Consider the following 57,671-nt stretch of genomic DNA (forward strand, 5'->3'; position numbering starts at 1 on the left):
GGTAATGTTGTCGCTATTACTAGCACCGGAATCTGTGAAGTTGTCGAGGGATAATGTTCCCGCAGTTGGGGCAGTATTATCAACAGTGACGCTGATAACATTCGAGTTGCTGGTATTGCCTGCGGTATCAGTGACTACGGCGCGGAATTGATAGTCACCATCAGCTAAATCAGTTTGGGAAGCTGTGGTTTCTGTCCATTCAGTACCACCATCGGTTGAGACTTCATAGCTAATGGTTGAACTAGCTTCATTTCCAGCCAGACTCAAGTCAAAGGTCTGGTCGGTGGTAATGTTGTCGCTATTACTAGCACCGGAATCTGTGAAGTTGTCGAGGGATAATGTTCCCGCAGTTGGGGCAGTATTATCAACAGTGATGGCAGTGGCATTTTGACTGGGTGTGGTGGTATTTCCAGCTAGGTCGGTTTGTCTGACTCGCACAGCGCCAGCTGCATAGGTTCCTGGGGCGAGGGTAAAGCTTGTACCACTGCCTGCTATCCAAGTTGAACCACTATTAGTGCTATATTGCCAAGTGGCATTGGTTTCCAATCCTGCGACATTCACAGTCCCAACATTAGTAATTCCATCACTGCTAGATGAACCTGAATCTGTGGCTAGCGCAAAGCTAGGTGCTGCAGGGGCAATCGTATCCAGAGTTGCTGTAGTAGATCGAGAGCCTAGTGGTTGAGAACTCAAGAAGAAGTTGTTTACTAAATAGTTGTCGTTATTAACATCAAATCTAATTGTGCTAGGTGAAGTGCCACTGATAGGAGAACCAGATTGTCGAGTTCCTTGGTATACCCGGAAGGTGAGGGAACCCTGGTTGTTGTTTACGAATGTGGAGCCAAGTAAAGGATTATCGTAAAAGTCTAGCGAGAAGCTGTAATTTCGAGTTCCACCTGAACCTGTTCCAGAGACAATCTGCCAATAGATGAGTGTAGTACCGTTATAAGCAGCTAGAAGGAATTGGGTTCCATCATTACCAGAATTATTACCACTTCCCGTTACCGTGAAGCCAGAGGAACCAGAGCCTGCTTCTGTCTGGTTGATAATACTATCGCCGCCAATACTATTTAGGTTGATGCTAGTAGTAGCAAGCACCCCTACATACTTTGCTAAGTGTGATTGGTCAAAGCATTTAAAATCATCAATGGAGTTTAGTTCCCAACTGCCACCCTGTTCCGCAGCACCAATCTTCTCTGTGGCGGCTGCCACATTAGCCCCCGTCAGCCGCTCCAGTTCTGTGACAAACTGAGCATCTGCCCCAACTTCACAGCTATACAGGGCAATCTCTTCCACACCCCACTCTTGCAAGAGGTGAGCTTTTGCCTGTAATTGCTCCAGATTTAACGGATTTGCGCCGATGTGAATTACACCTGGTTCCCCATGCGCTACGATAGCCAGTCGCTTTGCCCCTGTCTGGCTTAACATCTGGGTAATTCTTGGCAAGGCATCTTCATCTTCTGCCAAGATGTAGCAAATAGCTTCTTCAACTACCGCATTTAACAAAGTAGGCAGATCTGTAACACGAGTGTCTAAAATTACCAAGACAGCATTCTCAGCAGTACAGATATTACTTGTGCCAGCATAAGTAATATCTTCAAATAATTCAGTATTAAATCTTGGCGCAGGATAAGTATTATTACGGCTGAAGTCATGTTTATTGATTACAGAAATAGGATTCTGCAATTTTTGAGAATTAGATGGCATATTCTTGCAATTTCCCACGAAAGTTTGTAATAACACCACTTCTTTGAATCAGTGATATCACTAGAGTATGAATTAAAAAAACAAAAAAGAAACTTGTTCATCAAATCTTTAATGTTAGAACTTACACAAGCTATGACTGAAACCCTGATTCTTACGTAGCGGTAATTTATGAATAACTGCTACTTTCGTGATGTGTTGCGTAAGTCCTGAATGTGTCTGTATCTAAATTTATCTTTCATAAGATGGATGCGCTTTTACCATGCGATCGCAATTGGCAAGTAGATTCTCACTTAAAAGTTAAAAATATGACAAAGATTCCAAAATTTTCCGGATAAGCGAATAGAGAAGAATGCAGATTAGGTACTCTAGTAGAGTCAGAGCAGTATTACGTACTTAAACACAATTCATTAGCGAATGCTGCGAAGCGGAATGTAGATGTGTTTAGGGAATATCTTGTTCACTCAAAGAGGCTTTCCGAAGGCTGTTCGTTTGACGAAGTCGTTCTTGTAGAGTCGCGATCGCAATACCTGAGATTGTTACTATTTTTCTCTAACTATACATTAATAGGGGCACAAAACTATAGTTGTGCCCCGCAGAAGAATTTATGTTTGCAAATATTGTGGTGATTCCTAGTTAGGTGAGCTACAGAAGTATTGTTTTTACAACGCACTGAAACGCAGAGGTTTGCTCAATTTTATTTGTGATGTGGTTATTACTTCAGTAGACTAGGAGAATTTATGGTAAAAATTGCTCACAAGAGGGGTTTTTTGAGAATGCGATCGCCAAAAGCTAAAACCTAGATAAAAATTTATACCAGAGAACGCTTGAGTGAACCGTCTGCATATAGTTCTAGTGGAATTAGCTGAAGTTTGCCATTAACTTTAACTTGAGAGTAAACAACTTTGACTAGGGGTGCATTATTTTGGTTATAACGTACAGACATAATTACCTATCCTATTTATTAATTTTTTATCTTCAAAAGTTTCCTTACCCATAATTTACTGAATTTATCTTTGGGTAGGATTGCATCTCTTGTATGATTATTTATCCTACTTTAGAACTATTAAAAATGTCTTAAATTTAGATGTATCTATCCCTTGATAAAGATGAAGATTTGAAGAAATTTCTCTTTAAGTGAATCAGTAGAAAAACGCAAATAAATCTCACAGGTTAAAAATAGATAAATTAGCATAAAATCTCGGTTTGTATCATATTTTCCTGCGATATTCTCCCGCATCAGGATAAATATTGAGGTTAGCCTATTTAATCACTGCAAGATTACCCAACTATTCAGACCGAGAACAGGAGATAATAATAAACTTATACCATCCTCAGCTGTAATAGCACCGCCTTTGGCTAGGCTGCTTGACTTCACAGTTATGGGGTAGATTGGCGCTAGTTGTAGCAAATAAGATCATGGACACTACCAAGTTGTATGCTCGCTTAGAAAATTATTACCAGCAAATCAAGACAATTATTCTCAGCCGTCAAAATCCTATCACTGGTTTACTACCTGCAAGTACGGCTATAACCGCTCACGGAGATTATACAGATGCTTGGGTGAGAGATAATGTTTATAGTATTTTGGCAGTTTGGGGTTTAGCACTTGCATACCGCAAGGTTGATGAAACTAAAGGATACACTTACGAACTAGAACATAGCGCAATTAAGCTGATGCGTGGGTTGCTGTTTGCAATGATGCGACAAGCTTATAAGGTGGAAAGATTTAAACATACGCAATCACCCTTAGATGGATTACATGCTAAATACAACACTGCTACTGGTGATATTGTGGTGGGTGATGATGAATGGGGACATTTACAATTAGACGCTACATCAATATTTTTGCTGATGTTAGCGCAAATGACTGCTTCTGGTTTGCAAATAATTTATACCGTTGATGAAGTTAATTTTGTCCAAAATTTGGTTTACTATATTGGACGCGCTTATCGCACACCCGATTATGGAATTTGGGAACGGGGTAACAAAATTAATCGCGGAAATGCAGAGTTAAACGCTAGTTCTGTGGGTATGGCGAAGGCTGCGTTAGAAGCCATCAATGGCTTAGATTTATTTGGGGTTCGGGGAAGCCAAGCTTCGGTAATTCATGTATTACCAGATGAAATTGCGCGTGCCAGAATTACTTTAGAATCGCTATTACCGAGAGAATCTGGTTCTAAGGAAATTGATGCAGCGTTATTGAGTATTATTAGTTTTCCCGCTTTTGCAGTGGAAGATGAACAACTACGCGATCGCACTTTTAACGATATTATTAACAAACTTCAAGGTAAATACGGCTGCAAACGCTTTCTGCGAGATGGACATCAAACTGTTATCGAAGATACCCAACGCTTACATTACGAACCTTGGGAACTGAAACAATTTGAGCATATAGAATGTGAATGGCCGTTATTTTTCACTTATTTATTTCTTGATGGTTTATTTCGTAACGATAAAGTACAAACTCAATATTACCAAGAACGTTTAGAATCTCTTCTCGTAGAACGGGATGGTTTACAGTTATTACCAGAATTATATTATGTTCCAGAAGCTAACATTGAAGCGGAAAAGTCTTCGCCCCAAAGTCAACCCCGCTTACCTAATGAAAACGTTCCCCTAGTATGGGCGCAAAGTTTATACTTTCTCGCCCAAATGTTAAATGAAGGCTTAATTGCGATTGGCGATATTGACCCCTTGGGCAGACATTTATGTGTTGGGAAAAATCGCGAATCTATCGTTCAAATTGCTTTATTAGCAGAAGATGAAGACTTACAAGAAAAATTAGCAGTTCACGGCATTGAAACCCAAACACCTCAGCAATTAGAACCAATTCAAGTCAGAAACGCTGGGGATTTATCGGCTATTTATACCCAAATTGGACGTAACTCTAAATTAGGTTTAACTGGGCGTCCGGTAAGGCGTTTGCGTAGTTTGACAACTTCGCGAATCTTCCGCATTCAAGACCAAACTGTCGTCTTTTTACCATCTTTCTTAGATGCGCAACAATTTTACTTAACCCTTGATTATCATTTCTTGCTCGATCAAATTAGAAGCGAACTCGCTTACATTCAAAAATATTGGAGCTATTTAGGTCGTCCAACCTTAACTTTAATGTTAACCCACACCATGTTAGAAATTGGTGCGGAAGCATTATTAGAATTAATGCAGGAATTTAAAGCAGGGGTTTGTCAGGGTGTAAGAGTAAAATTAGGTAGACTAAATCAACTGATGCTAACAGCAGGAATTCAAAGAATTGACTTTCTGCAAGATGACGATTTTACCTTACCATCTGTCAAAGATGCGGGGTTACATTGCTATTATTTGGCATTTCATCCAGGAAAAAATTGGCAATTAGGACATACCCAAGAATTCCAGATGGAATGTGAAACTAACTTGAGTTCCTTACTATCTACTTTACGGGCTTCGGAAAATATCTATGAGCAAATTGAGTTATTGCAGACTTTAAAACGGTTGCAGGGATTAGATTTTGATACTGGATTTGGCGGCCCTAACTCTGTGGTAACAGTAGATAATTTACTTGATGAAATCTATACCAAAGCAGGAGATTTAGGACTTTGGGCGATAGTACGCCGGGTTGCGGGTTTGCGCCAAATGGTAGATATTGGTTTGTCGGATGCTGTCACCAGTATTTTGGTAAGAGGTAAGCAAATTTCTGTGGGTAAAGCTTACAGCGAAGATTCCTTAATCGCTGTACCGATGTCTCACAATGAAATAGCCGAGAAAATTAATCATTTTTGTCGAGAAGATATTCGCGATCGCGTCCTCACTCAAGAGATTATCATATATTTAAGCGTACTCATGAGAGCCGAACCCGAACTATTTCGCGGATTGTTGACAATAAAAGTCGGGTATCTCATCTTGTTAATCACCAGCAAACTCGCCAGAGAATTAAAAGTTACCCAAGATGAAGCCTACGAACATTTAATGCAACTATCACCCTTTGAAGTCAAAACTAGGTTGCAAAATGTCTTAACTGAATATGCGGGGATGAGTAAACTGTTACGTCAGCAGGAATCACTCCACGTTAAACAAAAAGAAAGTGATATAGATTGGGTATTAGCATTCACCAATGATGCAGAAATCGAAGTTCCCCCTGGTGGATGGCGAAGATTTCGCCAAGCTGAAGGCGCAACTGGAAGAATACCCAAAGACTTTTTCCAGCAAGTGTGGCTATTGATGAAACATTGCAAAGGTATAGTCATAGGCGACAAATTAGAACGGCGCAATCGCTTAGATAGCGAGTTAATGTTGTCGGAAATGACACCAGGAGAAAGAAATTTTGCTCTACTAGTCGAGCATCTGCTCAATAAAATTGAGGCTCCCGAATATCGCCAAGTGAATATAGAAGCCTTAGTAGAATTATCCGCGATCGCAGCCAATAACCCCAATCTGCAAGTTGAAGAATATATCGTCTTAGATGTATTAATTGGTCATGCCGTCAGATTAGCATGGTTAGACGCCCATCCCCAACGAGGCGATCGCTATGATGAAGATAAAGCAAGTGCATGGCGATCGTTTTATAATACTTCTCCTAGAGATTGCGCCAGTTATATTCTCAAAGCCTTCAGATTCTTAACCGAGTTTGTCAAAGAGTTAGAAACATAAATAAAAAACCACTGACAACTGACAACTGACAACTGACAACTGACAACTGACAATAGAAGCGCAATAAAAAATATCCCCCTACCTTAGTCAAAGTTAGGGGGTTTTTAAATGTTATTTTTTTTAAAAAACTACTTGACAGGTGTAGCATCAACATCGACAGTATTTGCGGTGGTCGTATTATCCTCAGATGTATAAGTAGTGCTAGTTTCTACATTACCTTTACGTGCTTTCCAGCCTTCAATTACTAGTCCAGATACCTCAGTAACCAGCAAAGTCAGCAGCAATACATCATCAATTTCACCCACAATCGGGATAAAGTCAGGGGCTATATCAATAGGACTAAGAATATAAACAAGAGTTCCTAAAATTACCCACCAACGATATTTGGGATTTTGTAGCAAATTGCGATACCAGGTGTAAACTGATTGAATTGAAAATTTCATGTTTTGAACCTCCAGTTACCTTTAATTTTGACAAATTATGCTAAAAACTCCCGGTGGGAATAACCGCCCAACAATGTCTGGAAGATGCTACAAAAGTATTTAAATTTGCAATTTATTATTTCCAAATAGCCAAACCTAGCTGTGATAACCATCCTGGTTGATGAGCTTATGTAAATCGAATTTGTCAGCAAATTAATGGGAAATTCGCCATGAGACTATGGTAATTGTGCATTAATCTTTAGAATTAAAGTGCTTTGCAATATTTATTTTGGTAGTGGAGGGAGGAGATTTAAACAGTGGATATTTTAGATTTGTTTTACAAAGGCGGCCCGGCTATGTGGCCTTTGCTGGCGCTGTCTATTTTAGCTTTGAGCGTAATTTTTGAGCGCCTGTGGTTCTGGCTGCGTATCTTAACTCAAGAACAAGAAATTGTCAATCGCGTTTTAGATGCAGCTGGTGAGAATTGGGAAGTTGCAGCAGATATTGCTAGACAAGCAACAAATCAACCTATCGGTAGATTTCTGTATGCTCCCTTAAAACTCGTCAAAAGCGATGCAGAAACCTTTCGCTTGGCTTTAGAAGCCACAGCCGAAGATGAGTTAGCAGGAATGCGGCGAGGGGAAAAACTTTTAGAAGCGGTAATTGCCCTAGCGCCGATGCTGGGATTGTTGGGTACTGTGTTAGGTTTACAACAATCTGTAGGTAATCTCAAGCTGGGAGAATTTGGTACTAACGCTGTAGCTGATGTTCCCGCAGGTATTGGTACAGCATTAATTACTACAGCCGCAGGTTTAATTATTGCAATTGTGGGTTTGGTATTTTACCGCCTGTTTCAAAGTTTTGTGGTTAACCAGGTAAAAGTTTTTCGGAAAGCGGGGAATGAATTAGAGTTGCTTTATCGTCAATCACCGCCAGACTTTAGCAATAGTACATCGATAATTTTGCGGGAACCTCCCAAGGAAAATTTTAATCCGCCCCGGAAACGCGGTAGAAACAAATTTTCTAGTTCTCCCGAAGTATCAGAGGGGAATGATTCTATAGACCCTGAGCAATAATTAAGACTTCTATCCTTGAAGCAGGCAGAGTGTAATATCATGAAAGTTCATTTGCATACTCCGGTTGAAGAAGTCCAAATTCAACTCATTCCCTTAATTGATGTCATTTTTTGCATTTTGACGTTTTTTTTGCTAGCAGCTTTGCAATTTACTCGTCAACAAGCAATTAATATTGATTTGCCCAAAGCTAACAGTGGCACATCACCTACAGGCGCGCTCCAGGCTGATAGTAATATCTTACCAGTAACCATTGATGCTGTCGGTCAGACCTATGTAGAAAAAAACATGGTCACCAGAGAACAATTAGCAGAGGTATTAAAGCGTTACGTCCAAGCAAATCCCAACGGCGTTTTAGTACTGAATGCATCGCGGACAGCAACATACAACGATGTCATCGAAACTTTGGATTTACTGCGTCAGGTAGGAGGCGATCGCGTATCTTTGGGAATTATACCAGGCCCGTCTCCAACATCTACAAATCCCAACGCGCCTGTAATTCCATCTTTCCCCATCAATCCTGGTACGACAGAACCTAATAGCGCACCATTACCCGGTGTCACACCCCAAGGTGGTAATCCTAATTTTCCCCTAACCCCAACTCAACCCCAACCAGGAACAAATATTAATCCCGTAAATCCGCAAATTGCGCCTGTCGTTCCTAATTCCACACAACCTAACCAAAATGTAGCCCCTGGAACAACAAACTCATCTCCACAAAGGAGATAAAGGAGATAACAGAATAGGGAACTCCAAAAAATAAATTATTCCGCTTTATTTTGTTGACTGTTGACTGTTGACGGTTCACAGTCCACAGTAAAAAATTTCAATGGAATATTTTTTTACTTGGAAGTCCTATAAACAAAGATGAGGGATAAATTCTCCCTCATCTTCTTTGTCTCGCTCAAACATCTAATTTCCTATTAGCCATTCACGCCAGATTTTGGCAAAACCCAGGATGAAAAAGAAAATCCCACAAACCTTTCCATGAAAATTTCACCCCTAGCCTAAGCGCTCCTATTTTCCAGCTAGAAGATCATGTGATAAATCACACAACAAGCGCATGAACATCTCTCTGAACAGTCAACAGTCAACAATCAACAGTCAACAGTCAACAATCAACAGTCAACAATCAACAGTCAACAGTCAACAGTCAACAGTCAACGCTATTTTCCAGCTAGGTAATCCTGCTCTAATTGCCCTAATCATAAAGATATCTAAAATATTTTTTGTAAAGAGAAAATAAATCTGCTAATTTACAAATAATTGGTGGGGTTCCAAAACTTTTTCTCTTAATAGACTGAGTAATTTATCGCCAATCACCATTTACGTTTCAGGGGTTGTGGCAATGAATGAAGTTGGGATACTTTTGATAGTGTGGTTAGTGACATTTATTAGCTTGTTAATTATTTGCAAATTACCCTTAGGACTAGAGATTGATACTCTGGGTAAAGCCTTATTATTAGCAATAATCATAAGTATCTTCACCACAATAGTTAGGCCAATTCTACACTTTGTATTTACAGTTACAAGTTTACTCACACTCAATTGGTTAGCTGACTTATTTACCTTTATGATGGCTGTTGTTTGTTTCAGTGTTGCTGGTTGGTCAGTAGATGGTTTTCGCTTGCGCTATAACATTTGGAGTGCTGTTTTTGCAGCGCTAGCACTCACTATCATTCAAAGTATAGCTTACCAAATATTGGGTGTATAAGTGAATTTTTAAATAAAAAAACACTACTGAGACTACTTAAACAAAAATCTTGAGTCCACAGTCGATAGTCAAGGCGCTTTGACTATTGACTATTGACTATTGACTATGGACTATTCATTTGCACTAGGAGGAGCAGCCGAAGTAGTAGATTGTTGTTTGCGCTGTTCGCGTTTTTTGCGATCGGCGGAGAGGATATCAGCCATGACTACTAGAGCTTGAGTGATTTTATCGAGATTAGAACGATACAAATCCAAATCTTTACTTAGTTTTTCATCAGACAGATGCAAGCCGCTAGCAATTTTTTTGAGTGCTTCGGTGCGTTGCTTTTCGTCTTTTACTAAGTCTGGATCTGACGATTCTAATAAGGTAAATAAACCAATAGCAAACAAGCGATTATATTTAAAGTTAGAATTATTGGCGATCGCTTGGAGTTGAGATTGCAAATTAGCATCTCTATCTAAGGGAGTATTTTGACTTAACCAGCCAATTAAATCATTGGCGGATAAACTTTTAGCTAACTCGCGTAATTGTTCCGCATCTTGCTTGTAGCGTTGCTCTTCCTGCTCTACAGCCTGACATAAGGCGCTAAATATAGATTCCTTATCTCGTTCTGGCTGGTAGCCTTGCATAAAGCGCTCAAAAGCAGTGACGACGCCCAAGCCATAAAGCGGATTGTAGCTAAAATCGACATTTACTGACAGCAGATGCATTTCCACCATCAACTCTTCCACTACCCGACGGTAAATCGTATTGATTGGACGGGTGTGCAGAGTGTAGAAAGTTCGCTTTGTATCAGAAACAGTACGGACGTTATTCACAAAGAAAATGTTAAGGGCGACGTATGTTTATTGTCTCGCTTAAAGGTTAGTTTGCCAAGTTCGGGTTTCAACTTGCGAGTGGGCGGTTTACAATATTTTGCAGCTATGTATCATGGATTTCTAGTTGAGGTTGTCAATAGTCAATAGTCAATGGTCAATGGTCATTGGTCATTGGTCAATAAATTTTGCACTGTGGACTCTGGACTTTTGACTGTGGACTTTTGACTGTGGACTTTTGACTTTTGACTCTGGACTCTTGACTGTAGACTCTTGACTGTGGACTTTTAACAAAACCTAAATTTATGAGCCTATCTTCACAGTTAACAGTTCTTGGTCAGTACTTGGCTGGTGAATTTGACAACCAAGAACAAGCTTTAAACGATCCTGTTTGGTACGTTCACCTCCGCTTGTGGCAAAGGCCTGTTAACCTGTTTGCTGAAGACAGTATTACATTGTTTGCGGAACAAGCCAATATTATTAGCCTAGATAATCCTTACCGTCAACGAATCTTACGCTTACAGCTAGGGCGTGAAGTTGATGCACCCCTGCAAGTGCAATTTTATATGCCCAAAGATCCGAATAGTTTAAAAGGTGCAGGACGCAATCCTGATTTACTCGATTCATTAACACCCGATCGCATAGATTTATTACCAGGTTGCGTCCTCACCGTGACAACAGAAACAATAGCGCCTAACTCCTATAAATTTGTCGCGACTCCACCACCAAATACTAGCTGTCGCTTTACTTATCTAGACAACACCATCCAAGTTGCTTTAGGTTTTGCCGCCTCAGCAACAGAATTTCTCAGTTACGATAAAGGAATTGACACTACAACTGGAAAAGCTACTTGGGGCGCAATTTTTGGCCCTTACCGCTACAATAAACGACAGCAATACTGAGAATTGAGTAGTAACTACGAAGTAGCAGACAAAAATTTTGTCTTGACTCTACTTCGTCTGCTGTACTTTTCCTCAATTCTTCAACTCGATAACATCAGTTGTGACAATTTTGCCAACAAAAGCAAGATATCTCAGCATAGCTTTAACTAGCTATGCTTCGGGGTACACCTTCTAAAGCTTCTTCTTCTGTTTCAAAAATTTCAAACACTGTATCCATCATTGTCACTTCAAACACAAGTTTTGCTTCTGTATGGACATTACAAATCCGGAAGCTACCTTTGAGTTTATCCGCATCACGCATCCCGGCTACTAATGAAGTTAGACCGGAACTATCAATAAAGTTTACCTGACTCAGATTCACAACTACATGGCGGCTGAGTTTGGAAATACATTCCTGTAACTTTAGGCGAAATTGCCAAGCAGTGGTGATGTCTAAGCGTCCAGTCGGTGTCAAGACGATAACGGTATTACCATCTTGGGTAAGGTAGCTTTTTTGATCTATCTGAATCACTGAGCCTCCCTATGGCAGTTCTGTGAAAATTAACTACTGTATTTAAAGCTGTTACTGGTGAGCCAAAAAACTTGCATTTCTGGAAATTTTCCGGCTGTGGTAGCGAGGATGAGATCCAGTGAGTTAGTAAATTAATTGACTCACCACTAACAGAAGAATTTTATGCCGATACTTGAGATTAACAAGTTCCAGCTAAAAATGTCACCTTTTTTTACTCGGTGCTTATCTTTAGTAGTTTAACTCACTAAAACAGGAGACAGGTAGAGGCAATTGCTGAGGTCAGCAATAGATAAAACAGAGATAAAGGCTAGATTTAGCAAGCACTGAAACCAAATTCACCACCTGTAGTTTTTACAGTAGAGCTTGTAAGGTTTTATTCAAAGCTTGCGTCTCTACTTACTAGATTCAGCACTACTTGTAGGTGTCCAATTTATCCAATCTTGGGGCTTTAAGAAAGTTTCGTATAACTCGGCTTCTGGGGTGTTAGCTTCTGGTTGATACCCGTATTCCCAACGTACCAAGGGCGGTAGGGACATAAGAATTGATTCGGTACGTCCGTTGGTTTGCAAACCAAAAATTGTGCCTCGGTCATAAACCAAGTTAAATTCTACGTACCTACCCCGACGATAAAGTTGGAAATTCCGTTCGCGATCGCCATATTCAGTTTGATGACGGCGTTCGACAATGGGTAAATAAGCGGGTAAAAAGGCTCTACCACAGTCTTGGACTAAAGCAAAGATTTCTTCCCAAGTTCTTTGTGGTAATGCGCCTACTTGGTTGCTATATTTAGCAGCTTCGCCATTGGGATCGGGGCCGTGATAGATAGTACCTTGACCATCTTGGTAATCTAAGAATAAACCGCCAATACCTCTAGTTTCACCGCGATGCTTGAGGTAGAAATATTCATCACACCAGCGCTTGAACACTTGGTAATATTCTGAGTGATGGCGATCGCAAGCCTGCTTCAATGTTTGATGGAAATGTTGAGCATCTTCGGCAAAGGGGTAGTAAGGTGTTAAATCAGCACCACCGCCAAACCACCATACCGGGCCGGCTTCAAAATAGCGATAATTTAAATGCACAGTGGGGACATAGGGGTTACGTGGGTGTAACACCAAAGATGTTCCCGTAGCATAAAAACCATGTCCGGCTGCTTCTGGGCGTTGAGTTAAAATTGACGGCGGTAAATGGGAACCCCAAACTTCAGAAAAATTTACACCAGCTTGTTCAAAAATAGCCCCATCACGCAAAACACGCGATCGCCCGCCACCACCTTCAGGACGTTGCCAACTATCTTCATGAAAACTAGCAACGCCATCCAGCTTTGTCAAAGCTTGAGTAATTTCATCCTGTAACTGTTGCATAAACCGACTTACTCGCTGTTTTGCATCAGTCGGTGGTAAGAACTTTGATGAATCTACAGACAGAGTAGGGGCTTGAGAGTCGATCAACATAGCAGAGATTCCCGTACCTAAATTACATTTCCCAAAACCAGAAATTCTTTAATTAAAATTTTTTAACTAAAACAATCTCTGAACCAAACATGAAGTAAAATTTGCTTTTTTCTTACTGGTCAAGCATTTATACGATTGATTAGCAAGACTAGAGTTATTTTCCCTCAAATGCGTATAGGCTTGTATATTGGACGAAGTTTTTTTTTATTTCTTGATAAATAGGTTCTGGTATTTACACCAGACTCTGGCGAATTAGTTACCAGCACTCACAACCTTGATAATTCAAGGTCTGAGACTGAACTGCTCAAGAATTGGACACCAAAATTAAAAATGGTGTTTTACACATGGGGGTTGCTAACTCCCAATGATTGTACTAGTGTTTGCACCCACAGGGGCTTGCTATAGTTAGGGCAATTTTGAGAAAGTTTGATGCGAGGGCTGAGTAAAATTGCCCACCATGCCAGAGTTCCCAGAAAGTGTTGAGCTAGGAGGTTTAGGCAAATGCGGGGTTGTTTATCCAAATTCATTCAACGTCAACGTCGGCGATTTTGCGCTTCTCTAGTGCGGACATATCGAGAAATTAGTTCGGCTTCTGTAGATGAACTTTGGCAACAAGTCGTCAACTTCACTGATGTTTCTTGGCATCCGCTACTCAAAAGCACTAATGTACCCTATGGATTAGTACCCAAACCCGGATTAATTTTCCAAGCTGTCACTCGCTTTTCACCAATTCCCATTCGGATTTTTGTTGAGCTTGTCAATCCCCAAGAAATGTTGAGTATTCGAGTGCTAGCGATTCCGGGAATTGAAGAACGGATCACTTATCGAGTGGAGTCCACTGTTTGCGGCACTTGTTTATCTTATTCTGTAACACTACGCGGTTGGTTGTCACCCCTGATTTGGTCTTTCTCCCGTCCTTACGTCGATCGCGTGGCGCGTAGCTTAGTTGAAGCCGTAGAAAAAGCCGCATTACAAGCAGTCTCAAGTCAGAAAAAAAGCCTCAATGACAGTTGTTTTGATTTCTAAAATTCACAGACTGTTGACTGTTGTTGACTGTTGACTGTCAGTACCTTTTAACAACCAAACCAATGACCATTGACCAATGACTAATAAAAATTGTACAGACGCGATTAATCGCGTCTCTTACAACTGACCAATGACAATTGACTATTGACCATTGACAAATCTATTAGTAAATCAAATATTTACCATCAATTTATTATGTACTTTTTTTAAGTTTTGTTACAGCGATCGCGGCACAATAGGATATCCAGATTAGTAGTTAAGTTACTTGCCACAAAAGCATTCTTCTTTTTGAAATTTGAAATTTGAATTTTTATGTACGATGTCCTTGATTCCCGCTCGGTTCTAGAAGTGTTGCGACCAGTACAAGATCCAGAACTGCAAAAAAGTCTGGTAGAACTGAATATGATTCGCAATGTCAAAATTGATGCTGGCAAGGTTAGTTTCACATTAGTGTTAACCACACCCGCCTGTCCTTTGAGAGAGTTTATCGTTGAAGACTGTAAAAAAGCGGTGAACAAGCTCCCAGGCGTTACAGATGTCAGCATTGAAGTGACAGCCGAAACACCACAGCAAAAAAGTTTACCCGATCGCACTGGCATTGCTGGCGTAAAAAATATTATTGCCGTTTCCAGTGGTAAAGGCGGTGTGGGTAAGAGTACCGTAGCCGTAAACGTCGCCGTAGCTTTAGCACAGACAGGCGCTAAAGTAGGTTTACTGGATGCGGATATCTATGGCCCCAACGATCCCACCATGCTGGGACTCAGCGATGCCCAAATTACAGTTCGCCCTGGGGAAAAAGGGGAAATTCTCGAACCTGCATTTAATCACGGCGTGAAATTGGTTTCAATGGGCTTTTTAATTGACCGAGATCAGCCTGTGATTTGGCGGGGGCCAATGTTAAATGGTGTGATTCGCCAATTTCTTTATCAAGTTGAGTGGGGAGAATTAGACTACTTAATTGTCGATATGCCTCCCGGAACCGGCGATGCCCAGTTAACTTTAGCACAAGCCGTACCGATGGCTGGAGCAGTAATAGTCACTACACCGCAAACCGTATCTCTGCTAGATTCCCGCAAGGGCTTGCGGATGTTCCAACAAATGAACGTGCCTGTATTGGGAATAGTGGAAAATATGAGCTATTTTATCCCACCAGATATGCCAGATAAACAATATGACATCTTTGGTTCTGGTGGCGGTGAAAAGACAGCATCAGAACTAGGAGTGCCGTTGTTAGGACGCATCCCCCTAGAGATTTCCACTAGAGTCGGCGGTGATAACGGTGTACCGGTAGTTGTGGCGGAACCAGATTCTGCTTCCGCCAAAGCCCTAAGTGCGATCGCATTGTCTATTGCTGGTAAAGTATCAGTTGCCGCTTTGACATAAGAAAGTTCAATTCTATCTGGTTCCTGGGCAATAGCCTGGGAATACAGATTTTAGATAGATAGTAAATTTAAAATTTACCAATTAAAGTCTCAACTCACACAATGTTATTAAAAAGTGCGCTCCCCAAAATTCGCTGGAAATATTGGGTTAAACCTTGGCAGCAGGTAGATTGGTTATTATTTTGTTTGCCGATAGCTGTCAGTATTTTTGGCGGCGTGATGATTCTCAGTACGGAATTAAAACAGCCTGTCACTGACTGGTGGTGGCACTGGCTGGTAGCTGGTATTGGTACAGCGATCGCCTTATTGCTCGCTCGTCTACGTTATGAAAATTTGCTACAGTGGCATTGGGTAACTTACGGATTAACTAACTTCAGCCTCATTGCCGTGATGGTTGCCGGTACTGCTGCTAAAGGGGCACAGAGGTGGATTAGTATTGCAGGTTTTAACGTCCAACCCTCGGAGTTTGCCAAGGTAGGTATAATTATTACCCTTGCAGCGCTACTACATAAACGCACGGCTTCCAGCATCGAGAGCGTATTTCGCGCCTTAGCAATTACTGCTGTACCTTGGGGATTAGTATTTTTACAACCAGACTTGGCAACATCATTAGTATTTGGAGCGATCGTCATCGGTATGCTGTACTGGGCTAATGCCAACCCAGGCTGGATAATACTACTAATTTCTCCCATAGTTGCCGCTATTTTATTTGGTATATCTTGGCCATTACCAGAACCGATAACCTTTAAAGAAATATCCTTTTTGAAAGAAATATCCTTAAGCCCATTAGGATTATTTTGGGCAGGCGCAATGGGTATTGTCGGTTGGCAAACTCTTCCTTGGCGAAAATTTGGCTTAGGAGCCATAGGTGCATGGATTCTGAATATGCTGGGCGGTGAATTAGGCGTATTTGCCTGGAACCATGTCTTACACGACTATCAAAAAAATAGACTCAGCGTCTTTATGAACCCAGAACACGATCCTTTGGGTGCAGGCTACCACCTAATTCAATCTCGGATTGCCATCGGTGCTGGTGAAATTTGGGGTTGGGGTTTATTTAAAGGGCCGATGACTCAACTTAACTTTGTCCCCGAACAGCATACAGACTTTATTTTCTCCGCAGTTGGTGAAGAATTTGGTTTTATCGGCTGTTTGGTAGTACTGTTTGTATTTTGTTTAATTTGCTTCCGCCTACTCCATGTAGCTCAAACTGCCAAAGATAATTTTGGCTCTTTATTAGCTATGGGCGTTTTATCGATGATTGTATTTCAGCTCATCGTCAATATCGGCATGACAGTAGGTTTAGCACCTGTAGCCGGTATTCCCTTACCTTGGATGAGTTACGGGCGTTCTGCTATGCTGACTAACTTCATTGCTTTAGGAATAGTAGAATCTGTAGCTAACTTTCGCCAACGGCAGAAATATTATTAGTCAGAGACGCGATGAACCCTTGTCTGTACAATTGTGATTTCCCTGACAATGCCCAATGCCCACTCGCCCTGAGCGAAGTCGAAGGGATGCCCAATGCCCAATGCCCACCGACAAGTATTAAGCTATATAACAGGAAATTAAGCGAGGATAAAAATCATGATCCTGCCTGGAGCAACTGTTCGCATCAAAAATCCCGCAGATACTTACTATCGCTATGAAGGACTCGTACAACGGGTAAGCGATGGCAAGGTAGCCGTATTGTTTGAGGGGGGAAACTGGGATAAATTAGTTACCTTTCGCTTGAGTGAATTGGAAACTGTAGAAACCACAGCCAAGAAGAAAGGTAAATAATTAGTAGTTATTAGTCATTAGTCATTTGTCATTGGGCAAAGACTTATGACTAATGACTGATTGACATTGATAAAACACTACTATGCGCCTTCCTTTACCACAGTTTGCTACAGGCGATCGCCATCCTCATCATATTGCTGAGGTGATCGAAACTAATACTACAGAGTTTCTGGCTCAGTGTTTGGAACCGGAAGACTTAAGTTTTCCGCCGATGCCCCCCTTTGGTAGTTGGGTTTGTTCAAAGGATGAAGAATCGGGTAATCAAATTTATGCGGTGGTATATTATGCCACAACTATGCCCATAGATTCTGTACACCGGGCAGTAGCTTTGGGTTTATCTTTGCAAGACTTGCGGGAAGAACAACCCCAAATATTTGCCATGTTGAAAACTGAATTTCGCGCCGCGATCGTTGGCTTTGCACCACCATCTGCTACCCCAGGTTTTAGTAAAGCGTATCAATATTTACCTCCTCGCCCGCCACAAATTCATCAAGCAGTGTATCGCTGTGAAGCAGAAACAATCGTTAAATTTACGGAAGAACTGGATTTTTTGCAGACACTCTTGACTGTGCAAGGCGCACCCGTAGAATCATTAACTGCGGCGGCGATGCGGGCAGTTTATCAGTTACGCAAAGCCGATCGCCAATGGTTAATCAAAGCTGGACGTACCTTAAGCTTGTTGTTAAAAGATGACTACGATCGCTTACGGTTCATTTTGCGTCAGGTTCACCCATAAGTAGTATTTAGACCATTATCTAATCTGGCGATTGTCAGTAAATTAAATTTTTTTTAAGTTTTACTCTAGGTGGTGTTTACAGTTATATTGATCGGGCGATTGCCTTTAAGGCGATCGCAGCTTCACTATCGCCCTTTCAAGTTCTACCTATGGAACTCATTTCCCAAGTTCTGACAATAGAACCAACCTCTCAATTACTGGGTCAGGAACCCATTGTTCCCTTCGCTATTTTGCTGGTAGTTATCTTAGTCGTGCCCATTCTATTTGAGCGCCTCAGACTACCAGGATTAGTAGGTTTGGTTTTTTCTGGGGTAGTACTCGGGCCTGCTGGTTGGAATTTATTCCAGACAGAATCAGAAATTATGAAGCTGCTAGCAGATATTGGGTTAGTTTACCTGATATTCGTCGCTGGGCTAGAAGTTGACTTAGAACAATTCCAACGCCAAAAAAATCGTTCGTTAGGGTTTAGCTGCTTCACCTTTATTTTGCCCTTAGCCATCCTCAGTCTGTTAGGGCATCTTTTTGGCTTGAATTGGATCGCATCCATCTTAATTGGCTCTTTGTTCGCTTCTCATACCTTATTGGCATATCCTGTTCTCGATCGCTTGGGAGTGGTAAACAATCAGCCTGTCAGTATCAGCATTGGAGCCAAGGTTTTTACCGATATTGGTGCGCTGTTAATCTTAACTGTATGTGTAGCTGTCAATAATGTAGGCGGATTTAGCTTCCCCAAACTGCTGACTTTGATTGGTTGGTTAACCATTTACGCAGTCGTGGTTTTAGCTGGCTTTGACTGGATAGGAAAAGAATTTTTCCGGCGTTCTGGCGGCGAAGAAGGTAACCAATTTTTATTTGTGCTACTGACAATTTTTCTTGCAGCTGTGGGCGCTCAATTGATTGGGGTCGAAAAAATTATTGGGGCTTTTTTAGCGGGTTTAGCAGTAAATGAAGTTGTCGGTGAAGGGCCAGTCAAAGAAAAAGTACTGTTTGTGGGTAGCGTCCTCTTCATTCCCATTTTCTTTGTACATCTGGGTTCATTGATGGATTTCACCACCTTGACGAGCAAAAGTATCAATCTGCTATTGATGCTGCTGTTGGTGTTGGGTGTAATTGCCAGCAAATTCATCGCCGCCTTGTTAACAAAACTTTTATACAACTATTCTTGGCAGGAAATGTTAACAATGTGGTCGCTCACAGTGCCGCAAGTGGGTACAACATTAGCAGCAACGTTAGTGGGATACGAAATTGGGTTATTCCAGCCTGTAGTATTCAATAGCGTTGTGGTTGTTATGCTTGTGACATCAACACTTGGCCCGTTAGTTACCAGTCGGGTAGCTGGAGGGTTGGCTTTATCTCCACCTCCAGAACCAGCACCAACAAATCAGCCTGAGCCAAAAATTCCAGACAATAAAAATGCTTTCACTATCGTAGTACCGATTTATAATCCGCAAACTCAGCAATATTTAATTGAACTAGCGACATTACTTGCACGCCAAACCAATGGCAGAGTAGTACCTTTAGCGATCGCAACTGCGGCCGCTAACATGGATGCACCACAGTTAGAAGCCTCGTTACAGCGCAGCGAGCGGTTACTAGCAAAAGCTACAGCCCAAAGCCGCGTCTTAGGTGTAAATGCAGAACCCTTGCTACGCATCGATGATGCCTTTGCTCAAGGAATCAGCAGAGCATCTCGGGAACAAAAAGCTAGTTTGATTGTCATGGGTTGGGGTAAACGTACTGGTTTCCGGGCGCGTTTATTTGGTAACGTAATTGATAACGTTCTTTGGGCCTCCCACTGTCCCGTAGCGGTGACTCGTTTAGTAGACTCTCCCAGGAAAATTCAACGGATATTAGTGCCGATTGAAAATTTAATGGCACCAACATTACAGCCCGTGCATTTTGCCCAAATGTTAGCAGACTGCAATCAAGCCCAAGTAACTGTATTAAATGTATGCGAACGTCGCACCAGTTCGAGCAAAATTGCGGACAAGCGATCGCATCTTTCACTATTAGTATCTAAATTAGCTTTTGCCAATCCGCCAGAAATTCAAATTATTGCCCACGAAAATGTCGCTCAAGCTATTTTACAAGCAGCAAGATTATATGATTTAGTTGTGTTGCCTTTTATACGCAATCATACTAGTCCTGGTGGTTTAGCTATTAGTGATGTTACCACTCAATTAGCCAGACAATTAACTTGTTCTATTGTGATGTTGGGAGAGCCGCAACGTCAGCCAACAGTAACATTAGCAACAGGAGTTCCCAGTACAACGTCTACAATGTAAAATATTTGACTTTAAAGATATCTAGGCTATTTCCCACTCTGAGATTGTTATGTATATTGCTAAACAGATTTTTTTATGTCTATATACGAATTTAGCTATTTCATTCTAAATATACTTAATATAGGTGAAGATTTGATGAATTCTAGGATCTTCAGCTACAAAGTTCAACGGATATTTGTTATTTTGCTAATAGATAAAAGTAAGACGTGGTTGAAAAATATACCCACAGGAAATTTGGTAAATTTAACAACATATGTTTAAATAACCGTATTCTTTGGGAGTATTTTGTACCTAAATTAGGTAATCAAAAAAATACGCACAAGAGCAACTGACAATATATGTAATTAACTGGGGAATTATGAGAATTCTAGTGACGGGCGGTGCCGGGTTTATTGGTTCTCATCTCATTGACAAACTAATAAGCGATGGGCATGAAATCATTTGCTTGGATAACTTCTATACAGGCAACAAGCAAAACATACTTAAATGGTTGGATCATCCGTATTTTGAACTCATCCGCCACGATATCACCGAACCCATTAGGTTAGAAGTCGATCAAATTTATCATTTGGCTTGTCCGGCTTCTCCAGTACATTATCAGTACAATCCCGTAAAAACAGTCAAAACTAATGTAATGGGTACGCTCAATATGTTAGGTTTAGCAAAGCGTGTGAAGGCAAGATTTTTCTTGGCTTCAACGAGTGAAGTTTACGGCGATCCAGAAGTTCATCCCCAAACCGAAGAGTATAGAGGTAATGTCAATCCCATTGGGTTGCGTTCCTGCTACGACGAAGGTAAACGTATTGCAGAGACTTTAGCTTTTGACTATTACAGGCAAAATAAAGTTGATATTCGCGTTGTGCGTATTTTCAATACCTACGGCCCCCGGATGTTAGAAAACGATGGTCGGGTAGTAAGTAACTTTATTGTTCAAGCCCTACGGGGTAAGCCATTAACAGTCTATGGTGATGGTTCCCAAACTCGTAGTTTCTGCTACGTCTCTGACTTAGTAGAAGGCTTTATCCGGCTGATGAATAGCGACTATGTGGGGCCGGTAAATCTGGGAAATCCTGATGAATACACCATTTTAGAATTGGCACAGGCTGTACAAAACCAGATTAATCCAGATGCGGAAATTCAGTTTGAACCATTACCTTCTGACGATCCGCGTCGCCGTCGTCCAGATATCACCAAGGCTAAAACGTTGTTAAATTGGGAACCTACCGTTCCCCTACAACAAGGGTTAAAACTCACAATCGAAGATTTCCGCAATCGGATTAAAACAGATAACAAGCAGTTAGTCCACTGATTTGTTTGAGGTATTACTCGCTTGCTTACGTAGGCTATAAGTGAAATTCTTACCTTCTAATATGAGATTTCTGCCAGATACGTAAGCAAAGTGTTAAAAGTTTTCCATTTACAGAATAAATAGAACAAACAAGGAGTTAAAGAGAATGCGTGTTTGCGTCATTGGTACTGGTTACGTTGGTTTAGTAACAGGCGCTTGTTTAGCTCATATCGGTCATGATGTGATTTGTGTCGATAATAACGAAGAGAAAGTTAAGTTGATGAAGTCCGGACAGTCACCGATTTTTGAACCGGGACTTTCGGAAATTATGCAAGGTGCTATTCAAACAGGTAAAATTGAATTCAGCACAGATTTGGCGGCTGGCGTGGCTCACGGCGAAATTCTCTTCATTGCTGTAGGCACACCACCATTACCAACAGGTGAAAGCGATACCCGTTATGTAGAAGCTGTAGCACGCGGTATTGGTAACAATCTCAACGGCGGCTATAAGGTAATTGTTAACAAATCCACAGTACCCATCGGTTCTGGTGACTGGGTCAGAATGATTGTGTTAGATGGTATTGCTGAACGCCAAAAAACCCTAGTTCCCGCAGGTGGGGTTGCAGAAGAAGAAAGACTACCTGAAATTGCATATCAATTTGATGTTGTTAGCAATCCAGAGTTTTTACGGGAAGGTTCCGCAGTTTACGATACCTTTAACCCCGATCGCATTGTTCTCGGTGGTAACAGCCAAAAAGCGATCGCTTTAATGAAAGAACTGTATACTCCGATTGTGGAACGTCAGTATGCTGAAGATAAGTCTTTACCACCTGTACCAGTATTGGCAACAGACCTCAGCTCTGCAGAAATGATTAAATATGCTGCTAATGCTTTCTTAGCAACCAAAATTAGCTTTATTAACGAAGTTGCTAACATTTGCGATCGCGTTGGTGCTGATGTTACCCAAGTTGCTAAAGGTATTGGTTTAGACTCCCGTATCGGTAACAAATTCTTACAAGCTGGTATTGGCTGGGGTGGTTCCTGCTTCCCCAAAGACGTATCAGCGCTAATTCATACTGCTGATGACTATGGTTATGAAGCTCAACTATTGAAATCTGCTGTTACTGTCAACGAACGTCAACGGCTGATTGCTTTGGAAAAACTGCAACAAGTATTGAAAATCCTCAAAGGTAAAACAGTAGGTCTATTGGGTCTAACCTTTAAGCCTGATACCGACGATTTACGCGATGCACCTGCACTTAACCTAATTGAGCAACTCAACCGCTTGGGCGCTAAAGTAAAAGCTTACGACCCAATTGTTTCTCAAACTGGTTTACGTCATGGTCTTTCTGGTGTTTTAGTAGAAACCGATGCAGAAAGACTAGCTGACGGTTGCGATGCTTTAGTACTTGTCACTGAATGGCAACAGTTTAGCACCTTAGACTACGCTAAAATGGCAACCTTGATGACCCATCCAGTAATTATTGATGGTCGTAACTACCTTGATCCAGAAACACTGGTTAGAGCTGGGTTCCAATATGTAGGTATTGGTCGCTAAAAAATAGTTTTTAATTCACAATCCTGATAAGGCTCAAGCTGCTGAGAATGTTCTCAGCAGCTTTTCGTTTATTTGGGTGCTGCGGAAATTCAAAAGTCTACAAAAAATTAGTTTCTTGAAGAAATTCAATTATCGCTTGATTTACTTCTTGGGAAGAACCTATCGATGCATCGTGACAGCAGTTAGGCAGAATTTGTAATTTCGCATGAGGAATATATTTATGTAATTTGTCTGCATGACTAGCAGGAAACCAACTATCTTGCTGTCCCCATAAAATTAAAGTTTGACATTCAATCGCACTTAATTTACTTTGAATTTTACTGAGGAAATTAGGTTTCTTTTCTTGCCATTTAGCAATTTCGCGTGCCGCTATTTGTAATTCTTCGGCAACTTTGACGATAGTGCCAGGAAATTCAATAAACGGGTAAGCTATCCAATAAATATCTTCTTGACTTAATACTGATGGATCGTATAGCACCTGTCGTCTTTCCATTGCCATAATTTCGCGAAATAAAGGTGCTAATAAATATGTCAGCCGTAAAGTATCAATAGTTTCGATAATTTCTATCGGTGTTTGTGCGAGTATCAACATCGCCCAATGCGGTAATTTTTCAGCAAAAATTGGCACGTTGACTACTATTAACCGCCCGACTAAATGGGGGTATTCTTGTGCTAGGGAAAGAGCAACTAATCCACCTAGAGATTCAGCAACAATGACAGGTGGTTCATCGCATAGTTCTTGAATGATTCGCGCTAGTTCAATAATTTGATGTCCGTTATCTTCGCGTCTTGATACTGGTTTTTCGGAAAAACCGTAACCTTTAGCGTCAAAACAAATTACCCGGCAATGTTGAGATAAAGGATTTATACTATAACGCCAGTTATAGCTCCAATTTCCCATGCCATGTAATAAAATTAGCGGCTTACCTTTACCTTTTTCACCGTAAGAAATTTGTACAGGATAACCTTTTGTATCAGTAATAATTACACTTTGTCGCCCTTGAGGAAAAGTCGCCTGCCACCAATCTTTCATTAATTTATCAGTTAATTAACTACCTGTTAAGGCTTGCCACAGCCATTTAATTACTATTATAGGCAAGACAACTAAGACAATAGCAATTAGCACTAATCCAATTAATAGAAGTAACATAAATCCCTTATCTGCTTTTTGCATTTGTTGGGGAGATTTTAAATGTTCTTCTAATAGTTGAATATTGAGGGTATTTGCTTTCCAAGCAAAATCAAATAAGTCTCCCAGCATGGGAAAAGTACCGATTAAACCATCGACGATGATATTAACTACCATTCTGCCAAGAGTCTCTCTAGGTACGCCGATGCGAGCAGCTTCTAGAACAATGTAGCAGGAAAGTATCACTCCTAAAAAATCACCGCCAATTGGTAATAATCCTAAAATTGGATCTAACCCCACACCTACCTGAGTACCAGGAATAGTAATTAAGTTATCCATGAGCCGACTAATCTGACGTAGCCGTCTGACGGTAGGTGCTTTAGCATCAGGTTCAATCATCGGATACCGAGAAGGTAAATCAGGCATGAGTGCGATCGCTTTGGGAAGTTTAATAATTATTTACAGCAATTTGGCTAATGGTCAATATAGAGATTTGTAACTAATTAATAATTAAATAAAAACAAATAATTAATCTTTTTTAAGAAAAGTTTCAGCTTTTCGAGAACGCATATCTTCCCCTACTGTAACGTTTAATTGATCGCCAACCAGAAGCACAACCGCACTCATCCATAACCACAGCATTAAGACAATTACCGCGCCCACTGCACCATAAACTTTATTATAGTTACCAAAATTAGCGACATAAAGCCGAAATAGAGCCGATAAAATTGCCCAAAAAATAGCTGCTAAACTAGCTCCAGGCATCATTGGCGTACCAGGATTCCAAACACTAGGGCCATAGCGATAGACAAAGCCAAAGGCAAAGGCAACAATACTTAAAGCTAAAGGCCAGCGTAACATTTCCCAAACATCAAATAAGAAAATTAACAAAGGACTTTCGCGGACTACCAGTCTTAAAATTAGGTCACTGATAAAGACTAAAAATGAGGCTAAGACTAACAGCAAAATATTACCGATGGTTAATCCTAAAGAAATCAATTTAGCTTTCCAAAAGGGACGCATTTTCTCAGGGGGAACTTGATGAATTTGATCCAAAGCTGTCATTGCAGTACTTACCGCCCCGGAAGCCGTCCAAATAGCGATCGCAAAACTGAGAGAAAACAAGCCGCTATTTTTAGAATTAGCGATTTCTGTTGTAGCAAAATCACTAATCAGAACTAGCGCCTCTCTGGGTGCAATTTGACTCAACTGCACCAAAAGTTGTCTAAAGGTATCTTGTAAAGAGTCTGCAAATAAACCAATCGCCGTGACAAAAGCCAGAATAGCCGGAAACAGCGACAGCATAGCGTTAAAAGCAATTTCCGAAGCCAGTCCCAAAAGTCGCCTTTCCATCGTCCGCGCAAAAGTTCTCTTAAGATTGCGCCATGTAAGGTGGCGAAAGAAGCGAATAAAACGCGACTGATACATAGTTTTGTAGTTCTAGGAAAGGGAAGGGAGACAAGGGGGACAATTGAGAATTGTACAGACAAGGGTTATCGCGTCTCTGCTCTCTGACTATTGACAAATGACAAATGACCAATGACAAATGACTATTGACTATTGACTAATCAAAAATCACTATGAGTCAAGACCTAACTACACAATGGTTGAATGAGATTCAGTCTTTAAGAGACCAAGTAGCCGCTATTGAGCGCGATCGCGATGCAGCTTGGGAAAGTGCCCAAAAGTGGCGAAAACTCTATAACACAGAAGCAGAACAACGACGTACCGATACTCAACTCTCGCAACAGGCGATCGCATCTTTAAAAGCGGAACTGCAAAAACTCCAAGGTTTGGATACAGGCGCACTTCCTGATGCTACAGCAGTCACAGCTATCCAACAAGAAATTGCACAACTCGAATCGGTGGAGGAATTGAAAAGTAAATTACTCACCGTTATTCAAGAACGCGATCGCCTATTGCAAGCTTTGAAAACCGAGCAAGATAACCACGCTCAAACCCGTAACAATTTAACTACCGCCTTGGGTGACGCTATTGATGGTTGGACAAGAGAACGAGTAGCGCTGGAACAGGAAGCACAACATACCCATTAATTAGGGGCATGGGGCATGGGGCATGGGGCAAGTGGTGAGCAGAGGGGGAAGAGATGCAGAGGAGCAGAGGGAGCGTATTTATATAATTTTCCTCCTCTGCACCCTTGCTTCCTCTGCTTCCTCTGCTTTTTTGTCCCCCTTGTCCTCCTTGTCCCCCTTCTTTTAATACATAGCGAGAAAAAAACTTTTCATCGAGACTGCTGGCTCATCCCCCTCATCCCTTTATCTCCCTATTGTCCAAGCCCTACTTTAGAAAACTTTTTGCAAATGTCAGGGGAAAGCCAGTAACAGTCAATATTGTGGATATTAATAAGCTGTATATTAGTTTCTGATGACTGCTGTGTGTTGATTAGGCAAACAGATTGTAGTCAAGAGTCAAAAAACAGTCACTACCCTTAGCTAGAGCGACTTTAGGAGCCATTGACTTTGGCGCGTGGCTGTTGTTCAAATGTCACAACTACTGACTATGAACTAGCGACTGTTGACATCTGTGAGCTGAAAGCTTTTATTTCCATTTGATGAAAAGAGGTAGAAAAATCGTGAAAGGATTGGTGCGTTTATTAACAGTATTTAGCTTGTTGCTTGGTTGTTGGGGATGGCTGGGAACTACTCAGAGCGCCCAAGCTGCTAGTTTCAATAGTCTAACTTTGCCCCAAATGCCAATTTTGGCAATTGAAAGACAGAATCGCGCAGATGCCAAGCTAGGAACGGAATTTGGTAAAAAAATTGATTTAAACAATACCAACGTCCGTGCTTTTCAACAGTACCCAGGTTTGTATCCTACCCTAGCTAAGAAAATCATCAAGAATGCTCCTTACAAAAATGTAGAGGATGTCTTGAATCTTCCCGGATTGAGCGATGGACAAAAACGAACCTTGCAAGCCAATTTAGATAAATTTACAGTGACAGAATTTGAACCTGCTTTCAATGAAGGAGATGATCGTTTTAACAACGGCATCTATAGATAATTGCAATTTTAGCTAATTTGCTAAATCACAAGCTGCTTCTACTGTCAAAAAGTGGCATTTTCTGCTGAGAGATGGGTATGAGCCGGAAATTTCTGCTTTTACCCTTCTCCTACTTTTTTAATTTCTCCCCTTCGCCCTAAATCTTTTACCTTGTCGCAAATAGATATTTCCAGACAATTTGATGTCTTAGTAGTTGGTGCAGGTGCCGCAGGACTGTATACGGCACTGTGTTTACCAGATTCATTACGAGTCGGTATAATTACCAAAGAAACAGTGGCTTTGTCTGCCAGTGATTGGGCACAAGGTGGTATCGCCGCCGCGATCGCTCCTGAAGATTCTCCCAGGTTACATATTGAAGACACCATGCGGGCTGGCGCAGGTTTATGCGATCGCTCTGCTGTAGAATTCCTCGCCGAACACGCCCCTCGTTGCATTCAATCTCTAGTGGAATTGGGGGTAGCTTTCGATCGTCATGGTAGTACTTTGGCTTTAACTTTAGAAGCTGCCCATTCTCGTAATCGGGTGCTTCATGCTGCTGACACCACAGGTAGAGAAGTTATCACTACCTTAACAGCCCAAGTACTGCGACGCCCAAATATTCAGGTGATTCAGCAAGCTTTGGCTTTAAGTTTATGGATGACGCCTCAAGGCGAGCGCGTTCAAGGAATTAGCCTATTTTATCAAGGCGAAATTCACTGGATTCAAGCTAAAGCAGTAATTTTAGCAACTGGTGGTGGCGGACAAGTATTTGCTCAAACTACTAACCCGGCTGTGAGTACGGGAGATGGAGTTGCGATCGCAGCTCGTGCTGGTGCTGTACTCCGCGACTTAGAATTTATCCAGTTTCACCCTACAGCCCTCACCAAACCAGGAGCCGATCGCTTTCTCATTAGTGAAGCTGTACGCGGTGAAGGCGCACACCTAGTTGACAACGAAGGAAGGCGGTTTGTCTTTGACTACCATCCACAAGGGGAACTTGCACCGCGCGATGTAGTTAGTAGAGCCATTTTTAGCCATTTGCAGCGAACTTCCGCCGATCCAGCTACAGCCTATGTCTGGTTAGATATGCGCCCCATCCCCGCAGAAAAAATTCGTCATCGCTTTCCCAACATCATCAAAGTTTGTCAACATTGGGGAATTGATGTCTTCAAAGAACCCATACCTGTAGCCCCTGCTGCTCATTACTGGATGGGGGGAATTGTCACAGATTTGATGAATCGCACCAATATTCCTGGTTTGTACGCTGTGGGAGAAACAGCGAGTACGGGAGTACATGGAGCCAATCGTTTAGCCAGCAATTCCCTGTTAGAATGTATTGTCTTTGGCGCACAGATGGCTAATCTCGATTTGTCTTTTGAGCAGTTACCATCAGAGATAGCAGAGTTACCAATCCGCGAATTTCAGACAGAAACTGATGATTGGCAAAGACAGCAACTACATATAGAAGTATTGAGACAGAAATTACCGCGTTTAGTTTGGCAAAGTGCCGGCATTTCGCGATCGCAATCAGGCTTAGAAGCCGCCATTACTACTGTAGAATCCTGGCAACGAGATTTTGCTGCCCTACCTTTGAGTCAATTTCTACTGTCTTTAAATCCATTAGCACCAGCCCGTTTAAAACTACCAGATGTAGAACGACAATTGCGCCTTTGGGCAGAAACTCGTAATTTGCTAGATGTAGCCGATTTAATTCTCAAAAGCGCTGTTTTTAGAACTGAAAGCCGGGGGGGACACTACCGCTCAGATTATCCAGACACAGACTTGGATTGGCAAGCTCATACCCTTATACAAACATCCCATTGGTGGAAATCTCCAAATTTAAACTATTAGGAATTTCCCGCCATATTTCGCCAATTCTTTTAACTTGCACTCTTGCTTGCTGCTTAGATGTGGGGGTGAAGCAGCATTTTGCCAGCATCGATCCAAATTTATGTCTTTTGATATTTGATTGAGTTGTAGATTATATGCTTACTCAGCTTCAATTCTCTAACTTTAACTAATTTAGCGCGTACCGCTACCCGACTCGGTGTCAGGCCCTCCATAGTTCGGTGGTGTATAAGTTTTTGCTAATTCCACAGAATTAGCTTCTGCCATAGTTATATTTTCAGTTATATTTTCACTACTATGACTAAACTGATTCATACTCATCTCGCTCAAAGCGGCTGTAGTAGTAGCAGTCTTAGGAATTATTAAGTAAACACCGATCAATAATATGGCAAGACTAGTAATTCTTAAATTATTAGTCACCGATCTAGGTAAATTCGCCGTTTCGCTTTTCATGGTTGTTCTCTATTTTCTCAACGGTAGATATACTTATTGTCTCAGAAAAATATTAAAATTTAGTTAATTTTTTATTTCCAGTAATGAAATTTACTGATAAAAAACACTTATTATCATCAGGGTGTGCGATATTTGGGTGTCCTTAATTAAATTGATTCGATTTATAGAAATACTATTTTGGTTCTGTTTATAACATCGGTCTAAAGTTAGAGATTTTTAGCTATTGCTTAAACACAAGTTTTTACTAAAGTTGCTAAAACTAATACAATCTTAATATTTGCACTTAAAACTTATGTAAGATAAATAAAAAAGTTAGGAAAATTATCTCCATTCAGCAAAAAGTCTTTTATATTCAGAAATTTTTCCAGAATTAAGATGGCTAAATCTCTACTTCAAACTACCTGTGTTGCCATCTTCAACTCATTCTCAACTGAAAATTTTTAGTAAAAATATTATCAATTAAAATTATATTTTCAGTATTTGTACTTAAATTAATACAATAGACTTCTTTGCGCCTTTGCGCCTACTCTGCGAGAACGGCTTCTCTACGAGATGCTGCGCGAACGCCGAATGCGTGAGCTTTTCAAACGAATACTCAACAACGCCAAAATATTTATGCAAGAAGTTAACGTCAGTTCGGTTTAAGCCAGTTTATTTCATCTTAAACGCCTGAAACCCTTACCAATGACAAATGACTAATGACTAATGACCAATAATTGCACCGCTCTACTCGAAAAACTATGCGAACTCATAACGGTTTTTACCAAGATTCTTAGCTCGGTACATAGCAGTATCCGCCTGTTTAATCAAGTTGTCACTGTCCTGGCTGTTAAGCGGATAGATACTGATGCCAATACTAGCTGAAACTCTGGTAGTGTATTCATCCAATACAATTGGTTCTGTAATCGTCCCAAGAATTTTTTCTGCTACTTTTGCAGCTACTTGGATATTAGGAATTGCTCTGACAATTACCGTAAATTCATCACCACCCAAGCGCGAGACAGTATCACTACCCCGCAAGCAATTGCTGAGTCTTTGTCCGACTGTGACTAACAAGCGATCGCCAATTTCATGCCCTAGAGTATCATTAACTTGTTTAAAGCCATCGAGATCGATAAACAATAGCCCTAATAACAAATTGTTATTTTCTGCCCAATCTAAAGATTCATGAAGTTGTTCTAAGAAAAATTTACGATTAGAAAGACCAGTTAAGGGATCGTGATATGCCAAATAACGTAGATGGTCTTCTTTACGTTTTAATTCACTATTAGATTTGGATAACTCATCCGCAGTACGCTGGAGTTCTTCCTCTCGCAATTTCCGCTTAGTGATATCGCGAATTACTCCAACTAAAAAATAATTTCCTGCCGCATCTTTATGAAACGATCGCTTAGTAGCAATCAGATGAGTTTTACCATAAGCATCAGTAAACGCTTCTTCACTTTCTTGCGGTTGATGCGACTGGAAAACCATTTCATCTTGATGACGAAATACATCCGCTTCATGCTTGGGAAAAAAGTCATAGTCAGACTTTTCATTTAATAATTGATTTGGATAACCAATCAATCGACAATAAGCTTCATTTAAAACAATCCACTGATGTTGTTCATTTTTGACAAAAACCGGATCGGGAATTGTGTTAATAACTTGTTGTAAAAACTCTTTCGAGCGTTTTAACTCTTCTTGCATGTAAGCAAAATAACGGATAATCCACATAGCTGAAGTCCCAAAACTCAGCAGTGCAGGCACAAATGGTATCCACCAACCAAGCAAAAAAGCACAATAGACCGATAGCATTAATAACAAGAAACAAACTACAATACTCATTAAGCTTCTGCTGGAATTTCGGATGCGCCATGCTGTCACAGATCCTAGATAAGACCATGCAAAAATCCACAAAGATTCCCATAGCTTAGGCCAAACTTTTAGTAAGGGTCTTCCATCCACAGCAGCCGCAATTAAATCATTGATAAAATGAGCTTGCAATTCAATTCCGGCAATCGGTTTCACTGCACCCATAAAATCGCTAGATTGCGGTACAAAGACAAAATCTTGGAGACTAGGCGCAGTAGAACCAATCAGCACAATGCGATCGCTAAATAAGTTTTTGGATATTTTGTTCTCTAGCACATCCCGCATCGATACTTGGCGGAAACTGCAAGATTTTTTTGATGGATTAGCACAGCTAAATTTAGGAAAGTTAGACAAAATTTGGTAGCCTTTATCATCAGCCCGCACATAGCCACCGTCATTACCCTGAAATCTCGTAAATACAGCCTTACCTAACTGCAAATACTCAGAGTTATTCATGGCAGTTTGCGGACTAATGCCATAGGACTTTAAATACAATAAAGCCAATTTCAACGCAAAACTTTCATGTGCTTGATTATGGATATGCCAATACAACAAACTACGACGTATTTTGCCATCAATGTCATAGATAACATTATTAAATCCCACGCGATCGAGTTGATTCAGCACTGATGGCGGTAAAACACCAGCATTTTTGTTATTTGCTAGTTGTTCAATACCAATTAAATTTGGTATCGACTTATAAGCTTTCACCAAATTTTCATAACCAGGTTCTACTGGTAAATCGCGGTATATATCTAAACCAATAGCACGGGGGTTAGAAGCTTTTAATTTTTGTAACAACTGGGCAATTACATTATCTGGAATTGGCCAAGTCCCAACATAGCGTAAAGAAGCTTCATCAATCGCGACAATCGTAATCCGCTCATCTAGCGGATCTTCTGGACGTAAGCGAAACAATTGATCTAAAGCTGACAATTCTAAAGATTGAAATAATCCAATAGAGCGTACAAGCAAGATGCAGACTGCAACGCAGGAGGCGGTAATTAATTCCCTATTTCCTCGACGAAGCGATTTTTTCAGTCCAGATATGAACTTTACAAGACGCTTGTCTAGCTGCTTACTCATTCCCATTACCTGCTGGGGAGAAATATTTGTTATTGGCGGATCTCTATTAACTACGTAGCGAAGATAGCTCAATGTCAGCTACATGAAGTTCCTAGACGTTTCTTCAGATGCTTTGCATTCCTCAAGATTAATCTTGGGTACTCATTATCTGAGGGGATGGTAGTTATAATCTGGCTGTCTCGTATCACAAATTCAGTATAAATAGTGTTTGCTAAGAACAGTAATATATATATGGGTAATTTTAAAAGCCTAAGATTGTAGTTAAATGTTGGCATTTTTGAGTAAAAAAGTTTTAAAAAACACATGCAAATTGGTTTAGATTAGTGAATATACTTAAAAACTAAGTCACTAATCAATGTTTAAATCTGGAAATTATTTAAGTATTAAAACTATAAAAAATAAAGATGAACAAAAATTCTTAACTAATAAATAATATACAAGATAATATCTGATACCTCTATATTATTTGTGACTTAAAATACTAAAGCTGCTGACTCTAATATTTATTGTTGAGTCTGTTGGTAGCTAAGTAAGTCGGTAATTGCAGCAAATATCTTTAAAAACGTAAATACGCTGAAAACTCTGATAAATGACAACTGCACGGGCGAGGTTACAAATATCCTCAAATATCCATAACGATCTCGCATCAACCAGCCCCTACAGCGATTGTCCATATGACAATTGTACAGACAAGGGTTATCGCGTCTCTAACAAATGACTAATGACTAGTTAGCTTGAATTGCAATACGCTACAGCGCAAAAAAATAAGTCAACCGACAGCAAATTTACTACTACCGATTGACTATTGAGGTTGATGTATCAGCCAAAGTTGCGATAACTCAACTGGTTAAAACTATGACTTGAAATATTTGAAGTTGCGAGCGCCTGTATAATTAGAAACCTTGGCTAACTCATCTAAATTTTGCACTCCGCTATAGGGTTTGCCATTAATTATCCAAGTAGGAAAGCCTTGTATATTGGCAGCTTTACACTTATCTGGTTGCCCTTTTAATCCGTCGGGAGCGCACTCTACTTTTACGTCTTTCTCATCAATAATCTTGTAAGCTTCTTTACCAAAGAGTAGCTTTTGCTCGTGGCAATGCGGACACCAATAGGCGACATATTCTTTAGCACCAATTTTCGCCAGATGGTTGGCTAGGGCGATTTCTGCTTCACCGGAAGTAGTTGTAATTTCCCAACCAAATTTGGGATTAGGATAGACTTTGGGCGTAAAGCTGATTTGGACTGGTTTACCAGGAGTAGAAGTAACTGTATCGCCTGAGGTATTGATACCTGAATAAATGCCCAAAGTGCCAATTAGTGTCACCATACTGACAATTAAAGCCGTGAAGAAGATTTGCCCGACATCCTCCCAAGTCTGACCGAGAATAGTCAGTACTAACATGCTCAGAGAGAAAATAGCCGAGCCGATACAGTAAGGACAAATGGCTTTGATTTGCGTTGCGAGTACATACATTAAGTAACTGCTGAAAATGGACATAGCGATCGCACCCACTAACAGCAACCACCAAGTCCAGTTTTCTATTTGTTTGCGGTTATTATCTCCAGACTTCAATACTAAAGGAGCCAAAGCAAATATCAGCATACTTAGATAAGCCAATAGCCCAAACAAAGCTAATGGCTGACCTAAAACAGTCGCCCAAGGGCTGGAAAGTACATCATTACAGCCTTTAACACCGGCTTGTGCTGTACATGCTGCACTACCTCCTGTTAACTTTTCAAAAGTCAAATAACCTGTTGTGAGGGCACCAAGCCCCGCGATCGCGGCAATTAATGGTCGCGACCATTTATGAATCCAAGGCGTAGAACGGCGACGAATCATAAGTTTTCTTGGGAATGAGGAATTGGGAATGGGGAATTAAGCATTGGGCATTGGGCATTGGGGAGCCAGTGCGTTGCGCGGGTTTCCCGCGTTGAAGCAACTGGCGTCATTGGGCATGGAGCATTTGTTTTGCCCGATCCTTTTTCCCTAGCCCCTAGTCCCTAGTCCCTAGCCCCTAGCCCCTAGTTCCTAATCCCCACTCCCTAAGAACGTATAGTTACAGAGGAAATTGATTTAGTTTCGCCTTTAGAGTTCCAACTCCGATGGGCGGCTTCAACAAATTGACTGACGCGAATGGGGTCAATTGGTTGTTCAATTTGACCGTGACGTTTGAGGGAACTGGAAACAATTACACCATCTGCTGCTTGCATCAGTGTACCTATGTTTTCCCAATTGGCTCCACTGCCAATAAATACAGGTGTGCCATTTGCTGCACCACAGGCTAGTTCCAAATCTTCTATGTTCGGTGGACTACCAGTAGCCCAGCCTGACAAAATCACTGCATCTGCCAAACCTCTTTCAATTGTGTCTTTGACAGCAACTGTGAGATTCGGGGAACTTAAAGGGCGGGCGTGTTTAACCAATACATCGGCTAAAATTTTAACATCACTGCCCAGTTCTCGCCGATAGCGGAGTAATTGATGGGCTTCTCCTTCAATTAATCCTTGATCTGTAGCCATAACTCCAGTGAGGACGTTAACGCGAATAAATTGTGCCCGCACACAACTGGCGATCGCTAATGCACTTTTCGCGTCGTTTCGCAATACATTTAAGCCAATAGGCAAGGTCACTAAATTTTGAATTCGCTGCACCACTACAGTCATGGCACTCACCACTGCTGGATCGACCTGATTTTTGGTAAACGGCGCATCGAAAAAATTTTCGACAATAATACCGTCAACTCCGCCACTGGCTAGGGCGGTTGCTTCTTGTTCGGCGCGATCGATCACTGTTTTTAGGCTACCTCCCCAACGGGGTGAGGTGGGCAGTGGTAGTAGGTGAACTACGCCAATAATCGGTGTTCGAGTTTTAAATAGCTGATGTAAGTCCACGTCAATTTTTTAGGAGGGGTGAGGGATTAGAGGCGCTAAGACTAGGGGCTAGGTGTTAGGGACTAGGGGCTAGGGAAATTCTGATTTCCTCATTTTCACTTTCCTAACCACTTTCAGTCTCTAGTTCCTAGTATTGAACCACAGAAATTTTGCTGGTTTTGTACTCAGCAAGATTTGTGCTTCAAAATCCACCGACTGAAGTCCTAGTTAAGAACTAATTTATCTATCATTATTTAATGTAGTAAGCCACTATTCCTAGTCCTTTCTAGTCCCTAACTCCTCCCTTCCTTAGCATTAAATGGTATTTTATGTAGTAGGTTTTACCGCTTCTATCCCAGGACGGAAATTGCGGTCAAACCTTCCATAAGATATGTTAAGATAAAACCTGACTACAAAGAGGAGTTTGCAACTCACAAGACGCGAGGCAGCTTCCTACAGTCTGAGGTTTATTTCCTGCGCATGTTCGTAGGTAAAGCCCAATCTGTACGGGTAGCATTACCGCTTGTTGAGGCGTAGGCGCGAGCGCGATTTCCCTGAGGGTAGCGACTTCTCACAACCAGCCCTTTGGGCGGCTTCCCGATGGGTAAATTAACAACGCACACGCTCTTGGTAATGTAAAATACCAATAGACGAATTGTTAAAAAACATCAACAAGTGTCAAATGTACCCCAAGACACTTTATCTTACCCTGGGAAAACTGATTAATAAAAGCATCATAACATGACCTAAAAGTTGATTTGGGTCATAGGTTTGCGGACAGCGATGGGTAATGCTACCCTTCCACTTAAATACTGTCCACATGTTGGGTGCAAATAAAAACAGACCTCAACACTGTTTGGATTTAGATGAAAAGAAAAAAACTGAAAATTTTGGCAAAATATGGGTGACAAGCCAACGATTGCAATTTCTCACCTGGGCTGCGAGAAAAATCGAATTGATACAGAACATATGCTAGGACTGCTTGTCAACGCAGGCTATGGCGTAGATAGTAATGAAGAGTTAGCAGATTACGTTATTGTCAATACTTGTAGTTTTATTGAAGCAGCAAGAGAAGAATCTGTTAAAACTTTGGTAGAGTTAGCAGAGGCGAATAAAAAAATCGTAATTGCTGGCTGTATGGCGCAGCACTTCCAAGAACAATTATTGGCAGAGTTGCCAGAAGCAGTAGCCGTAGTAGGTACAGGCGATTATCACAATATTGTAAATGTAATTGAGCGGGTAGAACAAGGAGAACGGGTCAAGCAGGTTAGTATAGAACCAACCTATATTGCCGATGAAACTACACCGCGCTATCGCACTACAACCGAAGGCGTAGCTTATCTGCGGGTGGCCGAAGGCTGTGATTATCGTTGTGCGTTTTGTATTATTCCCCATCTGCGGGGAAACCAGCGATCGCGTACCATTGAATCGATTGTCACTGAAGCCAAGCAGTTAGCTAGCCAAGGGGTACAAGAAATCATTTTAATTTCCCAAATCACTACTAATTATGGTTTGGATATTTATGGCAAGCCAAAGTTAGCCGAATTACTCCGCGCTTTGGGAGAAGTAGATGTACCCTGGATCAGGATGCACTATGCTTATCCCACAGGCTTGACACCAGATGTCATCGCCGCGATTCAAGAAGTACCAAATGTCCTTCCCTACTTAGATTTGCCCTTACAGCATTCTCACCCGGAAATTCTCCGCGCCATGAACCGTCCCTGGCAAGGGCGGGTAAATGATGGAATTATTGAGCGCATTAAGCAAGCGCTACCATCGGCGGTGCTGAGAACAACATTTATTGTTGGTTTTCCTGGAGAAACCGATGAGCATTTTGAACATCTACTACAGTTTGTTCAACGGCACGAATTCGATCATGTAGGCGTGTTCACCTTTTCCCCAGAAGAGGAAACCCCAGCCTACAAGCTACCAAATCAGTTGCCTCAAGTCGTCATGGATGAGCGCCGCAGCCGCCTCATGGAACTGCAACAACCAATTACTTGGCGAAAGAATCAACAGGAAGTCGGCAAAACTGTCAATGTCCTGATTGAGCAAGAAAATCCTGAAACTGGAGAATTGATTGGTCGTTCTGCAAGATTTGCCCCAGAAATTGACGGGCAGGTTTATGTGGTTGGTCAGGCGCAGTTAGGAACAATAGTGCCAGTAGACATCCAAAGTGCTGATACGTATGACCTTTACGGTCAAATTGTCAATAACTAATTTGTCAGTTGTCAGTTGTCAGTTGTCGTTTGTTTCATCGCCAATGACCAATGACTCATGACTAATGACTCTTGACCAATGACTAAATCCAAAAATCCAAAAGAAAATTTTAGGAGATTTAATGAATCTTTCGTTTCAAGAACTCGGCATTTCCCAAGAACGTGTTGAACACCTAGAAAAAATCGGTTTCACCACACCGACTAATATTCAAAGCCAAGCAATTCCTCAACTGTTAGCAGGTCGTGATGTAGTCGGTCAATCCCAAACGGGAACTGGGAAAACCGCAGCTTTTTCTCTGCCAATTTTAGAACGGCTAGATATTGGACAAAGAGCTGTACAAGCACTGGTGTTGACTCCGACTCGCGAGTTAGCGATGCAAGTTCATGATGCTATCAGCCAATTTATTGGTGATAGCGGATTGAGGGTGTTAGCAATTTATGGCGGTCAGTCCATCGATCGGCAAATTTTGCAACTCAGACGCGGCGTGCATGTTGTTGTGGGTACTCCAGGACGAGTGATCGACTTGCTAGATAGAGGTAGTCTCAAACTCGATCAAGTCAAGTGGTTTGTCTTAGATGAAGCCGATGAAATGTTAAGCATGGGCTTTATCGATGATGTGATCAAAATTCTCTCCCAAGCACCGGAAGACCGCCAAACAGCGTTATTCTCTGCTACTATGCCGCCATCAATTCGGCAATTGGTGAACAAGTTTTTGCGATCGCCCGTAACAGTGACCGTAGAACAGCCCAAAGCTGCTCCTACCAAGATTAATCAGGTAGCTTACCTGATTCCTCGCCACTGGACAAAAGCCAAAGCGCTACAACCAATTCTGGAAATGGAAGATCCAGAATCAGCTTTGATATTTGTTCGTACTAGACGCACCGCCGCCGAACTCACTAGCCAACTGCAAGCAGCCGGACATAGTGTCGATGAATACCACGGTGATTTGTCGCAACAAGCCAGAGAGCGCTTATTAAGCCGCTTCCGCAATCGTCAAGTCCGTTGGGTGGTAGCAACTGATATCGCTGCACGGGGATTAGATGTAGACCAACTGTCACACGTGATCAACTACGACTTACCTGATAGCGTCGAAACTTACGTTCACCGCATTGGTCGTACTGGTCGGGCTGGTAAAGAAGGAACAGCGATTTCCCTAGTCCAACCATTTGAGCGCCGCAAACAGCAAATATTTGAACGCCATAACCGCCAAAGCTGGCAATTGCTGTCAATTCCTACCAGGGCACAAATTGAAGCACGCCACATCAATAAATTGCAAGAACAAGTGAGAGAAGCTTTGGCTGGCGAACGTTTAGCTTCATTTTTACCGATAGTTAGCGAACTGATCGAAAAATATGATGCTCAGGCGATCGCAGCTGCTGCCCTACAAATCGCTTACGATCAAACTCGTCCCGCTTGGTTAAGTTCAGATATTGAAATTCCTCAAGAGGATAATATCTCCGCTCCCAAACCCAAGCTGGTTAAGCGTCGTGATTCTGGAGAACGTACCCGTTCTTCTTGGAGCAAATCAGACAGCAACATCGGTGATGATGACAGACGCTCTACTCCCAAGCCAAAATTGCGGACTGGCGGACGTCGTGATGCTTCCGTAGCACCTGTTAATCAAAAGCTAGGTTCATCTTCAGGTAGAGAATCTGCTTCATAAGGTAACAAGAGTCAGTTATGTGCAGGGGCTATCCCCCTGAAATCAACTGGCGTTCAATTAAGCGGGTTTTGTGAATATTCCGTTAGTGGTCTATCGCAATAGTTTTGATAAGTTCGTAGTAAAGTGCTTTAGTGTTTGAAAATACAGGACTGAAGTCCTGACTACGAATTTATTCGCCCTGTCATGATTAGTGCGATGAACCACTAGCTTGGTTGTGTGTAATTCCAAGTTTTGAATTTGGATTGTTTAATAGGTTACAAGTATATAAATTTCAGATAAATTGCCTGTATTTTTATGGGTATATTTTTATATCTTAAATAATCAAGAGAATTGGCGGTGCGTTGCGCTGTGCGACAACACACCCTACATTTCCTACATTGAAAAATTATTAGTAAAAAATCTTACAGCCAAGGGCGAGTGATTTGTTCTAACTCGCTGATTTCCTCATCGCTTAATTTCCAGCCTAAAGCGCCAGCATTTTGTTTTACTTGCTGGGCAGTTTTCACGCCAGCAATGGGAATGACGTTACCTTGGGCAATTAACCAATTTAGAGCAACTTGGGCAGGAGTGCGATCGTATTTGTCGCCAAATTTCTGTAGTAAAGAAATCACTGGTGTAATTTTTTGCAAGCCATCTTTACTAAATCTTGGGTCAATTTTTCTTGCGCCAGTAGGTGTTTCGCTACTGTTAGCGGTGTATTTACCTGTGAGTAATCCCTGAGCGAGCGGGCTGTATGCCAAAATTGTTACATCTAACTCACGCGCCGTTGAGAGGATACCTTGGCTTTCAATTTCACGAGACAGCAAAGAGTAGCGTACCTGATTTACTGCTAAAGGTACTCCCCTCGCTGCCAAAATTTGGTGTACTTCTCGCATTTGGGCTGCTGAATAATTACTTACACCTATAGCGCCAATTCTGCCCTTTTGCACTTCATCAGCTAGGGCGTTCATCAGTGTTTCTTGGCTTAAAAAGAAGGTAAAAGGCCAATGGACTTGGTAAAGTTCGATTCGCTGTAATTGTAGGCGCTTGAGGCTGTCTGTTAACGCATCAGCAACCGATTGTCCGGTAAATCGCCAAGGGAGAGGCCCAAATTTCGTAGCAATTTGTACGGGTTGCTGGGTTTGCTGCAAAAATTGTCCGAGAAGAGTTTCGCTAACCCCTAATCCATAAACTTCCGCCGTATCAAAGAACGTTACACCAGCTTCTAGAGCGGTGGTGAAGGCTTCTTTTAACTGTTCTGGGCCGTAACCATCGCCATAATTCCAAAAAAGTTTATCTCCCCAAGCCCAAGTACCCAGACAAAGGGGTGTAACACTTGGGCCATTTTTTCCCAAAGTTATGGTTTCCACGTTTGTCAACATTATAATTTTGTTACATTTCTTTACTTTTCTAGTGTAGCGTTACACCTCCTAGTGCGTAATCAATCGCAAGGGAGGGGAGGGAAGGGAGACAGGGAAGGGGGACAAGGAGGACAAGGGAGACAATGACAAATGACTATTGTAGAGACGCGATTAATCGCGTCTCTAATGACAAATTTTAGAGAAATCTGGAATGTCAGGGTTTATCTTGAGTAAATGGGACAATAAAATTCCAGATCGCATAAAGTAGCTATGGCAAGCAGTGAAGCTTTTGATTCTGCAAGTAATTCTCAGTCTGTGCCAAGGGTCAATCTGCTGACCATGTTTAGGCTAGGCTTATTTCAAATGGGGTTGAGTATGATGTCTATCTTGACTCTGGGGGTACTCAACAGAGTCATGATTCAGGAAATCGCCATTCCTGCCACGTTAGTGGCGTTAGTGCTGGCGCTACCGGCATTTGTTGCGCCTTCGCGGATTTTGTTTGGGCAAATATCAGATGCGAAGCCGATATGGGGTTATCATCGCACAGCTTATGTATGGGTAGGTGCCGCAATATTTGCGATCGCTTCCTTTTTATCTGTACAAATAATGTGGCAGCTGGATTTTGCTGCTCAAAGTGCAGGTACTTGGGTTTGGAATACGCAAACTATTGGCTGGACTGCTTTGCTGTCTTTGGTGTTTGCTATTTATGGTTTAGCACTTTGCGCCAGTGGTACGGCTTTCGCTGCTTTGTTAGTGGATGTGTCGGAAGAAGACAACCGTTCTAAAGTAGTTGGTGTTGTCTGGTCGATGCTAATGGTGGGGATTATTGTGGGGGCAATTATTAGCTCTAGTCTACTCAGGCAAATCACATCAGGAGCTAGCATAGAAATTTTGCAGGCAGCAGTCAATAGATTATTTATGATTGTGCCAGCTTTGGTATTTGGATTTGCGATCGCGGCGACATTAGGTGTCGAGAAAAAATACTCTCTATATACCAAACGTTCTCAAGTAGTGAATCGGGAAGACAGCATTAGCTTGGGTAAAGCCTGGGAAATCCTCACAGCTAGCCCGCAAACAGGCTTGTTTTTCACATTTTTATTTGTGATGACTATTAGCTTGTTTATGCAAGATCCGATTGTGGAACCCTTTGCAGGGCAAGTTTTTAACATGCCTTTAGCGGAAAGTACTAAGCTGAACGTTTTTTACGGCACAGGTATTCTGATTGCCTACGGAATTACTGGCTTTATCGTTGTGCCCCGCTTAGGTAAGCGTAGAACTGCAAAACTAGGTTGTATTTTAGTGGCATTTGCTTCCCTACTCTTAGGTTTCTCAGGATTTTCGGCAAATCCCGCCTTTCTCAAATTTGGTTTAGTGTTATTTGGTTTAGCTACAGGTTTCTTAACCACAGCAGCAGTTAGCTTAATGCTAGATTTGACGGCGGCGGAAGCAGCAGGTACATTTATTGGTGCTTGGGGACTAGCACAATCTATCTCTAGAGGTTTGGCTGTAGTCATTGGTGGTGCTGTATTAGATACAGGTCGCAAGCTACTACCTAGTCTAGAGTTAGCTTATGGACTAGTATTTGTCTTAGAAGCTATAGGTATGTTGGTATCAATTTGGTTTCTTAATCGCGTAAATGTGGCAGAATTCCAAACTAGTACCAAACAAGCGATCGCTTCTGTTTTGGAAAGCGATTTAGATTAAATGGGCATTGGGCAGAGACGCGATGAATCGCGTCTCTACAATTGTCCGCCTTGTCTCCCTTCCCTTATCTCCTGATTCATGAACGATTTTTGGCAGACAATTCTCGATTTTGCCCAAACTACCACCGCTAAGGTGGGTAAGCAATTAATGCAAGATTTTGGGCGGGTGCAGGCTTCACAAAAGGCTGATGGCACTTTGGTGACACAATCTGATAAATGGGCGGATCAAACTCTGCGCGATGCGATCGCTTCTACTTTTCCTGGCTACGGGATTTTAAGTGAAGAAGCAGATCGGGTTTTTCCTGGTACAGAATGGTGTTGGGTAATTGACCCGTTGGATGGTACAACTAACTTTACAAGGGGCATTCCTATTTGGTCGATTTCTTTGGGGCTGCTGTATCGAGGAATACCAATTTTCGGTTTTGTCTACGCGCCACCACTGAATCAAACTTTTCATGGTTTTTGGCAAGGTAATTCTGGGTTAGCAACGCCTACAGGGGCGTTTCTCAATCATCACCCCATTCATTCTAGTCCTGATGCTCCCAGCAATAATCACTTTTTTAATCTTTGTTCTCGCAGTACGGCAGCGATGCAACCAGACTTTCCCTGTAAAATTCGCATGTTGGGTGTAGCTAGCTATAACTTCCTGACTGTGGCGACTGGTGCGACTTTGGGAGGGATTGAAGCTACACCCAAAGTTTGGGATTTAGCAGGCGCTTGGGTAATTGTGCAAGCGGCTGGCGCTACTTGGAAATCTTTAAAAACAGAGCCATTTCCCCTGATAACTGGAGAAGATTATAGCGATCGCTCTTTTCCTACGTTGGTAGTTAGTCGTTCGGAATTAGTGCCTGTGTTCACACCATTTTTGGCGAATGTCAAAATTTAGGTAATCTCCTAGCCAAAAAATTAAAGTACTCAAATATACCTTCTAACCCTTAACCAACAAGGGTTTAATTATATTTCCAATTAATTCAATTAGTTGTAACTAATTTATACTGTGTTGTCACTCCCATAATATTGCGGTGAGACACCGAGTATAAAAAAAACTATGTTGTCTAATTTAGAATTGATGCGAGTCTTTGTTTATAACTCCATCCAAAAACAAGAAGTTTTACTGTCAAATCCTTTTTTAACGGCGCAAACAGTCTATCAAAGCACCCAACTCATGGCCAAAACAGAGGGTGTGATTGCAACCGCCGAATTAACTTATACACCATCAGTATTCTTAATTAATGCCAGTTCATCTTACTGGGAAGTTATAAATGAGGTACTAGCTGACTATAGCTATATTCTTACAGGTGAATTGGATCGTCGCAGTTTCTATGAATATCGTTACTGCCAAGTACCTAATGGTTATAAAATGCACGGTACTAAATCGGTTTTTTTGTGGCGTGCTTGGTGGAAATATCGTAAATATGCTCAACAATTGGGAATTCCCTTAGAATTGCTCATCCGTACAAGAAATGCATGGTATCCTATTCGAGATTTAAATATTAGCGACGGTCTTCTCTATATTAAAACCTTAGGAAATGAGATTGCAGTACATGGAGATGACCTAATAACTTGGTTAAGCAAAATTCACCCTAATTCCTACAACATTACCAACACGACAATTCTGCAGAAAGAGTGAGAGTGATTTTATACTAAATTATGATGTTTGCGCCTCAACTTAATTTATTCTGTTGAGGTTTCGCGGAGGTTTTTGATGAAAGGACTCTGGCTCGAAAACAACCAATTACAATTACGTACTAATATTCCCACTCCCGAACCACCACCAGGAGAAGCCCTTGTCAGGGTTTTGCGGGCGGGGATTTGTAATACTGATTTAGAATTGCTCAGAGGCTACTATCCCTACAGTGGTATTTTAGGACATGAGTTTGTTGGTGTTGTTGAACAAGGGCCAGAAAACTTACTTAATCAGCGAGTAGTCGGTGAAATTAACGCTGTTTGCGGACATTGTCGATTTTGCTTGAGTCAACAATCAACTCACTGTGAAAATCGCACTGTATTAGGTATTGTCAATCGTCACGGAGCTTTTGCTGAATATCTCTGTTTACCGATCGCAAATCTACACGCTGTACCCGATAATGTGCCTACAGAAGTAGCAACATTTACCGAACCCTTAGCCGCAGCTTTAGAAATTCAGCAGCAGGTAGAGTTAGGCGCTAATCATAGAGTATTGGTAGTAGGAGATGGTAAACTTGGTCAACTAGTAGCGCAAACAATAGCGCTTACAGGTTGTGAACTGTTAGCAGTAGGGCGTCATCAAGATAAACTTGCTAATCTAGAAGCGCGAGGAATTAAAACAGGTTTAGCTACTGCTGTTAAAGATAGATATTTCGATATTTCTGTAGAATGTACAGGAAATCCCGAAGGATTTGCGATCGCTCGTCGCGCCTTACGTCCTAGAGGTACATTAGTATTGAAAAGTACCTATGCAGGGAACCTCAGCTTAGATGCTTCGTCTTTGGTGGTAGATGAAATCACTCTGATTGGTTCCCGTTGCGGCCCCTTTGCACCCGCACTGCAATTACTCGCCACAGCACAAGTAGACGTACAACCATTAATTCAAGCTCGCTACCAACTCAGCGAAGGTTTAGCAGCTTTTGCACATGCTCAGATTCGAGGAGTTCTCAAAGTTTTGTTAGAAATTGGTTAATAGTCAGTTGTCAGTTGTCAGTTGTCAGTTGTCAGTTGTCAGTTGTCATACCAATCCACATTGTGATACGTAATTAACATTTTCGTAGGGGCGGGGTTTCCCCGCCCTTGCTTGCGCGGTTTTAAATGTTGCAATTTGGTATCAGTCAACAGTCAACCGTCAACCGTCAACCATCAATAAAACATAGGATTGGTTTTCGCATGATAATCGGTACAATCAATCGCCTCTTCTGTATTGGCGCGAGAAGGATGTACTGTGCATTTGAGGCGATAATCAGCAGTAAAAAATTGGCAATTAGTACAAGGTATTTGATGCATTTGCTTGGCTCGATTCACGCTATCTCGTGCAGTAGTCCAGAGACTCAAAGCACCGAGAATAATTACAGCCCAAGCAGTCACAAAGCAAATAGGAATTAAAAAAGGTTGAATTCCATGAATCAGATTAGAAATCAATTGGAGCATGGCAATTTCTCATATTAATGCCAACTTAAAAAATCTGGCAACAGCTTGATTAGTTAGGGGTTGTCTTTCCCCTAGACAGTCAACTCTGATCAGCAAACATTCCTGAAATTGGCCTAATTAAAAATTAGGGGTTAGAAGTAATTTTAACTCCTAACCCCCAACTCTTAACGTCTAGCTCAGGATGTATAACTTAAATACCAGCATGACCTAAAGCTAAACCAGCCACAAGCATTCCCAATACTAGAAAAGGTTGGGCGCTGGCTTGGTATTTGACATCGTTCTTTAAAGGATCGCGTAAGAAATACATATCCTGAAAAGTGATTTGTGGCAAGATTAACAGTACCAGAATTGCTGCATATAAATTTTCATGAATGCTAACTAGATAGGCAGCAATTAATCCTTGAAAGACATCAATCATCACTACACATATCCAGGCTGCGGTAGTGACACCAAACATTACAGGTAGTGATTTTAACCCTAATTGGCGATCGCCTTCTACGCTCTTGAAGTCATTAACAATGGCAATCCCTAATCCAGCCAAGCTGTAAACTAAGGTCAGCACCACAATTTTCCAATTCAGTTCGCCAAATAAAGCATGACCAGCCCACCAAGGTAAAGCAATATAGCTTGCACCTAAAGCATAATTACCTAGCCAGCCGTTTTGTTTTAACTTCAAGGGTGGTGCTGAATAGATGTAGGCAATAAATGTACCAAAGATAGCCAGTACAGTGACATTGGGAAAATCATGCCCAGCCCATAAATCTAGGACGTAGGCTAAACCAATTCCAGATAATAATAATACAACAATCTGCGTAATTACCTGGGGTACAGAAATTGCGCCAGAGGGAATAGGACGGTAAGGTTCATTAATCGCATCGATTTCGCGATCGTAAAAATCATTGATGGTTTGGGTGTAACCTGTTAGCAAAGGGCCAGAAAGCAACATACAAGCCGCAGCTTTCAGCACATTTTCCAACGTCCAAGTGTAGTTACCAGAAGAAGCCGCACCGCAAACTACACCCCAAATTAAGGGAATCCAGGTGATAGGCTTCATCAATTGCAATCGGATCTTCCAAATAGAAGTTTCGCCCGGTGCTGCGCCTTTCATCCCCAATAGTTGTCTAGTTTTCGCACTGCGATCATCGGCAACGGTTGTAATTTCTTCGCTGGGATTAACAGAATCTATAGCTTCCGCTTGCTGAGAATTGGGAGTAATGGGAGTTAAATCAGACATAAGATAAATTTGGGCATAGGGTATGGGGCATGGGGCATGGGGCAATTCAATTTTGGATTTTGGATTTTGGATTAGGTTTAAATCTAAAATCCGTCTTGAAAAGTTCAGATCGCCGGAAGCCGGCGCTCCGACTTTTCGCAAAATCTAAAATCTAAAATTCCTAGTCCCTAGCCCCTAGTCCCCGATATCTATAAGTTAAAACGAAACGATCAAATAACTATTTTGAAACTTTGCTCCAGTGATAGATTTACCACTTAATGAGGGTGGGAGGTCAATATTGCGCCGTTGGTCGCCGGCTTCTACTGTCACTTCTGGCCCGTACTGGGTTAGCTTGACTTGCTTTTTATCAAATCCAGGCAGGAATAAGCGTACCTGACGGTTGTGAACATCGATTTCAATGGGTTTTGGTGCTTTTAGTGCTTCTTGTGCAAAGTCTGGTAGGGCATCGATGAGCGATCGCCATTCACCAGCCGGTGCATCAGGTACTACACTAATCGGTAAGGGGTTAAATTCCTCTGTGACATTATGGTTACCGTCAGCAGAGACAACAATCACACCACCAACAGTAATACCAATTTGCTGTGCGCTACCCCACAAATAGCGGCTGCTAGCTACCTCAATCGGTTCTGGTGTAGTTACCAAAAAAGCCGCAACCCGCCGGGGGTCAGCCACAGCAGCTTTACCCTTTTCTAGGAAATTATTGACTTGATTAGTCGGTTGAGCGAAGTTGTCTGCTGTCCAATTAAAATTGAACAAAGTGCTAATCAACGGTTGAATCAAGGGCGATTCGGCAATTGTTTTACCTAAATCGGAGTTAACAAATAATTGGCGAAAGCGGCGTACATACCAGCTCAAAGACTCTGGTAATCCCAACATCCGCAAGCTGGAAGCGTCACCTGTACCATCGTAAACGATCGCATCATATTTGCCAGAAGCATCATATTCACGGATTGCATTCAGAGCAAGGGCATTATCCATCCCTGGCAATACCACCAATTCCTCACCATAAACATCTTTGATAATTGGTGTGCGGAGGTATTGCGCCTCAAGCTTTTTGACTTCTTCCCATTGGCGTTGTAGCAGTACAGATGCTTGAAACTGTACTACTTGCAAATTAGGAGCAATTTCTTGAGGGTCGGATGTGAGAGTAGTATCCAGCAAAATAGGTAATGCTGGTTCTGCAAGTCCGGCTAAAAGTACGCGCTTACCTTGGCTAGCCAATAATTTAGCAGATGCGATCGCAATTTTGGTACGAGCAATGCCGCTTTTGCCCAAAAATGTCAATATAAAGGTCATGACTTGATTTCCAGTTACCGCCGATTGTTGTCAATTCCAACTTAGCACTCGGCAAATCTTCTTAACTTCCGCCTACTGTACGACTCTCAATTCATCTTCAAAAAACCAAGTCGATGAATTATCGTCAAATTGCACTACTACACCCACACCGCTACCATCGGTGACTTTGTAGCCTAAAACTGTGCCAACTTCTCCTAATCTTTTCACAATTGGGGGAGATACGCGATCGCGCAAACGAACTACCTTAACCTTCTGTCCGATTTCCATGCCTAGATACAATGCAATAAACCAAGTCTCAGTTTAACTGAATCCGTACCTCTTCTGTCATAAATTTACAGCAATAGAAAGGGAATCAGGAGGACAAATGACCAATGACCAATGACCAATGACTAATGACTAAAATAATAAAAACTCCCTTAGCAATTATTTTGCCATCATTAATTAGCAGCAATGTACGATCCAAATCCGCCACGTTCGCCTCAAGAAACCATGCCGACAATGTATGATTTACCCAGTGAAGTAATAGGGGAATCAGGATTGCCGGATGAATTTCATTGTATTCAAGCTGATTTACTCACTGAGACTTGTCAGCCTACCAACTATTCAGCAACAGAAATTTTACTAGCTAGCGATTTAAATCTTTACTACGACCCCCGCCATACTTTATGGTACAAAAGACCTGATTGGTACATGGTATTAGGGGTAGCTAGTGCTAGCCAACAGCAAGACTTACGCTTAAGTTACGTCATTTGGCAAGAGGGTATTGCACCATTTTTAGTAGTTGAATTACTCTCACCAGGTACAGAACAAGAAGACTTAGGCAAAACACTTAGAGAAGTTAATCAGCCACCAACTAAATGGGAAGTTTATGAACGCATTTTGCGAATACCTTACTATGTAGTTTACGACCGCTACGACAATATTCTCCGCATTTTTCAACTGATTGGCAATCGTTATGAAGCTGTACCTCTACCAGAGAACCGCTTTTGGTTAGCAGAGTTGGAATTAGGATTAGGATTATGGCAAGGCACTTACCAACAGACAACAGGTTTATGGTTGCGTTGGTATAATTCTCAAGGTTGGCTACCAACCTTAGCCGAACAAGCCGAACAGGAACGCCAACGAGCCGAACAGGAACGCCAACGGGCTGAACAGGAACGCCAACGGGCTGAAAAATTGGCAGATTATTTGCGATCGCTTGGTATTGACCCCGATAATTTAAGTTAATTCCTCAGATTTTCCGCAAAAGTTAACAGAGGTAATTATCATCAAGTTGCTTTAATAGTTTATTCAGAGTACAATTGCCCAGTTAATTTAGGAGGCTATTTTTGAGTAATGTATTATTGATAGTGTTCAAAACGCTAAAGGAACTTTCATAGCTAATTAGCTTCATGAATAGCAATGGAATATGTAGATAGCGAGCGAGGCAGCAAGAATTGCTAAAGACAATTAGAGAATTTATCAGTCAATCAAAAAAACTGAGGCGGATTCTTCCAATAAATGAAAAACTCTGGATAAAATTTGATTTATTGAGAACTTTAGTCAGACGAGATTTAGAAGCGAGATATAAAGGTTCTGTCTTAGGCAATTTATGGCCTTTGCTCAATCAGTTATCGCAATTACTAATTTATACATACGTATTTTCCATAGTATTAAAAGTTAAATTAAGTCTAAAAACTTTACCAGAAAATAACTTTACTTTTGGCTTGTGGTTGTTTGCCGGCTTACTACCTTGGATTGCTTTTACAGGAGGACTATTACAATCTGCTAATTCAGTAGTCATCCAATCAAATTTAGTTAAAAAAGTAGTTTTTCCCTTATCTTTATTACCTTTAGTCCCAATTTTATCTACGTTTATTGAAAGTTCTTTTGGGTTAATGGCGTTAATTTTTTTTGTTGCCTTAAATTCTCACACTTTACATACTACTTTGGCGCTGTTACCCTTGGTTTGGTTAACACAATTATTGTTAACTGCTGGATTGGGTTATTTAGCAGCAGGATTAACAGTATTTTTGCGAGATATTCCTCAGACTTTAGGGGTGATATTAAATATCTGGTTTTATGCAACACCCTTAGTATATCCAGCATCCCAGATTCCCGAACAATGGCGGAGTTGGGTACTGTGGTTAAATCCCATAGCTGCGATCGCAGAAGTTTATCGTGATTTAATTTTAGTTGGAGAAGTGAAACATTGGGGCGAATGGGGCGTAGCCTCAATAGTTGCATCTGTAACTTTTCTCAGTGGGTTTTTAGTATACAAACGTTTGCGTCCAGCCTTTGCCGATGTATTGTAAAATACTGGTGAATTGATTATTGTAGTTAAGTGTACCGAACGATGAAAAACAGTATGTACCAGTTTTGAGAGTTGATAGCAGAAGCATGACAGAAGAAATAGCTATTTCCTTAAAAAACGTCTCAAAACGCTTTCAGCGCTATGCTCAACCTGTAGATAGACTCAAGGAAGTTTTCATACCAGGAAAGAGCCGAGCCATTGAATTTTGGGCATTGCGTGATATCAATTTAGATATTCCCAAAGGACAGACTGTAGGACTTGTTGGTAGAAATGGCTCTGGAAAAAGTACCTTACTGCAAATCATCGCTGGTACACTTACGCCAACAACTGGCGAAGTTCACGTTAAAGGACGCATTTCTGCACTACTAGAACTTGGTAGCGGGTTTAACCCAGAGTTTACAGGTAGACAAAATGTATTTTTTAATGGACGTTTATTAGGATTAAGTCAAAAAGAAATTGAAGCCAAATTTGATGAAATCGCTGGATTTGCTGATATTGGTGATTTTATCGATCAACCTGTGAAAACTTATTCTAGCGGTATGTTTGTACGTTTAGCATTTGCAGTAGCAGTAAATGTTGAGCCAGAAATTTTAATTGTTGACGAAGCATTAGCCGTTGGTGATGTAGTATTTCAACATCGTTGTATGCGACGAATGCGCAGTTTAATGGACTCTGGTGTGACTACTTTATTTGTGTCTCACGATCCAGGAGCTATTAAAACATTATGTAATTCAGCCATCATGATTCATGAAGGTAAAATCCATACTTCAGGATTACCCAATGCAGTTATTATAGATTATCTAAAATTGATTACTGATATAGAGTTAAATTTAGAAAAACCAGTCAAAGATACACATATTAACGAGTCAACGCCAGAAAATCAAAAACTCAATCTTAAAGATTTAAATTATTTAAATATTGATGATGAATTATTAAGTCAGCAACCTAAAGCTCAATTAAAGCGCCGGGGTAGCGGTAAAGCCGTGATTGAACAAGTCAAGATGTTGGATAATTTAGGGCAAGATGCTGGTGATAGCCCTATTTTTAGCTTTAATGATAAAGTTACCTTAATGGTAAAAATTAAGGCTTTTACTCAACTGCAAAATTGCATCGTTGGTTTTTTTATTTGTGACAAAAATGGTAATGAATTGATTGGTAGTAATACCCTAGAAGAAAATACTCATCTAGGCACTATAGATATCGGAAATGAATTAGTAGTAAAATTTAAATTACCTCTACCCTTAAGACCAGGCTCATACAACGTCACGGTAGCAGTTACAGAAAATGACTCAGTAGTAATGTATGACTGGATTGATAATGCAATGGTATTTCAGATATTACCTCCCAATACAGGCAAAAAAATTCATGCACTCATAGATATTAATATGGAGACGGAAGCAATCAAAATATCCTAAATTATAGAAGATATTTTAGACAAATTAGGCAATTAAATAAATTTATATAAGGTGAATATATGCATCAAAGCTCACTGGATAAAATGTTAAATTTTAAAAATAAATATTTAAACAATAGAGAAAGCGAAAATTTAAAAATTTTAGATATAGGTAGTCAAGATATTAATGGCTCTTACAAACCGATTTTTAATGTACCTCAATGGCAATATTATGGTGCAGATATGCAAGGAGGAAACAACGTTGATATAGTATTGAAAAATCCCTATCAATGGCAAGAGATTAAAAGTAATTCTATAGATGTGTTAATCTCCGGGCAAGCCTTTGAACACATCGAATTTTTTTGGATTACTGCTCTAGAAATAGCTAGAGTTTTAAAAGCAGATGGTTTATGCTGCATCATTGCGCCTGCTGGTGGCTATGAACATAGATATCCTGTAGATTGTTGGCGATTTTACCCAGATGGATTCTCAGCATTAGCTCGGTTTGCTCAACTAGAAGTCTTAGATGTTTCTACACAGTGGGAAAGCCTTAATTATGCCGATGGTAGCGATAGATGGCAAGATTCGGTGTTAGTTGCTAAAAAACCGAAGTTATCTCCAAAAAATCTGTTAAAAAATCAGATTAAACACTGGCTACTGTATAAACTTGTTGGTGCTAAATAATGTCATAAATGACATTTATTCTCAATATGATTTATTATGCAAAATATCAAGAACTGGGAAAAAAATTATCCGGATATTGAAGAGATTACAGAGAATTCTCTGGATGAAAATAGTAGTTTAAAAAAAATCTTAGACTTTGTTGGAGAAGGTAAGGAAGTTGCAGACTTTGGTTGTGCAACAGGTTACCTAGCACATTTACTGCAAAAAAAAGGCTGTACAGTCACAGGAGTTGAAATCAATGCAGATGCAGCAAAAGTAGCTGCAAATTACTGTCAACAAGTTATAGTAGCCGATCTCGATTTTGTATCTGTTAAGGACATCTTACCAAGCCAAAAGTTTGATGTAGCAGTGTTTGGAGATATATTAGAACATCTCAGGAATCCTTGGAAAGTTTTAAAAGAAACTCAGCAAATTCTCAAAAAAGATGGTTATGTGATTGCTTCTATACCAAATATTGCCCATGCAGCCATTCGCTTATCTTTGCTGCAAGGTAAATTTGAATACATGGAATTTGGCATTTTAGATAATACTCACCTCAGATTTTTCACCAAAAAAACATTGGAAGATATGTTTGATTCTTCAGGTTATTGGATTAATTCCATTGAACGTACAAAGATGGCAATCTTCTCTGATAGTATGTTATTACCTAAACTGAACAAGCAAGAATTTAGTAGCGATATTATTAAACAAATGGAAAGTGATGAAGATGCTGATACCTTACAATTTATTATTCGTGCAGATCCTCAGCCCATAGAAGAAAAATATGCTTTCTTAAAGGAAGAATATTCCCAGTTAGTTAATAAATCAAAGCGATTGCAATCTCAATTAGAGTCTACACAAGCAGCGCTGGAGTTAGCACAGTCTCAGTTAATACAAACTCAATCCACTATTAGCGGTATGGAAAGCAGCAAATTTTGGAAATTGAGAAAAGCATGGTTTACTTTAAAAAAAGTTTTTGGCTGGAATAAAGAGAATAGTTAGTGTATATTTTGTTCTGATAAACAAGCATAATTTTATTATAAGGAGATAGGCTTGAATACATTACAACCCCCTCCAAATTTACCTTTGCTTGATATTTCTATTGTTACTTATAATTCTGCCCAATGGATTGAAAATTTTTTTAAAAGTCTTTTAGAGCAGAGTTATCCTACTAAATTAATTAATATATTAATCACAGATAATCAATCAAGCGATCGCACAATCACTTTATGTAAATTATTTTTAGATAAATACGCAGATTATTTTCATAGTTTGAAAATATTTGAACGTCCTAATTTAGGATTTGGTTGCGGACATAACTATAATTTAGCCCAAAGTACATCTCCTTATTTTTTAGTTTCTAATGTTGATTTAGAGTTTGAAAAAGATGCCATAATTAACGCTGTAAATACAGCAATTGCAGATGATGAAGATGTTGCTTCTTGGGAATTCCGTCAAAAACCTTTTGAACATCCTAAATATTATCATCCTGTAACTCTAGAAACCTATTGGTCTGCTCATGCTTGTATTCTGTTTCGACGTTCTGCTATTGAGTATGTTAAAGGATACGAAGAAAAAATATTTCTTTATGGAGAAGATGTAGAGCTTTCTTACAGATTAAGAGATAATGGTTTTCGGATTAAATATTGTCCAGCATCTGTATGTTGGCATTACACTTACGAATATCCTAATCAAGTTAAACGTCTACAGTTTTTAGGTAGTACATTAGCTAATAGCTATATCAGACTACGTTATGGCTCTATAAGACAAATAGCTGTTATACCTTTAATGTATTTAAAATTATTTTTAGCAGTACCTTGTATTGACAATCAATGGCAAGGATTGCTTAAAAATATGGGAAAAATTCTAAAAAACTCCCTATATTTTTTATTGAGCCGTAAACAAACTAATAAGCTATTTCCAATTAATAAATGGGACTATTGTTTAACTCGAGATGGCGCATTTTATCGTTATACCGATAAACCCCATAATTCACTTCCTTTAGTCAGCGTAATTATTCGTACTTATAAAGGAAGATTATCTTATCTAAAAGAAGCTGTAACTTCTGTTTTGCACCAAACTTACCCGAATATAGAGTTGGTAGTTGTAGAAGATGGCTCAAATAATGCTCAAGATTATATAGAGCAAGTTGCCAAGACTAGTCATTTAAAAGTCATTTATCAAGCCGAACCAAAACGTGGGCGTTGTCATACAGGAAATGTTGGTTTAGCTCATACAACTGGTAAATTTATCGCATTTTTGGATGATGATGATTTATTTTTCGCAGAGCATATTGAAGTACTAGTTAATGAATTGTTAGCACATCCAGAAGTCGCAGCTACATATTCAATATCTTGGGAAGTGGCGACAAAAGTAATTTCTAAAGAACCTTTGCATTATCTAGAAACTTCATATAACGCTATTTATCGGCAGCCATTTTCAAGAGCTTTAATGTGGCATCATAATTACATTCCCATACAATCAATTTTATTTGATAGAAAATTGTACGATAACTATGGAGGTTTTGATGAATCTCTAGAGAATCTAGAAGATTGGAATTTATGGACTCGCTACTGTTTAAATCATGATTTTTTGTTAATTTGTAAAACAACGTCTTTGTATCGAGTTCCTGATACCATTGATGAATGGTTAACACGGAAACAAACTTTAGATTCTTATTATGCAATCGCCGTAGAAAAGCAGAAATCCTTAATAGTCACTCTTAGCATTCCAGAATTTATGGAATTGTATCGAGATTTAGCAAGCTATGACCGCATGATTCTTAATGCTCAAGTGCCATCTTCATGGAAAGATAGATTAAAGTCTATTCTATTCAAAATAAATTTAATTAAAATTCTCTATTATTACTACAGTAATATAAAACGCCGGAGAAATTTAGAATTAAATCGAAATAAATAATTTTGCTTCTAACCAGATTTTCACTATATAAATAAGCTTTTTGAGAATCAAAGTTTATTAAATTATGAAAAAAATATTCAAAAATATTTGGAAAAAATTGCCTGGAATTAATCACAATTTATTAGAAATCGAAAGATTGAATAATGAAATAGAGCAATTAAAGAAAAATCAATTGGAACTCAACTTATGGGTACCGCCTGGTCATTATTATTCTCCTATTCCATCAATAGAAGAAATTAAGTTAAAAGAACAGGAAATTTTTGATGAACTTAACAGAGAATTACCAGGTATTGATCTTAATGAAGCTGAACAATTAGCTTTATTTGATAAGTTCCAACAGTATTATCAGCAACTACCATTCGCAGAAAATAAACAAGAAGGTTTACGATACTTTTTTGAAAATCCTGCATATTCTTACTCTGATGCAATTTGTTTGTATTGCATGATTAGATATGCTCAACCTAAAAAAATAATTGAAGTAGGCTCTGGTTATTCGTCTTGTGTTACTTTAGATGTCAATGAGTTATATTTTCAGAATGAAATATCCTGTACTTTTATTGAACCTTATCCAGAACTTCTTTTATCTTTGATTAAAGATAGCGATATAGACAAAATAGAAATTATTGCCAGTCAGCTACAAGATGTAAGATTAGAAAAATTTTCCGAGTTGTCAGCCGGAGATATTCTATTTATTGACTCGACCCATGTTTCTAAAGTAAATAGTGATGTCAACTATATTTTATTTAAAATCCTGCCATATATCAATAGTGGTGTTTATATCCATTTTCATGATATTTTTTATCCTTTTGAGTATCCAAAAACATGGATTTATGAAAATAGGGCATGGAATGAAGATTATATATTGAGAGCTTTTTTATCATATAATAATGCTTTTAAAATAATATTTTTTAATACATTCTTAGAAAATTTTTATCAAGATAGGTTTCAGAATAACATGCCTTTGTGTATGAAAAATTTGGGAGGAAGCATCTGGCTTCAAAAAAATTAGTATTGTTAGTTAGAGGTTAATTTTGGATAAATATAAAGTTAATGCTGTTTATTTAAATGATGCTTTCAACCCAAAGAGAAATAACTTTACTGTTATGCGCTTCGTTTTAGCAGCTTTAGTTGTTTTTTCTCATTCCTATACTTTGGGTGGTTTTGGGTCTGAGGGGTTATTTGGTAATAGCCAAGAAACCTATGGCGGTTTAGCAGTAACTAGTTTCTTTATTTTAAGCGGTTTTTTAATTAACCGCAGCTATATCAATAGTTCATCCGTCTGGCGTTTTTTATGGAACAGAATATTACGAATCTTTCCTGGATTCTGGACTTGCTTAATAGTGACTGTATTTATTTTTGCTCCAATTATATATTTATCCGAAAATGGTAACTTAAATGGGTATTTTCATGCATCAGTTGAAAATCCTTTAAACTATATAAAAGCAAATTTTTTTCTAGAGATAGGTCAATATGGTATAGCAAACCTTTTAGTAAATAATATTCCCTATCCACGCGCTTTTAATGGTTCACTATGGACATTAATTTATGAATTTAGATGCTATTTAATGGTTGCCATACTAGGATTTTTGGGTGTTTTTACTTTTTATAAGAAAATAGTTTTTTATATATTTATATTTTTATGGTTAACCTATAATCTTAATTTGGTAATTCCCGGTACAGCTAGTAAAGTATTGCCGTATTTTTCAGATATATATATTTTAAAACTTTCTATATATTTTTTTGTCGGTTGCATATTTTTTCTGTATCGTGAAAAAATTGTCTTAAATAAGCAATTATTTATCTTCTCTATCATATTAATAATGATGGGACTGAATCACGGATTTTATAATTTAGTTGCGCCTTTGGCTCTTCCTTATATTTTGTTTTGGCTAGCCTTCAAAACACCTTTTATTAATTTTGATCGATATGGTGATTTTTCCTATGGTTTGTACATATATGCATTTCCAGTACAACAAATGCTAGCATTTTTTGGAGTTCATAAAAATGGCTTTATATTATATTTAAGTCTCTCTATGCTAGTAACTATGATTTTAGCCGTTCTCAGTTATATGTTTATAGAAAAACCTTGTTTACAAATGAAAAATTTAACATTTAAAGATGTAAGTTTTCTGACTAAAAAATATTTCAAAAAAAATTAATTGTTTATAATTACAGGAGATATTATGAATAAATTAAATTGAGTTCAATAGTTATCTACAATATATGCGATATTTATAATGCTGAGTAATTATGTATCTATTATTTTAGTTAATTATAATGGTATAGATATTTTACCAGATT

Annotated in this window: 50 protein-coding genes (1 of these 50 running past the window's edge); 32 read left to right on the plus strand and 18 right to left on the minus strand. The window is 40.2% G+C overall.

Annotation, left to right across the window (positions count from 1 at the left end):
• On the minus strand, positions 1 to 1,707 hold a 1,707-nt coding region (locus AACW45_RS22615; protein WP_190634996.1), incomplete at its 3' end, for a DUF4347 domain-containing protein.
• 808 nt (positions 1,708 to 2,515) lie between these two features.
• Positions 2,516 to 2,650: a hypothetical protein gene (locus tag AACW45_RS22620; RefSeq protein ID WP_277877810.1), complete on the minus strand. Its 135-nt coding sequence runs from the start codon at positions 2,648 to 2,650 to the stop codon at positions 2,516 to 2,518.
• Between the two features lie 473 nt (positions 2,651 to 3,123).
• Here AACW45_RS22620 and AACW45_RS22625 point away from each other — a divergent pair, with 473 nt between their 5' ends.
• A complete protein-coding gene (locus AACW45_RS22625) occupies positions 3,124 to 6,333 on the plus strand; it encodes a glycoside hydrolase family 15 protein (RefSeq protein WP_199331211.1) in 3,210 nt (1,069 codons plus the stop codon).
• A 128-nt stretch (positions 6,334 to 6,461) separates the two neighbouring features.
• Here the strand turns inward: AACW45_RS22625 and AACW45_RS22630 are convergent, their stop codons facing one another.
• Positions 6,462 to 6,776, minus strand: a complete 315-nt coding sequence (locus tag AACW45_RS22630) for a YkvA family protein (protein WP_190634998.1) — start codon at positions 6,774 to 6,776, stop codon at positions 6,462 to 6,464.
• 296 nt (positions 6,777 to 7,072) lie between these two features.
• On the opposite strand from AACW45_RS22630, the gene AACW45_RS22635 reads away from it, so the two are divergent.
• From AACW45_RS22635 to AACW45_RS22650, 4 genes are all read left to right on the plus strand, one after another.
• Positions 7,073 to 7,831 carry a MotA/TolQ/ExbB proton channel family protein gene (locus tag AACW45_RS22635; RefSeq protein ID WP_190635000.1) on the plus strand — a complete coding sequence of 253 codons (759 nt, stop codon included), beginning with the start codon at positions 7,073 to 7,075 and terminating at the stop codon, positions 7,829 to 7,831.
• Between the two features lie 39 nt (positions 7,832 to 7,870).
• Positions 7,871 to 8,557, plus strand: coding sequence for an ExbD/TolR family protein (locus AACW45_RS22640; protein WP_190635002.1), 687 nt, complete (start codon positions 7,871 to 7,873; stop codon positions 8,555 to 8,557).
• Positions 8,558 to 8,891: 334 nt separating this feature from the next.
• Positions 8,892 to 9,074 carry a hypothetical protein gene (locus AACW45_RS22645; protein WP_190635004.1) on the plus strand — a complete coding sequence of 61 codons (183 nt, stop codon included), beginning with the start codon at positions 8,892 to 8,894 and terminating at the stop codon, positions 9,072 to 9,074.
• Between the two features lie 102 nt (positions 9,075 to 9,176).
• On the plus strand, positions 9,177 to 9,542 hold the full coding sequence (locus AACW45_RS22650) for a phage holin family protein (protein WP_190635005.1): 366 nt from the start codon (positions 9,177 to 9,179) through the stop codon (positions 9,540 to 9,542).
• Between the two features lie 110 nt (positions 9,543 to 9,652).
• On the opposite strand, the gene psb29 is transcribed toward AACW45_RS22650, so the two are convergent.
• Positions 9,653 to 10,360 (minus strand): photosystem II biogenesis protein Psp29, encoded by a 708-nt coding sequence (gene psb29, locus AACW45_RS22655; protein ID WP_190635008.1) that lies wholly within the window; start codon positions 10,358 to 10,360, stop codon positions 9,653 to 9,655.
• 302 nt (positions 10,361 to 10,662) lie between these two features.
• Here psb29 and AACW45_RS22660 point away from each other — a divergent pair, with 302 nt between their 5' ends.
• Positions 10,663 to 11,259: a chromophore lyase CpcT/CpeT gene (locus tag AACW45_RS22660; RefSeq protein ID WP_096643836.1), complete on the plus strand. Its 597-nt coding sequence runs from the start codon at positions 10,663 to 10,665 to the stop codon at positions 11,257 to 11,259.
• A gap of 142 nt (positions 11,260 to 11,401) precedes the next feature.
• On the opposite strand, the gene AACW45_RS22665 is transcribed toward AACW45_RS22660, so the two are convergent.
• On the minus strand, positions 11,402 to 11,770 hold the full coding sequence (locus AACW45_RS22665; protein ID WP_190551046.1) for an STAS domain-containing protein: 369 nt from the start codon (positions 11,768 to 11,770) through the stop codon (positions 11,402 to 11,404).
• Positions 11,771 to 12,162: 392 nt separating this feature from the next.
• The gene (hemF, locus tag AACW45_RS22670; RefSeq protein ID WP_190635010.1) at positions 12,163 to 13,224 is read right to left on the minus strand and encodes an oxygen-dependent coproporphyrinogen oxidase; all 1,062 of its coding nucleotides are present in this window, start codon (positions 13,222 to 13,224) and stop codon (positions 12,163 to 12,165) included.
• Positions 13,225 to 13,725: 501 nt separating this feature from the next.
• Here hemF and AACW45_RS22675 point away from each other — a divergent pair.
• From AACW45_RS22675 to AACW45_RS22710, 8 genes are all read left to right on the plus strand, one after another.
• Positions 13,726 to 14,250, plus strand: a complete 525-nt coding sequence (locus tag AACW45_RS22675; protein ID WP_190551049.1) for an SRPBCC family protein — start codon at positions 13,726 to 13,728, stop codon at positions 14,248 to 14,250.
• A 312-nt stretch (positions 14,251 to 14,562) separates the two neighbouring features.
• Entirely contained in the window at positions 14,563 to 15,633 is a 1,071-nt protein-coding gene (locus AACW45_RS22680) for an Mrp/NBP35 family ATP-binding protein (protein WP_096643832.1), read from the plus strand.
• 101 nt (positions 15,634 to 15,734) lie between these two features.
• The gene (gene rodA / locus AACW45_RS22685) at positions 15,735 to 17,063 is read left to right on the plus strand and encodes a rod shape-determining protein RodA (protein ID WP_190635012.1); all 1,329 of its coding nucleotides are present in this window, start codon (positions 15,735 to 15,737) and stop codon (positions 17,061 to 17,063) included.
• A gap of 156 nt (positions 17,064 to 17,219) precedes the next feature.
• Positions 17,220 to 17,414, plus strand: a complete 195-nt coding sequence (locus AACW45_RS22690; RefSeq protein ID WP_096643830.1) for an NAD(P)H dehydrogenase subunit NdhS — start codon at positions 17,220 to 17,222, stop codon at positions 17,412 to 17,414.
• Positions 17,415 to 17,496: 82 nt separating this feature from the next.
• Complete coding sequence (locus AACW45_RS22695) at positions 17,497 to 18,150, plus strand: HAS-barrel domain-containing protein (RefSeq protein ID WP_190635014.1); 654 nt, start codon at positions 17,497 to 17,499, stop codon at positions 18,148 to 18,150.
• Between the two features lie 149 nt (positions 18,151 to 18,299).
• Positions 18,300 to 20,435, plus strand: coding sequence for a cation:proton antiporter domain-containing protein (locus tag AACW45_RS22700; RefSeq protein ID WP_190635016.1), 2,136 nt, complete (start codon positions 18,300 to 18,302; stop codon positions 20,433 to 20,435).
• Between the two features lie 358 nt (positions 20,436 to 20,793).
• Entirely contained in the window at positions 20,794 to 21,744 is a 951-nt protein-coding gene (locus AACW45_RS22705; RefSeq protein WP_190635018.1) for a UDP-glucuronic acid decarboxylase family protein, read from the plus strand.
• Positions 21,745 to 21,889: 145 nt separating this feature from the next.
• Positions 21,890 to 23,281, plus strand: a complete 1,392-nt coding sequence (locus AACW45_RS22710; RefSeq protein WP_190635020.1) for a UDP-glucose dehydrogenase family protein — start codon at positions 21,890 to 21,892, stop codon at positions 23,279 to 23,281.
• Between the two features lie 97 nt (positions 23,282 to 23,378).
• Here the strand turns inward: AACW45_RS22710 and AACW45_RS22715 are convergent, their stop codons facing one another.
• From AACW45_RS22715 to AACW45_RS22725, 3 genes are all read right to left on the minus strand, one after another.
• Positions 23,379 to 24,314, minus strand: coding sequence for an alpha/beta fold hydrolase (locus AACW45_RS22715; protein WP_190635021.1), 936 nt, complete (start codon positions 24,312 to 24,314; stop codon positions 23,379 to 23,381).
• 15 nt (positions 24,315 to 24,329) lie between these two features.
• Positions 24,330 to 24,836: a DUF4112 domain-containing protein gene (locus AACW45_RS22720; protein WP_190635023.1), complete on the minus strand. Its 507-nt coding sequence runs from the start codon at positions 24,834 to 24,836 to the stop codon at positions 24,330 to 24,332.
• A gap of 102 nt (positions 24,837 to 24,938) precedes the next feature.
• Positions 24,939 to 25,838 carry a YihY/virulence factor BrkB family protein gene (locus AACW45_RS22725; RefSeq protein ID WP_190635025.1) on the minus strand — a complete coding sequence of 300 codons (900 nt, stop codon included), beginning with the start codon at positions 25,836 to 25,838 and terminating at the stop codon, positions 24,939 to 24,941.
• A 152-nt stretch (positions 25,839 to 25,990) separates the two neighbouring features.
• Here AACW45_RS22725 and AACW45_RS22730 point away from each other — a divergent pair, with 152 nt between their 5' ends.
• The 3 genes from AACW45_RS22730 (at position 25,991) to nadB (ending at position 29,262) form a co-directional block, all read left to right on the plus strand.
• The gene (locus AACW45_RS22730) at positions 25,991 to 26,464 is read left to right on the plus strand and encodes a hypothetical protein (protein ID WP_096643821.1); all 474 of its coding nucleotides are present in this window, start codon (positions 25,991 to 25,993) and stop codon (positions 26,462 to 26,464) included.
• Between the two features lie 539 nt (positions 26,465 to 27,003).
• Positions 27,004 to 27,432: a photosystem II complex extrinsic protein PsbU gene (gene psbU, locus AACW45_RS22735; RefSeq protein WP_190635027.1), complete on the plus strand. Its 429-nt coding sequence runs from the start codon at positions 27,004 to 27,006 to the stop codon at positions 27,430 to 27,432.
• A gap of 150 nt (positions 27,433 to 27,582) precedes the next feature.
• Complete coding sequence (gene nadB, locus AACW45_RS22740; protein WP_190635029.1) at positions 27,583 to 29,262, plus strand: L-aspartate oxidase; 1,680 nt, start codon at positions 27,583 to 27,585, stop codon at positions 29,260 to 29,262.
• A gap of 171 nt (positions 29,263 to 29,433) precedes the next feature.
• On the opposite strand, the gene AACW45_RS22745 is transcribed toward nadB, so the two are convergent.
• From AACW45_RS22745 to btpA, 4 genes are all read right to left on the minus strand, one after another.
• A complete protein-coding gene (locus tag AACW45_RS22745; protein WP_190635031.1) occupies positions 29,434 to 29,712 on the minus strand; it encodes a hypothetical protein in 279 nt (92 codons plus the stop codon).
• Between the two features lie 738 nt (positions 29,713 to 30,450).
• Positions 30,451 to 32,652, minus strand: a complete 2,202-nt coding sequence (locus AACW45_RS22750; protein ID WP_190635033.1) for a CHASE2 domain-containing protein — start codon at positions 32,650 to 32,652, stop codon at positions 30,451 to 30,453.
• 853 nt (positions 32,653 to 33,505) lie between these two features.
• Positions 33,506 to 34,495, minus strand: a complete 990-nt coding sequence (locus tag AACW45_RS22755) for a vitamin K epoxide reductase family protein (RefSeq protein ID WP_190635036.1) — start codon at positions 34,493 to 34,495, stop codon at positions 33,506 to 33,508.
• A gap of 203 nt (positions 34,496 to 34,698) precedes the next feature.
• Positions 34,699 to 35,547 (minus strand): photosystem I biogenesis protein BtpA, encoded by an 849-nt coding sequence (btpA, locus tag AACW45_RS22760; RefSeq protein ID WP_190635039.1) that lies wholly within the window; start codon positions 35,545 to 35,547, stop codon positions 34,699 to 34,701.
• A gap of 879 nt (positions 35,548 to 36,426) precedes the next feature.
• Here btpA and rimO point away from each other — a divergent pair.
• Together rimO and AACW45_RS22770 are read left to right on the plus strand one after the other, a co-directional pair.
• Complete coding sequence (rimO, locus tag AACW45_RS22765; RefSeq protein WP_190547965.1) at positions 36,427 to 37,746, plus strand: 30S ribosomal protein S12 methylthiotransferase RimO; 1,320 nt, start codon at positions 36,427 to 36,429, stop codon at positions 37,744 to 37,746.
• Positions 37,747 to 37,867: 121 nt separating this feature from the next.
• The gene (locus AACW45_RS22770; protein WP_190635040.1) at positions 37,868 to 39,409 is read left to right on the plus strand and encodes a DEAD/DEAH box helicase; all 1,542 of its coding nucleotides are present in this window, start codon (positions 37,868 to 37,870) and stop codon (positions 39,407 to 39,409) included.
• A 401-nt stretch (positions 39,410 to 39,810) separates the two neighbouring features.
• Here the strand turns inward: AACW45_RS22770 and AACW45_RS22775 are convergent, their stop codons facing one another.
• The gene (locus AACW45_RS22775; RefSeq protein ID WP_190635109.1) at positions 39,811 to 40,758 is read right to left on the minus strand and encodes an aldo/keto reductase; all 948 of its coding nucleotides are present in this window, start codon (positions 40,756 to 40,758) and stop codon (positions 39,811 to 39,813) included.
• Positions 40,759 to 41,019: 261 nt separating this feature from the next.
• On the opposite strand from AACW45_RS22775, the gene AACW45_RS22780 reads away from it, so the two are divergent.
• From AACW45_RS22780 to AACW45_RS22795, 4 genes are all read left to right on the plus strand, one after another.
• Positions 41,020 to 42,453, plus strand: a complete 1,434-nt coding sequence (locus tag AACW45_RS22780; RefSeq protein WP_190635042.1) for a BCD family MFS transporter — start codon at positions 41,020 to 41,022, stop codon at positions 42,451 to 42,453.
• A gap of 78 nt (positions 42,454 to 42,531) precedes the next feature.
• Positions 42,532 to 43,338 (plus strand): inositol monophosphatase family protein, encoded by an 807-nt coding sequence (locus AACW45_RS22785; RefSeq protein WP_190635044.1) that lies wholly within the window; start codon positions 42,532 to 42,534, stop codon positions 43,336 to 43,338.
• Between the two features lie 162 nt (positions 43,339 to 43,500).
• Positions 43,501 to 44,082: a hypothetical protein gene (locus AACW45_RS22790; protein WP_190635046.1), complete on the plus strand. Its 582-nt coding sequence runs from the start codon at positions 43,501 to 43,503 to the stop codon at positions 44,080 to 44,082.
• Positions 44,083 to 44,157: 75 nt separating this feature from the next.
• Positions 44,158 to 45,111 carry an MDR/zinc-dependent alcohol dehydrogenase-like family protein gene (locus AACW45_RS22795; RefSeq protein ID WP_190635048.1) on the plus strand — a complete coding sequence of 318 codons (954 nt, stop codon included), beginning with the start codon at positions 44,158 to 44,160 and terminating at the stop codon, positions 45,109 to 45,111.
• A gap of 173 nt (positions 45,112 to 45,284) precedes the next feature.
• Here AACW45_RS22795 and AACW45_RS22800 read toward each other — a convergent pair whose 3' ends face one another.
• The 4 genes from AACW45_RS22800 to petP form a co-directional block, all read right to left on the minus strand.
• Positions 45,285 to 45,572, minus strand: coding sequence for a hypothetical protein (locus AACW45_RS22800; RefSeq protein WP_190635050.1), 288 nt, complete (start codon positions 45,570 to 45,572; stop codon positions 45,285 to 45,287).
• 190 nt (positions 45,573 to 45,762) lie between these two features.
• Positions 45,763 to 46,806 (minus strand): chlorophyll synthase ChlG, encoded by a 1,044-nt coding sequence (gene chlG / locus AACW45_RS22805; protein ID WP_190635111.1) that lies wholly within the window; start codon positions 46,804 to 46,806, stop codon positions 45,763 to 45,765.
• A 195-nt stretch (positions 46,807 to 47,001) separates the two neighbouring features.
• On the minus strand, positions 47,002 to 48,102 hold the full coding sequence (locus AACW45_RS22810) for a Get3/ArsA fold putative tail anchor-mediating ATPase NosAFP (protein WP_190635052.1): 1,101 nt from the start codon (positions 48,100 to 48,102) through the stop codon (positions 47,002 to 47,004).
• Between the two features lie 72 nt (positions 48,103 to 48,174).
• A complete protein-coding gene (gene petP / locus AACW45_RS22815; protein ID WP_096643805.1) occupies positions 48,175 to 48,369 on the minus strand; it encodes a cytochrome b6f subunit PetP in 195 nt (64 codons plus the stop codon).
• A 183-nt stretch (positions 48,370 to 48,552) separates the two neighbouring features.
• On the opposite strand from petP, the gene AACW45_RS22820 reads away from it, so the two are divergent.
• The 9 genes from AACW45_RS22820 to AACW45_RS22860 all read left to right on the plus strand — a co-directional run.
• Positions 48,553 to 49,329 (plus strand): Uma2 family endonuclease, encoded by a 777-nt coding sequence (locus tag AACW45_RS22820; RefSeq protein WP_190635054.1) that lies wholly within the window; start codon positions 48,553 to 48,555, stop codon positions 49,327 to 49,329.
• Positions 49,330 to 49,538: 209 nt separating this feature from the next.
• Positions 49,539 to 50,396, plus strand: coding sequence for an ABC transporter permease (locus AACW45_RS22825; protein WP_199331214.1), 858 nt, complete (start codon positions 49,539 to 49,541; stop codon positions 50,394 to 50,396).
• 85 nt (positions 50,397 to 50,481) lie between these two features.
• Positions 50,482 to 51,810 (plus strand): ABC transporter ATP-binding protein, encoded by a 1,329-nt coding sequence (locus tag AACW45_RS22830; protein ID WP_190635056.1) that lies wholly within the window; start codon positions 50,482 to 50,484, stop codon positions 51,808 to 51,810.
• Positions 51,811 to 51,869: 59 nt separating this feature from the next.
• The gene (locus tag AACW45_RS22835; RefSeq protein WP_190635058.1) at positions 51,870 to 52,472 is read left to right on the plus strand and encodes a methyltransferase domain-containing protein; all 603 of its coding nucleotides are present in this window, start codon (positions 51,870 to 51,872) and stop codon (positions 52,470 to 52,472) included.
• A gap of 36 nt (positions 52,473 to 52,508) precedes the next feature.
• Positions 52,509 to 53,453, plus strand: a complete 945-nt coding sequence (locus AACW45_RS22840) for a class I SAM-dependent methyltransferase (RefSeq protein WP_190635060.1) — start codon at positions 52,509 to 52,511, stop codon at positions 53,451 to 53,453.
• Between the two features lie 51 nt (positions 53,454 to 53,504).
• Positions 53,505 to 55,370, plus strand: coding sequence for a glycosyltransferase family 2 protein (locus AACW45_RS22845; RefSeq protein ID WP_190635061.1), 1,866 nt, complete (start codon positions 53,505 to 53,507; stop codon positions 55,368 to 55,370).
• Positions 55,371 to 55,434: 64 nt separating this feature from the next.
• Positions 55,435 to 56,379 (plus strand): class I SAM-dependent methyltransferase, encoded by a 945-nt coding sequence (locus AACW45_RS22850; RefSeq protein ID WP_190635063.1) that lies wholly within the window; start codon positions 55,435 to 55,437, stop codon positions 56,377 to 56,379.
• Between the two features lie 22 nt (positions 56,380 to 56,401).
• Entirely contained in the window at positions 56,402 to 57,529 is a 1,128-nt protein-coding gene (locus AACW45_RS22855; protein ID WP_190635065.1) for an acyltransferase family protein, read from the plus strand.
• Positions 57,530 to 57,607: 78 nt separating this feature from the next.
• Positions 57,608 to 57,671: the beginning of a glycosyltransferase family 2 protein gene (locus AACW45_RS22860; RefSeq protein WP_199331215.1), read on the plus strand. Its footprint extends 842 nt past the window's final position; the window shows 64 of its 906 coding nt (coding positions 1-64); its start codon is at positions 57,608 to 57,610; its stop codon lies beyond the right edge, outside the window.

The sequence above is a fragment of the Calothrix sp. FACHB-168 genome, from assembly GCF_963889195.1.
GTDB classification, from domain to species: domain Bacteria; phylum Cyanobacteriota; class Cyanobacteriia; order Cyanobacteriales; family Nostocaceae; genus Aulosira; species Aulosira anomala_A.

Bases quoted from the DNA above. Each gene is read 5' to 3' on its own strand.
- AACW45_RS22675 (WP_190551049.1), top strand. From the start codon at position 13,726: ATGCGGGGTTGTTTATCCAAATTCATTCAACGTCAACGTCGGCGATTT.
- AACW45_RS22640 (WP_190635002.1), top strand. From the start codon at position 7,871: ATGAAAGTTCATTTGCATACTCCGGTTGAAGAAGTCCAAATTCAACTC.
- AACW45_RS22750 (WP_190635033.1), bottom strand. From the start codon at position 32,652: ATGAGTAAGCAGCTAGACAAGCGTCTTGTAAAGTTCATATCTGGACTG.
- AACW45_RS22695 (WP_190635014.1), top strand. From the start codon at position 17,497: ATGCGCCTTCCTTTACCACAGTTTGCTACAGGCGATCGCCATCCTCAT.
- AACW45_RS22660 (WP_096643836.1), top strand. From the start codon at position 10,663: ATGAGCCTATCTTCACAGTTAACAGTTCTTGGTCAGTACTTGGCTGGT.
- AACW45_RS22650 (WP_190635005.1), top strand. From the start codon at position 9,177: ATGAATGAAGTTGGGATACTTTTGATAGTGTGGTTAGTGACATTTATT.
- AACW45_RS22795 (WP_190635048.1), top strand. From the start codon at position 44,158: ATGAAAGGACTCTGGCTCGAAAACAACCAATTACAATTACGTACTAAT.
- AACW45_RS22730 (WP_096643821.1), top strand. From the start codon at position 25,991: ATGAGTCAAGACCTAACTACACAATGGTTGAATGAGATTCAGTCTTTA.
- AACW45_RS22710 (WP_190635020.1), top strand. From the start codon at position 21,890: ATGCGTGTTTGCGTCATTGGTACTGGTTACGTTGGTTTAGTAACAGGC.
- AACW45_RS22630 (WP_190634998.1), bottom strand. From the start codon at position 6,776: ATGAAATTTTCAATTCAATCAGTTTACACCTGGTATCGCAATTTGCTA.
- AACW45_RS22690 (WP_096643830.1), top strand. From the start codon at position 17,220: ATGATCCTGCCTGGAGCAACTGTTCGCATCAAAAATCCCGCAGATACT.
- rodA (WP_190635012.1), top strand. From the start codon at position 15,735: ATGTTATTAAAAAGTGCGCTCCCCAAAATTCGCTGGAAATATTGGGTT.
- AACW45_RS22830 (WP_190635056.1), top strand. From the start codon at position 50,482: ATGACAGAAGAAATAGCTATTTCCTTAAAAAACGTCTCAAAACGCTTT.
- AACW45_RS22680 (WP_096643832.1), top strand. From the start codon at position 14,563: ATGTACGATGTCCTTGATTCCCGCTCGGTTCTAGAAGTGTTGCGACCA.
- AACW45_RS22780 (WP_190635042.1), top strand. From the start codon at position 41,020: ATGGCAAGCAGTGAAGCTTTTGATTCTGCAAGTAATTCTCAGTCTGTG.
- AACW45_RS22770 (WP_190635040.1), top strand. From the start codon at position 37,868: ATGAATCTTTCGTTTCAAGAACTCGGCATTTCCCAAGAACGTGTTGAA.
- rimO (WP_190547965.1), top strand. From the start codon at position 36,427: ATGGGTGACAAGCCAACGATTGCAATTTCTCACCTGGGCTGCGAGAAA.
- chlG (WP_190635111.1), bottom strand. From the start codon at position 46,806: ATGTCTGATTTAACTCCCATTACTCCCAATTCTCAGCAAGCGGAAGCT.
- AACW45_RS22620 (WP_277877810.1), bottom strand. From the start codon at position 2,650: ATGTCTGTACGTTATAACCAAAATAATGCACCCCTAGTCAAAGTTGTT.
- AACW45_RS22800 (WP_190635050.1), bottom strand. From the start codon at position 45,572: ATGCTCCAATTGATTTCTAATCTGATTCATGGAATTCAACCTTTTTTA.
- AACW45_RS22625 (WP_199331211.1), top strand. From the start codon at position 3,124: ATGGACACTACCAAGTTGTATGCTCGCTTAGAAAATTATTACCAGCAA.
- AACW45_RS22705 (WP_190635018.1), top strand. From the start codon at position 20,794: ATGAGAATTCTAGTGACGGGCGGTGCCGGGTTTATTGGTTCTCATCTC.
- AACW45_RS22820 (WP_190635054.1), top strand. From the start codon at position 48,553: ATGTACGATCCAAATCCGCCACGTTCGCCTCAAGAAACCATGCCGACA.
- AACW45_RS22715 (WP_190635021.1), bottom strand. From the start codon at position 24,314: ATGAAAGATTGGTGGCAGGCGACTTTTCCTCAAGGGCGACAAAGTGTA.
- AACW45_RS22785 (WP_190635044.1), top strand. From the start codon at position 42,532: ATGAACGATTTTTGGCAGACAATTCTCGATTTTGCCCAAACTACCACC.
- AACW45_RS22850 (WP_190635063.1), top strand. From the start codon at position 55,435: ATGAAAAAAATATTCAAAAATATTTGGAAAAAATTGCCTGGAATTAAT.
- AACW45_RS22835 (WP_190635058.1), top strand. From the start codon at position 51,870: ATGCATCAAAGCTCACTGGATAAAATGTTAAATTTTAAAAATAAATAT.
- AACW45_RS22700 (WP_190635016.1), top strand. From the start codon at position 18,300: ATGGAACTCATTTCCCAAGTTCTGACAATAGAACCAACCTCTCAATTA.
- AACW45_RS22720 (WP_190635023.1), bottom strand. From the start codon at position 24,836: ATGCCTGATTTACCTTCTCGGTATCCGATGATTGAACCTGATGCTAAA.
- AACW45_RS22725 (WP_190635025.1), bottom strand. From the start codon at position 25,838: ATGTATCAGTCGCGTTTTATTCGCTTCTTTCGCCACCTTACATGGCGC.
- hemF (WP_190635010.1), bottom strand. From the start codon at position 13,224: ATGTTGATCGACTCTCAAGCCCCTACTCTGTCTGTAGATTCATCAAAG.
- AACW45_RS22745 (WP_190635031.1), bottom strand. From the start codon at position 29,712: ATGAAAAGCGAAACGGCGAATTTACCTAGATCGGTGACTAATAATTTA.
- AACW45_RS22790 (WP_190635046.1), top strand. From the start codon at position 43,501: ATGTTGTCTAATTTAGAATTGATGCGAGTCTTTGTTTATAACTCCATC.
- AACW45_RS22810 (WP_190635052.1), bottom strand. From the start codon at position 48,102: ATGACCTTTATATTGACATTTTTGGGCAAAAGCGGCATTGCTCGTACC.
- AACW45_RS22755 (WP_190635036.1), bottom strand. From the start codon at position 34,495: ATGATTCGTCGCCGTTCTACGCCTTGGATTCATAAATGGTCGCGACCA.
- petP (WP_096643805.1), bottom strand. From the start codon at position 48,369: ATGGAAATCGGACAGAAGGTTAAGGTAGTTCGTTTGCGCGATCGCGTA.
- AACW45_RS22840 (WP_190635060.1), top strand. From the start codon at position 52,509: ATGCAAAATATCAAGAACTGGGAAAAAAATTATCCGGATATTGAAGAG.
- AACW45_RS22645 (WP_190635004.1), top strand. From the start codon at position 8,892: ATGAACATCTCTCTGAACAGTCAACAGTCAACAATCAACAGTCAACAG.